The 57671-nt window shown below is 36.6% G+C and carries 49 protein-coding genes and 1 tRNA gene (1 of these 50 running past the window's edge); 31 read left to right on the top strand and 19 right to left on the bottom strand.

Annotated elements, in window-relative coordinates:
• Positions 1-1248, bottom strand: coding sequence for a gliding motility lipoprotein GldJ (gene gldJ / locus ACXACQ_RS04220; RefSeq protein WP_474974678.1), 1248 nt, complete (start codon positions 1246-1248; stop codon positions 1-3).
• Between the two features lie 358 nt (positions 1249-1606).
• Here gldJ and ACXACQ_RS04215 point away from each other — a divergent pair, with 358 nt between their 5' ends.
• The 3 genes from ACXACQ_RS04215 to ACXACQ_RS04205 all read left to right on the top strand — a co-directional run bounded on the left by ACXACQ_RS04215 (position 1607) and on the right by ACXACQ_RS04205 (position 3787).
• A complete protein-coding gene (locus tag ACXACQ_RS04215) occupies positions 1607-2659 on the top strand; it encodes a sensor histidine kinase (RefSeq protein ID WP_474974677.1) in 1053 nt (350 codons plus the stop codon).
• A gap of 4 nt (positions 2660-2663) precedes the next feature.
• Positions 2664-3377 (top strand): LytR/AlgR family response regulator transcription factor, encoded by a 714-nt coding sequence (locus tag ACXACQ_RS04210; RefSeq protein ID WP_474974676.1) that lies wholly within the window; start codon positions 2664-2666, stop codon positions 3375-3377.
• Positions 3378-3535: 158 nt separating this feature from the next.
• A complete protein-coding gene (locus tag ACXACQ_RS04205; RefSeq protein ID WP_474974675.1) occupies positions 3536-3787 on the top strand; it encodes a hypothetical protein in 252 nt (83 codons plus the stop codon).
• A gap of 16 nt (positions 3788-3803) precedes the next feature.
• Here ACXACQ_RS04205 and mfd read toward each other — a convergent pair whose 3' ends face one another.
• Positions 3804-7157 carry a transcription-repair coupling factor gene (mfd, locus tag ACXACQ_RS04200; RefSeq protein ID WP_474974674.1) on the bottom strand — a complete coding sequence of 1118 codons (3354 nt, stop codon included), beginning with the start codon at positions 7155-7157 and terminating at the stop codon, positions 3804-3806.
• A 154-nt stretch (positions 7158-7311) separates the two neighbouring features.
• Positions 7312-8181 (bottom strand): SDR family oxidoreductase, encoded by an 870-nt coding sequence (locus ACXACQ_RS04195; protein WP_474974673.1) that lies wholly within the window; start codon positions 8179-8181, stop codon positions 7312-7314.
• A 153-nt stretch (positions 8182-8334) separates the two neighbouring features.
• Here ACXACQ_RS04195 and ACXACQ_RS04190 point away from each other — a divergent pair, with 153 nt between their 5' ends.
• Positions 8335-8703 (top strand): winged helix-turn-helix transcriptional regulator, encoded by a 369-nt coding sequence (locus ACXACQ_RS04190; protein ID WP_474974672.1) that lies wholly within the window; start codon positions 8335-8337, stop codon positions 8701-8703.
• Positions 8704-8874: 171 nt separating this feature from the next.
• Here the strand turns inward: ACXACQ_RS04190 and ACXACQ_RS04185 are convergent, their stop codons facing one another.
• Together ACXACQ_RS04185 and ACXACQ_RS04180 are read right to left on the bottom strand one after the other, a co-directional pair.
• Positions 8875-10086 carry a THUMP-like domain-containing protein gene (locus ACXACQ_RS04185; protein WP_474974671.1) on the bottom strand — a complete coding sequence of 404 codons (1212 nt, stop codon included), beginning with the start codon at positions 10084-10086 and terminating at the stop codon, positions 8875-8877.
• A 22-nt stretch (positions 10087-10108) separates the two neighbouring features.
• A complete protein-coding gene (locus ACXACQ_RS04180; protein ID WP_474974670.1) occupies positions 10109-11101 on the bottom strand; it encodes an aspartate-semialdehyde dehydrogenase in 993 nt (330 codons plus the stop codon).
• Between the two features lie 84 nt (positions 11102-11185).
• On the opposite strand from ACXACQ_RS04180, the gene ACXACQ_RS04175 reads away from it, so the two are divergent.
• Both ACXACQ_RS04175 and ACXACQ_RS04170 read left to right on the top strand, forming a co-directional pair.
• Entirely contained in the window at positions 11186-13801 is a 2616-nt protein-coding gene (locus ACXACQ_RS04175) for a lamin tail domain-containing protein (protein WP_474974669.1), read from the top strand.
• 81 nt (positions 13802-13882) lie between these two features.
• Complete coding sequence (locus ACXACQ_RS04170) at positions 13883-14050, top strand: hypothetical protein (RefSeq protein ID WP_474974668.1); 168 nt, start codon at positions 13883-13885, stop codon at positions 14048-14050.
• Positions 14051-14061: 11 nt separating this feature from the next.
• Here ACXACQ_RS04170 and ACXACQ_RS04165 read toward each other — a convergent pair whose 3' ends face one another.
• Positions 14062-15138 (bottom strand): isoaspartyl peptidase/L-asparaginase family protein, encoded by a 1077-nt coding sequence (locus ACXACQ_RS04165; protein WP_474974667.1) that lies wholly within the window; start codon positions 15136-15138, stop codon positions 14062-14064.
• Positions 15139-15298: 160 nt separating this feature from the next.
• Here ACXACQ_RS04165 and ACXACQ_RS04160 point away from each other — a divergent pair, with 160 nt between their 5' ends.
• From ACXACQ_RS04160 to ACXACQ_RS04150, 3 genes are read left to right on the top strand one after another with little or no spacing between them, the layout of a single operon-like run.
• Positions 15299-15682 carry a TraR/DksA family transcriptional regulator gene (locus ACXACQ_RS04160; RefSeq protein ID WP_474974666.1) on the top strand — a complete coding sequence of 128 codons (384 nt, stop codon included), beginning with the start codon at positions 15299-15301 and terminating at the stop codon, positions 15680-15682.
• 1 nt (position 15683) lies between these two features.
• Entirely contained in the window at positions 15684-16250 is a 567-nt protein-coding gene (gene scpB / locus ACXACQ_RS04155; protein ID WP_474974665.1) for an SMC-Scp complex subunit ScpB, read from the top strand.
• A 34-nt stretch (positions 16251-16284) separates the two neighbouring features.
• On the top strand, positions 16285-17046 hold the full coding sequence (locus ACXACQ_RS04150; RefSeq protein ID WP_474974664.1) for a pseudouridine synthase: 762 nt from the start codon (positions 16285-16287) through the stop codon (positions 17044-17046).
• On the opposite strand, the gene ACXACQ_RS04145 is transcribed toward ACXACQ_RS04150, so the two are convergent.
• Positions 17043-18422, bottom strand: a complete 1380-nt coding sequence (locus ACXACQ_RS04145) for a sensor histidine kinase (RefSeq protein ID WP_474974663.1) — start codon at positions 18420-18422, stop codon at positions 17043-17045. The genes ACXACQ_RS04150 and ACXACQ_RS04145 overlap by 4 nt on opposite strands.
• 215 nt (positions 18423-18637) lie before the next feature.
• Positions 18638-18710, bottom strand: a tRNA-Phe gene (locus tag ACXACQ_RS04140).
• Between the two features lie 82 nt (positions 18711-18792).
• Between ACXACQ_RS04140 and ACXACQ_RS04135 the strand changes: the two genes are divergently transcribed.
• Together ACXACQ_RS04135 and ACXACQ_RS04130 are read left to right on the top strand one after the other, a co-directional pair.
• Positions 18793-20124, top strand: coding sequence for a 4Fe-4S dicluster domain-containing protein (locus ACXACQ_RS04135; RefSeq protein ID WP_474974662.1), 1332 nt, complete (start codon positions 18793-18795; stop codon positions 20122-20124).
• Between the two features lie 26 nt (positions 20125-20150).
• Entirely contained in the window at positions 20151-20948 is a 798-nt protein-coding gene (locus tag ACXACQ_RS04130; RefSeq protein WP_474974661.1) for a (Fe-S)-binding protein, read from the top strand.
• Between the two features lie 55 nt (positions 20949-21003).
• Here ACXACQ_RS04130 and ACXACQ_RS04125 read toward each other — a convergent pair whose 3' ends face one another.
• The gene (locus ACXACQ_RS04125) at positions 21004-22476 is read right to left on the bottom strand and encodes a Kelch repeat-containing protein (RefSeq protein WP_474974660.1); all 1473 of its coding nucleotides are present in this window, start codon (positions 22474-22476) and stop codon (positions 21004-21006) included.
• A 169-nt stretch (positions 22477-22645) separates the two neighbouring features.
• On the opposite strand from ACXACQ_RS04125, the gene ACXACQ_RS04120 reads away from it, so the two are divergent.
• On the top strand, positions 22646-23131 hold the full coding sequence (locus ACXACQ_RS04120; protein WP_474974659.1) for a hypothetical protein: 486 nt from the start codon (positions 22646-22648) through the stop codon (positions 23129-23131).
• Positions 23132-23212: 81 nt separating this feature from the next.
• Complete coding sequence (locus ACXACQ_RS04115; RefSeq protein WP_474974658.1) at positions 23213-25210, top strand: CHU_0125 family OmpA-like outer membrane integrity protein; 1998 nt, start codon at positions 23213-23215, stop codon at positions 25208-25210.
• Positions 25211-25250: 40 nt separating this feature from the next.
• Here ACXACQ_RS04115 and ACXACQ_RS04110 read toward each other — a convergent pair whose 3' ends face one another.
• A complete protein-coding gene (locus tag ACXACQ_RS04110; RefSeq protein WP_474974657.1) occupies positions 25251-26486 on the bottom strand; it encodes a PepSY-associated TM helix domain-containing protein in 1236 nt (411 codons plus the stop codon).
• Between the two features lie 277 nt (positions 26487-26763).
• Between ACXACQ_RS04110 and ACXACQ_RS04105 the strand changes: the two genes are divergently transcribed.
• From ACXACQ_RS04105 to ACXACQ_RS04045, 13 genes are all read left to right on the top strand, one after another.
• Positions 26764-27930 carry an AIR synthase related protein gene (locus ACXACQ_RS04105; RefSeq protein ID WP_474974656.1) on the top strand — a complete coding sequence of 389 codons (1167 nt, stop codon included), beginning with the start codon at positions 26764-26766 and terminating at the stop codon, positions 27928-27930.
• A 2-nt stretch (positions 27931-27932) separates the two neighbouring features.
• On the top strand, positions 27933-29822 hold the full coding sequence (locus ACXACQ_RS04100) for a M1 family metallopeptidase (protein WP_474974655.1): 1890 nt from the start codon (positions 27933-27935) through the stop codon (positions 29820-29822).
• Between the two features lie 6 nt (positions 29823-29828).
• Positions 29829-30326, top strand: coding sequence for a thiol peroxidase (tpx, locus tag ACXACQ_RS04095; RefSeq protein ID WP_474974654.1), 498 nt, complete (start codon positions 29829-29831; stop codon positions 30324-30326).
• Between the two features lie 117 nt (positions 30327-30443).
• A complete protein-coding gene (locus tag ACXACQ_RS04090) occupies positions 30444-30902 on the top strand; it encodes a GbsR/MarR family transcriptional regulator (RefSeq protein WP_474974653.1) in 459 nt (152 codons plus the stop codon).
• Positions 30903-31043: 141 nt separating this feature from the next.
• Positions 31044-32378, top strand: a complete 1335-nt coding sequence (locus tag ACXACQ_RS04085; RefSeq protein ID WP_474974652.1) for a TolC family protein — start codon at positions 31044-31046, stop codon at positions 32376-32378.
• A gap of 22 nt (positions 32379-32400) precedes the next feature.
• The gene (locus tag ACXACQ_RS04080; protein ID WP_474974651.1) at positions 32401-33561 is read left to right on the top strand and encodes an efflux RND transporter periplasmic adaptor subunit; all 1161 of its coding nucleotides are present in this window, start codon (positions 32401-32403) and stop codon (positions 33559-33561) included.
• A 24-nt stretch (positions 33562-33585) separates the two neighbouring features.
• Positions 33586-36768: an efflux RND transporter permease subunit gene (locus ACXACQ_RS04075; RefSeq protein ID WP_474974650.1), complete on the top strand. Its 3183-nt coding sequence runs from the start codon at positions 33586-33588 to the stop codon at positions 36766-36768.
• A 10-nt stretch (positions 36769-36778) separates the two neighbouring features.
• Positions 36779-37387 carry a TetR/AcrR family transcriptional regulator gene (locus ACXACQ_RS04070; RefSeq protein ID WP_474974649.1) on the top strand — a complete coding sequence of 203 codons (609 nt, stop codon included), beginning with the start codon at positions 36779-36781 and terminating at the stop codon, positions 37385-37387.
• Complete coding sequence (gene acpP, locus ACXACQ_RS04065; protein WP_474974648.1) at positions 37384-37641, top strand: acyl carrier protein; 258 nt, start codon at positions 37384-37386, stop codon at positions 37639-37641. The genes ACXACQ_RS04070 and acpP overlap by 4 nt, the downstream gene beginning before the upstream one ends.
• 490 nt (positions 37642-38131) lie before the next feature.
• A complete protein-coding gene (locus ACXACQ_RS04060) occupies positions 38132-39010 on the top strand; it encodes a patatin-like phospholipase family protein (protein ID WP_474974647.1) in 879 nt (292 codons plus the stop codon).
• Positions 38976-39551 (top strand): class I SAM-dependent methyltransferase, encoded by a 576-nt coding sequence (locus ACXACQ_RS04055; RefSeq protein ID WP_474974646.1) that lies wholly within the window; start codon positions 38976-38978, stop codon positions 39549-39551. Before ACXACQ_RS04060 ends, ACXACQ_RS04055 begins: the two co-directional genes overlap by 35 nt.
• Before the next feature lie 117 nt (positions 39552-39668).
• Positions 39669-40559 carry an ABC transporter ATP-binding protein gene (locus tag ACXACQ_RS04050; protein WP_474974645.1) on the top strand — a complete coding sequence of 297 codons (891 nt, stop codon included), beginning with the start codon at positions 39669-39671 and terminating at the stop codon, positions 40557-40559.
• Positions 40556-42127 (top strand): ABC transporter permease/substrate-binding protein, encoded by a 1572-nt coding sequence (locus ACXACQ_RS04045; RefSeq protein WP_474974644.1) that lies wholly within the window; start codon positions 40556-40558, stop codon positions 42125-42127. The genes ACXACQ_RS04050 and ACXACQ_RS04045 overlap by 4 nt, the downstream gene beginning before the upstream one ends.
• Positions 42128-42145: 18 nt before the next feature.
• Here the strand turns inward: ACXACQ_RS04045 and ACXACQ_RS04040 are convergent, their stop codons facing one another.
• Both ACXACQ_RS04040 and ACXACQ_RS04035 read right to left on the bottom strand, forming a co-directional pair.
• A complete protein-coding gene (locus tag ACXACQ_RS04040) occupies positions 42146-43258 on the bottom strand; it encodes a tetratricopeptide repeat protein (protein ID WP_474974643.1) in 1113 nt (370 codons plus the stop codon).
• A 76-nt stretch (positions 43259-43334) separates the two neighbouring features.
• Entirely contained in the window at positions 43335-43964 is a 630-nt protein-coding gene (locus ACXACQ_RS04035) for a 2OG-Fe(II) oxygenase (protein ID WP_474974642.1), read from the bottom strand.
• 137 nt (positions 43965-44101) lie between these two features.
• On the opposite strand from ACXACQ_RS04035, the gene ACXACQ_RS04030 reads away from it, so the two are divergent.
• Positions 44102-44551: an LEA/WHy family protein gene (locus ACXACQ_RS04030; RefSeq protein WP_474974641.1), complete on the top strand. Its 450-nt coding sequence runs from the start codon at positions 44102-44104 to the stop codon at positions 44549-44551.
• 64 nt (positions 44552-44615) lie between these two features.
• Complete coding sequence (locus ACXACQ_RS04025) at positions 44616-45911, top strand: cyclic nucleotide-gated ion channel (protein ID WP_474974640.1); 1296 nt, start codon at positions 44616-44618, stop codon at positions 45909-45911.
• Here the strand turns inward: ACXACQ_RS04025 and ACXACQ_RS04020 are convergent.
• Positions 45908-46579 carry a uracil-DNA glycosylase family protein gene (locus ACXACQ_RS04020; RefSeq protein WP_474974639.1) on the bottom strand — a complete coding sequence of 224 codons (672 nt, stop codon included), beginning with the start codon at positions 46577-46579 and terminating at the stop codon, positions 45908-45910. The genes ACXACQ_RS04025 and ACXACQ_RS04020 overlap by 4 nt on opposite strands.
• A gap of 326 nt (positions 46580-46905) precedes the next feature.
• Between ACXACQ_RS04020 and ACXACQ_RS04015 the strand changes: the two genes are divergently transcribed.
• Positions 46906-47511: a hypothetical protein gene (locus ACXACQ_RS04015; RefSeq protein WP_474974638.1), complete on the top strand. Its 606-nt coding sequence runs from the start codon at positions 46906-46908 to the stop codon at positions 47509-47511.
• 140 nt (positions 47512-47651) lie between these two features.
• Here the strand turns inward: ACXACQ_RS04015 and ACXACQ_RS04010 are convergent, their stop codons facing one another.
• From ACXACQ_RS04010 to ACXACQ_RS03990, 5 genes are all read right to left on the bottom strand, one after another.
• Positions 47652-49226: a DHA2 family efflux MFS transporter permease subunit gene (locus tag ACXACQ_RS04010; RefSeq protein ID WP_474974637.1), complete on the bottom strand. Its 1575-nt coding sequence runs from the start codon at positions 49224-49226 to the stop codon at positions 47652-47654.
• Between the two features lie 9 nt (positions 49227-49235).
• Positions 49236-50333, bottom strand: a complete 1098-nt coding sequence (locus ACXACQ_RS04005; protein ID WP_474974636.1) for an HlyD family secretion protein — start codon at positions 50331-50333, stop codon at positions 49236-49238.
• A 15-nt stretch (positions 50334-50348) separates the two neighbouring features.
• Positions 50349-51677 (bottom strand): TolC family protein, encoded by a 1329-nt coding sequence (locus ACXACQ_RS04000; RefSeq protein ID WP_474974635.1) that lies wholly within the window; start codon positions 51675-51677, stop codon positions 50349-50351.
• A gap of 2 nt (positions 51678-51679) precedes the next feature.
• Positions 51680-52276 (bottom strand): TetR/AcrR family transcriptional regulator, encoded by a 597-nt coding sequence (locus tag ACXACQ_RS03995; protein ID WP_474974634.1) that lies wholly within the window; start codon positions 52274-52276, stop codon positions 51680-51682.
• A 119-nt stretch (positions 52277-52395) separates the two neighbouring features.
• Positions 52396-54132 carry an ABC transporter ATP-binding protein gene (locus ACXACQ_RS03990; RefSeq protein ID WP_474974633.1) on the bottom strand — a complete coding sequence of 579 codons (1737 nt, stop codon included), beginning with the start codon at positions 54130-54132 and terminating at the stop codon, positions 52396-52398.
• 115 nt (positions 54133-54247) lie between these two features.
• On the opposite strand from ACXACQ_RS03990, the gene ACXACQ_RS03985 reads away from it, so the two are divergent.
• Complete coding sequence (locus ACXACQ_RS03985) at positions 54248-56149, top strand: rhomboid family intramembrane serine protease (RefSeq protein ID WP_474974632.1); 1902 nt, start codon at positions 54248-54250, stop codon at positions 56147-56149.
• A gap of 67 nt (positions 56150-56216) precedes the next feature.
• The gene (locus ACXACQ_RS03980) at positions 56217-56807 is read left to right on the top strand and encodes a YkgJ family cysteine cluster protein (RefSeq protein WP_474974631.1); all 591 of its coding nucleotides are present in this window, start codon (positions 56217-56219) and stop codon (positions 56805-56807) included.
• Positions 56808-56960: 153 nt separating this feature from the next.
• Here the strand turns inward: ACXACQ_RS03980 and ACXACQ_RS03975 are convergent, their stop codons facing one another.
• Positions 56961-57671 carry the 3' portion of an aminotransferase class V-fold PLP-dependent enzyme gene (locus ACXACQ_RS03975; RefSeq protein ID WP_474974630.1) on the bottom strand. 441 nt of this gene lie beyond the right edge of the window, so only the last 711 of its 1152 coding nucleotides appear in the window; the start codon falls outside the window, past its right edge; its stop codon occupies positions 56961-56963.

Genomic DNA, 57671 nt, shown 5'->3' with positions numbered 1-57671 from the left:
TTAGTAGTTAGATCCTGCTCTAATCATCGCACATCTAAATCCGATGGTTGCAGTTGAAGAATCTTGATCTAAATATCTTCTAGTTCCAGGAGACATCCAGTAAGCTACATCCTTCCAAGAACCTCCTTTGTAAACTCTAGCTTCATCAGTAATAAGTGAAGTAAATCCTTCAGGATTATTTTCTCTATCACTGTTGTAGTATTGCTCACCAGTAGCTGAGTTTCTGGTTTCATCTAAATAACCATCTCTTCTGATGGGGTTAAGGTCATCAAAATCTTGGAATGACATTGGACGATATACGTCTAATACCCACTCACTTACGTTACCTGCCATGTTGTAAAGACCGAAGTCATTTGGAGGGAATTCGTAAATGTAAGAAGTAATTAATGCTCCATCATTTAATTTTCCTGCGATACCAGCATAGTCACCACGTCCTCTTTTGAAGTTAGCTAAGAAGTAACCCATTTCTTTTCCGTAAGGGTTTCTTAATGCATGACCATCCCAAGGGTAGATTCTTTGGTGTGTTTGGTTTTCGTCTAACCACTGAGTTCCGATAAGTGCAGTAGCTGCATATTCCCATTCAGCTTCAGATGGTAAACGATAGTTAGGTAATACTACTCCAGACTCTAATGGAATTCTACCATCAGTTTCTGCATAGTCTTCACCCATGTCTTCTGCTAACTTCATGTTTACAGCTCTGGTTCTCCACTCAGAGTAGTTGTTAGCTTGTACCCAGCTTACACCCACAACTGGGAAATAACGGAAACCTGGGTATCTTAAGTAATGATCTACGTAAGGGTCGTTATACGCTAGACGGCTCACCCATACTGTGGTATCAGGTAAAGCAGCCATGTATACTTCTCTTGACGAATCAGATACGTTAAGGTAATGTAAGTACTCAAGCCAGTGAATATTGGCGATTTCAGTTTCATCCATATAAAATGAAGCAACTGAAACAGTTCTTTCAATATTATCCCTTCTGTTGAGGATATCTTCTTCGTACGATCCTACAACAGCACGCCCGCCTTCTATAAACACTAAGTTTGGACCTTCTGGTTGTCCTGCATAAGGATTAACCATAAATCCATTGTTATCTTCATCATTATAAGCCAATCCTGTGGCTGTACTTACCGCACCGGGGTGCACACTAGTAGGCCTGCCTCCTCCACCGAGAAAACAAGAAGTAAGCAACATTGAACCACCGACAACTAACAAAGCACTTTTTAATAAGCTTGCAGTTCTTTTCATACCTGTTCTATTTATTCAAAAAAATCAAATGCAAACACTAATATAGTGATATAAACTTATGCAACACAAGTTTATTCGCGAGCAAAATAACATTTCTATTTGTAAATTATTACACAAGTCTAATATTTTTCAATATTATCATTTTGTGAACATAGAAAAAATCGCTCAAACATAACTTTTTCACTTCTGGTTCTAAATAACTAAAAAGGAATTAAAATATTATCAAAAACTAAAAATAATTCAAAAATTCATCTTTATCTAATTACCATTTAAGGCGTTTGGATACCGTATAATTAATCGCAGGTCTTTTTTCAGTTTAAAAAAATCATATTTGTAATTATACCTTAGTTGCTTGTGAATGATTACTATTGATAATTTTAATAGAAATAAACTATACTGGATTTTTCAGATTACTGGTTGGTTGCTCTTTTATACTACTTATGTAATTATAGAGGGTACCTTCTCGGGTTTTACTGGTTATATTTTTGCCAGTTATTTTAATACGGTGGTGGTGGGCATCTTTTTAACTCATGTTTATAGGCTCTATATAAAGAGGCATGACTGGGTTAGTCTTGGCATTTTTAAGCTTGCGCTTAGGGTGGCAGCGGCTTCTTTAATAATAGGAGTGCTATGGTCACTTATTATATTACCTATTAATCAGGTTTTATTTGAAGATGCTATTAGGCAAAAATTGACTTGGCTTGTAGGGTTCATAGTTACGTTTAATTTAACGGTTATGGTATTGGCTTGGTCGTTAATTTATTTTCTGGTGCAGATATTTACTAACTTTAGAAGAAGTGAAATTGAAAAATGGCAATTAGAGGCTGCAGTAAAAGATGCGGAACTAATAGCATTGAAGTCTCAGATAAACCCACACTTTATATTTAATAGCTTAAATAACATTCGGTCGTTAGTTATAGAGAACCCCGAAAAATCACGAGATATGATTACCCACCTCTCCGGCTTATTAAGGTATTCTATTCAGTTTAATAATATGGAACGTGTGAGTTTAGAGAGTGAATTAGAAATTGTTCAAAATTATTTAAATCTGGAATCCATTCAGTTTGAAGATAGGCTGCAATATACTTTGGAGATAAAACCAGAGACCTTAGAGCTTCAGATTCCTCCAATGGCAGTACAGTTATTAGTAGAGAATGCTATAAAACATGGTATCTCTCATTTGCCGGAAGGTGGAGAGATAAGAATTAAGTCTTACCTAAAGGATGAAGCATTGGTAGTGGAGGTGATAAATACAGGTCAATTAAAAGATAAGAGTGATGGAACGGGTATTGGTATTAAGAATGCCTCTGACCGATTAAAGTTGCTGTTTGGTAAGCTTTCTACCTTACAGATACAAAATATGAACGAAAAGTTTGTTTGTGCAAAATTTAGTATACCCTTAAATAGTTAATATTATGAAGGCTTTTGTAGTGGATGATTCGCGACTTGCCAGAAATGAGCTGAAGCGATTGTTAAAGGAATTTGATAATATTCAAGTAGTAGGTGAAGCGGCTAATGCCATGGAGGCTAAAGAAAAGATAGAAAATGATAAGCCAGACCTTGTTTTGCTTGATATACAGATGCCTGGTAAAAATGGTTTTGAGCTTTTGGAGGAGTTAGAATATATTCCACAAATTATTTTTACTACTGCATACGATGAATACGCAATTAAAGCGTTTGAATATAATGCATTAGATTATTTGCAGAAACCTGTGCAGAAAGATAGGTTGGCAGGAGCTATAAGTAAGGTGGCTCAGAAAGTGGATGAAAAGAATAGTGCTGAAGAAGATAGAATGACTGCAGATGATCAGGTATTTGTAAAGGATGGGGATAATTGTTGGTTTGTGCAATTAGCCAACGTAAGAATGCTTGAAGTTGATGGAAATTACACTAAATTATATTTCGATGAGCACAAGCCTATGATTCCAAGAACATTAAACTATCTGGAATCTAGGTTAGATACTAAAACATTTTTTAGAGCAAATCGACAACAAATTATTAACTTGAAATGGGTGGATAGAATTGAACCTTGGTTTAGCGGTAGCATTAAAATATATATGAAGGGAGGGGAAGAAGTTGATGTATCGCGAAGACAAACTCAAAGGTTTAAGGAGTTAATGAGTTTTTAAGTCCACGATAACAACACTTTTCCCAAAATGGGATGCTATGAAATACACTAAAAGAACAATTAACGCTAAAATGGGCTCAGAATGCATAAAAACTAACAATCGGCATGGTTGGCACAGTCTTTATTTAATTTCTAATAAGACATTAAATTTTTTGAGCTATGATACCATTAAATGATTTCAAAGTATTACCGTTTGACAAGAAGTGTGACGTAATAACTGTATTTGCTGATTATTTAGTTTATAGAGTAGAGGATGAAAAGAAGTTTTACTTATACTACTTAGGTGGATACTTCATTGAGGTATGCTATGAGCCTAATGAAAATCAGGTGTTAGCTATTAATGCTTTTAGCGACATTAGAGATATAGAGCCTTATTTAGATCATATTGAATTAGGTCACTTAGTAAAATAAATAGCCTTGTAAGAGGCTATTTATTAGACATAACATTCAAAATATCGATGGCCTCATTAACGCTTAAAACTTCTTGTACAGTAAGGATAAGTTTGTCCTTCACTTCTTTGAGGCGACAGCGTTTCGGGTTAGTTTGAGCAAAGATTAGGATGCTTCCAAATATTTCAGATTTGAAATACTCCTCTTTGTCTTGACTTACAAAGTAACCTTTCATTTTTTCACCCTTCAGGGTAAGTTTCTCAAAGCCTAGTTTTTCTGCTAGCCATCTTAACCTTACGGTTTGAATTAATTCTTTAACCGAATCAGGAAGTGGGCCGAAGCGGTCAATCATTGATGTTTGGAAAGATTCTAGTTCTTCTTCTGATTTAATATTATCGAGCTTAGAGTACAAGCTTAATCTTTCTGATATATTATTTACATAAGAGTCTGGGATAAGTACCTCAAGGTCAGTTTCTATATTACAATCCTGAACCAATACTTTGGCCTTTTCAGAGAGCTCTTTTACAAATAGGTCTTTAAATTCCGTTTCTTTCAGCTCTTGTACTGCTTCGTCTAATATTTTGTGGTACATATCAAAGCCTAAGTCAGAGATAAATCCGCTTTGTTCTGCGCCAAGTAAATTTCCTGCCCCGCGAATATCAAGATCACGCATAGCTACTTTGAAGCCATCTCCCAAGTCAGAGAATTCTTCAAGCGTACTTAATCTTTTACGTGCATCAGAAGAAAGCCCGATAGTAGGAGGAGTTAAAAGGTAACAAAAAGCCTTTTTATTGCTACGCCCTACTCTACCGCGCATTTGGTGTAAATCTGAAAGCCCAAACATATGCGCTCTGTTGATAATAATGGTATTAGCGTTAGGGATGTCAAGTCCAGATTCTATAATGTTGGTAGACACCAAAACATCATATTCATTTTCAATGAACCTCATCATGGCTTTTTCTAATACAGGGCCGTCCATTTGGCCATGAGCTATTCCCACTCTGGCATCAGGGACCAGCCTTAAGATGATGTTGGCTACTTCTTCAATGTCTCCTATCCTATTATGAACGAAAAAGGCTTGTCCACCTCTTCTTAACTCATAACTAATAGCGTCTCTGACCACCTCTTCATTAAAAGTATGTAGCTCTGTAGTCACAGGCTGGCGGTTTGGCGGAGGTGTAGAAATAATACTTAAATCACGTGCTCCCATTAAAGAGAAGTGCAGCGTTCTTGGTATAGGAGTGGCAGTTAGTGTTAAAGCGTCAACATTAACTCTTAGTTCTTTAAGCTTCTCTTTGACTTTAACTCCAAACTTTTGTTCTTCATCAATAATCATTAAGCCTAAATCTTTAAACTCTACGTCTTTACTCACAATTCTATGTGTGCCGATGAGAATGTCTATTTCTCCTTCTTTAACCTTCTTTAAGGTTTCTCTTATCTGTTTGGTGGTTTTAAACCTATTGATATAATCTAGTTTAACCGGAAATTTCGATAACCTTTCGGAGAAAGTTTGATGGTGCTGCATTGCCAAAATGGTGGTAGGCACTAAAACAGCCACCTGTTTATTGTCATTAACAGCTTTAAATGCTGCCCTTACGGCAATTTCTGTTTTTCCAAAGCCAACATCACCACACACCAGCCGGTCCATTGGGTGTTGTTGCTCCATATCTTCTTTTACACTTTCTGTGGCAGTAGCTTGGTCAGGAGTGTCTTCATAAATAAAAGATGATTCAAGTTCTGCCTGTAAAAAGCTGTCTTTTTCAAAAGCAAAACCAGGAGCTTGTTTTCTTTTAGCATAAAGGTTAATAAGGTCTTTGGCAATGTCAACTACCTGTTTTTTAACCTTTTTCTTTTTGTTTTCCCATTCGGGTGAGCCCAATTTACTAATGGCAGGGGCAGTACCTTCTTTGCCTGTATATTTAGAAATTTTATGTAATGAGTGTATACTCACGTATAGCAAATCATCGTCTCTATAGATTAGGCGTATTGCCTCCTGCTCTTTGCCATTAACATCTCTCTTTTCTAGGCCGGCAAATTTACCAATACCATAATCTATGTGTGTTACAAAGTCGCCTGGCTGTAGCGTACGTAACTCTTTTAATGTTAAAGCTTTTGACTTAGAGTGCTTGTCTTTGGTTTTATATCTATGAAATCTTTCAAATAGCTGATGATCAGTATAACAGGCTATTTTTAAAATGTTATCAATAAAGCCTTCTCTTAAACTTGCAGTAAAATCTTGGAAATTGGTTGTGTGGTCAATTTCCTCAAAAATAGAATGTAGTCTTTCTAGCTGCTTGGGTGATTCGGAGGCAATTAGCGTAGTGTATCCTTTGGTTTGGTTATCACTTAAATTTTTGGCTAACAGCTCAAAATCTTTATTGAATGATGGTTGTGGCTCAGCTTCAAAGTTAAATGCTTCACTGTTTTTAAAGTAAAACCTATTACCAAATTCTAGTTTAGTAAGTGGTACAATCTGAGATTTGAAGGAGTCAGATGTTTCAAATAAATCTGTAGGACTCAGTACAATTTGTGTTTCGCCACTTTCTTCTAGTATTTGGTCAAAGCTGTTTTTTGCTTTGTCATAATAGGCATCGATTACGTCAATCGTTTGGCTATAATCTTTGAACCACAGCTTGGTGTTTCGCGGTAAAAAGTCAATAAATCCCTGCCTTTCTTCTGCTATAAGCTTGGTTTGCACGTTGGGGATAATATTGATTTCTTTAATAGGAGCTACAGAAAGTTGAGTGGAAGGGTCGAATGTTCTGATGTTTTCAATCTCATTTCCGAATAACTCCAGCCTTAGGGGAAGGTCGTGTGCATAAGAGTAAATGTCAATAATTCCTCCTCTTACGGCAAATTGGCCTGCTTCATATACAAAATCAGTCTTTTCAAAATCGTAAGATAGCAAAAGCTCAGCAAGAAATTCGATATCTACTTCTTCTCCTACTTTGGCAGAGAAGGTGTTCTTTAAAAGTGATTTTTTATTGATCACTTTTTCAGTGAGCGCTTCGGGGTAGCTCACTATTATTTCCCCTTCGGGTGATTTATGATTAACACGATTCAGTATTTCTGCTCGCATTAATACATTAGCATTTTCAGTTTCTTCAAATTCATAAGGCCTTTTGTAAGAGGTAGGGAAAAATAATATTTCTTTACCCGGCAACAGGCCTTGCAAGTCACTATGAAAATATGCTGCTTCCTCTTTATCGTGCAACACCACTAGGTGGTTTTGCTTGTTCATTTCATAGAGAGTGGCTATGAGTACAGCATCTAGGCTTCCTCTTAGTCCTTTGAATTGAACGGTATTATCTTTATCTGCCTTAGTAAATTCGGCAATGGTCTGGATAATACTATCGGCTTTGTATAACTTTAATAAATCTTCGGCTTTCACTTCGATATCAACGAAAAATGAGCCTTAAAGTTAGTGAAATATGTATGAGAGGTTAAAGCGTTATTGCTTTAAATGAGAAAGAATATCTGTACATCTTAAAATATTACTTTAAGATATAAAAAAAGCGCATGAGTTAAATGCGCTTTTTTGATGCTTATTTATAAACCTCTGTTAAGAAGTCTTTTATTGTGGTCGGTTTTTCACCTATTATGGTTTCGAGATCGTGAGATATCAGATCTAGGTCTCCGTCTTTTATAGCTGTAGCGAAGCCAATAATGATGTCAATAATTTCTTTTGGTAAGCCAGCTCCTTTGAGTGCTTCTTCGTATTGCTCCGCAGATGGTGATACATACTTAATATCTTTACCTGTAATTTCAGAAATTGTTTGAGCTACTTCTTCAAAGCTGAAATTGCTACTGCCTGTTATGTCATAAATTTTGTTTTTATAACCTTCAGAAGTAAGAACATTGGCAGCCGCTTTTGCCATGTCATTTTGTGAGGCTGATGATACCCTTCCTTCTCCTGCAGGTAAAAATACAGTGCCCGTTTCTAAAACTTGTGACCCTAAAAATTGACCTATTGCCTCGTGATATAAATTATGTCTCATAATAGTAAAGGCCAAGCCAGAGGCTTTGAGTAGCTCTTCTGTTTTTATGTGTGAGGCACCAAGGTCTGCTATTGATGAGGTGGCAGTTTCATTTCTTCTTTCAAAGCTGGTGTAGATAACATGGCCAACTTTCGCTTCAATGGCAGCATTTACTACATTTTCATGCTGTTTGCCTCTTGCTGGCATATCATTTCCTGATACAAAATATAGTTTACTCACCCCTTGAAATGCACTAACTAAAGATGTGTAATTGTCATAGTTTCCTTCTATTAGTTTTACCCCATATGTAGAGAGTAAATCTTCGCCTTTTTTAATATCTCTGACTAAAGCGCTTACTTCAATATTGCTGTCTTTCTCCTTTAGTGCTTTAATAACTTTTTGCCCTAGGTTGCCTGTTGCTCCTGTAATTAATATCATAATATTAAAATTTAACTTTTCTCCTAATACTTACTTTAGGTTTATTACTTACTTTTGTATACCAAAGGTAAATGTAAAGTATAGAGTGAACAAGAAGGCACCTGATAATCAATTACTTACCTTAAAGTAACTAATGTTGATAACCAGATAGTTATGCACGAAGAAAAAAATAAAAAATATTATGATCTAGGTAATTGCCCCGTAAGAATGGTGCTAGATCGCTTTGGAGATAAATGGTCTACTTTGGTATTGATCATATTAGGAGATGAAGGTAAGCTTAGGTTTAGTGAGTTGAAAAGTCATATTAGTGATATTTCGCAAAAGATGCTTACAGTGACATTAAAAACATTAGAAGCCGATGGGTTAATTGTAAGAACGGTTTATCCTGAAGTGCCTCCAAGAGTAGAATATCATCTTACAGAGATAGGAAAAAGTATTTTGCCTCACATCAATGGCTTGGCAGATTGGGCTAATACCAATATGGACGCTATTTTAACCTCGAGAAGTAATTACGTAAGGTAAATTGTATATGGAGTTATTAAAGCAATTTGCTTTGTTTTTTGCGGTGCTTTTCGTTGTAGGTTGTGTTATTGGATTGTATAAACCATGGCTTATGTTGTGGTGGGAAGCCACCCAATACCGAATGCGTATTTTAAAGGTTTATGGAGTGCCTGCAGTTGTTTTTAGCCTTATTTATCTTGGTTGTTGTTGGTTTTCATGACCAACTTTTTCTGTAACTGCTATTTTTTTCTGATTGTTGACATCTGTAAATGCAAAAAGATACACATCACCTCCATCTTTCAGTTTAGTTTTTGCTCTGATCTTTTTCACATCATCGGGGAAATTACGACAGGTTATATTTGCCTTTTTTTCAGGTATGAGTTTTAAAAGTTTCTTTTTATCGTACTCAACTACCTGGTTAACCTTAAACTTCCTTCCTGGAAAGTCTCCTATAAATTGGTCTGAGCTATATAGGTGAGTATTAGTATGTAGTTTAATAACATCAAAACTTTGGCACAAACTATTAAATAAGCCTGCTTTCATTACAGAGGCATTGGGCTCATAAAGGTAGTTGGTAATTTCTCCTAAGTTGGCTGTGCTGGCTTGTTCATTAAGTAATTTTACTTGGTATTGATCAGTGCCTAGAGAGTTTATATTGACGGTGTTTACCTCAGGGTTAGTGGTCTCATTTTGGTCAAGTATGTATAGTACTTCTTTGCATTCATTATTAACAGCTACAACATGAATAGCCTTGACATTTTTAAGGCTTTTTAATGCTAACGCAATATCCATCATTGGAGAAGCCTTAATCATTAGTATGGGAGAAATACTTAATATCTTGGGAGCTAGAGTTACTATATTCGGTTCACAGTCTTCAAACTTAAAAACCTTTTCATTATGATCCCCTCTTCTGGCGGGGTCAATATATATAGCATCTACTTCCTTCTGTAGGTCATTTAAGTACTGCTCTGCCTCCGTGTTATAACTTGTGATATTGTTGGCATTTAACTGGGTGAAGTTATGCTTCGTAATTTGGCAAAGTTTGTCAAACCTTTCTATGTAGTCTACAGATTTGAATGATTGTGCCAAAAAGTAAGTGTCTACTCCAGAGCCACCCGTAAGATCTACTAATTGATGACCTGAAATTAACGAAGCTTTGAATTTAGCTGTTAGCTCAGAGGAACACTGCTCCATGGATAATGGAGGAGGGAAAATAATGTTGTCCGTAGCATACCAAGTGGGAAGTTTATTCTTAGCTTTTTTTCTAGAGCCAATTTGTGCTGCTACTTCTTTTATATCTACACCATTAATTTGTTGGTGCTTTAATGAAAGAGAAAAAGGATCATGGTTTTCATGATCCTTTATGAATTGTTGTACTTCTGGTAGTAATAATGACTTATTCATCCAGTAATGAGTACTTAGATTTTTAGTATACTAAATTATTAGCTGCTAAAAACTCAGCAATTTGAACAGCATTTGTTGCCGCACCTTTTCTTAAGTTGTCAGCTACTATCCACATGTTTAGTGCGTTAGCTTGAGATTCATCTCTTCTTAATCTACCTACAAAAACTTCATCTTTTCTGTGAGCATTTAAAGGCATTGGGTAAACATTGTTAGCTACATCATCCTGTATTACAATACCCGGAGTGCTTGCTAACAATTCGCGTACTTCTGCAAGATCGAAATCTTTAGCAAATTCAACGTTTACAGACTCAGAGTGGCCGCCCATTACAGGAAGTCTTACTGCTGTAGCTGTAACTGCAATGGTGTCATCACCTAAAATCTTTTTGGTTTCATTCACCATTTTCATTTCCTCTTTAGTATAACCATTATCTTGGAATACATCGATGTGAGGAAGCACGTTCATGTCAATTTTGTGTGGATAAACCATGTCTCCATCTTTTCCACTTCGCTCGTTCATTAACTGATCTACTGCAGCTTTACCCGTTCCGGTAACTGACTGATAAGTAGATACTACCACACGTTTTATCTTATATTTCTTATGTAGAGGTGCTAATGCTAATACCATCTGTATCGTAGAACAGTTGGGGTTAGCAATGATTCTGTCATCAATTCTTAAGCTATCAGCGTTTATTTCAGGCACCACTAATTTGTGGTCAGGGCTCATTCTCCATGCCGAAGAATTATCCACTACAATGCAACCAGCGTCTGCAAATTTTGGAGCCCACTCTAAAGAAGTGCCTCCACCTGCAGAAAAAATAGCTACATCTGGTTTTTTAGAAATAGCCTCGTCCATACCGATAACAGTGTAAGTCTTACCCTTGAACTCGTAAGTTTTACCTACTGATCTAGGTGAAGCTACAAGGAATAATTCATCGAAATCAAAATTTCTTTCTTCGATAACTTTTAGTACTTCCTGACCTACAAGGCCAGTAGCACCTACTACTGCTAATTTCATCTTGTTATTATTTACTGTTATTCTCTGTAAAAATAGTGTTTTTTGTCTTTTTTATAAGTTATATTCAGTAAAATCAGAGGCTTTATGAGGGTGAAATATAGCTTTTTAAGTATAATGCTTTATTTATTAGCTACTAGTAGTGATATTTTAGCCCAGCTGCAAGAAAATTTTAGTGATGGTGATTTTTCTTCCAACCCAGAATGGACGGGAGATTTAGCCCTTTGGCAAGTGACAAATGAAGAGTTGCAAAGCAACAGCTTGGGGGCAGCAGTGTACGCTATTAGTACTAGCTGCAATTTGATTTCTAACACCATTTGGGAGTTTGACTTTAATTTAAAGTTTGCCACTTCCGGAGCTAATTATGTAGACGTTTTTCTTGCTAGCGATGAACTTAGTTTACACGAATGTAACAATGGCTACTTTTTAAGAATTGGTGATACCGATGATCACTTTGCTTTGTATAAAATCGAGAATGGAGGAGCTCCTTCTGCATTACTCATAAGTGAGTCAAAACTTGTAGGTAGTAGTTCTAATAATCTTTTTTCCATTATAGTTACTCACGATGATCAGGGCCTGTGGGAGGTAAGTTATAAATCTCCTTCGAATGATGAGTTTATTTCTATAGGGTCAGTTCTTGATATGAGTATTGAAAGTTCGGCAGCTTTTGGTTTTAAAATAACTCAATCTTCTGCCGCTAGCCCTAGGCAAAACCATTTCTTTGATAACATTTCAGTTCAAAATATAGGGGTAGATAATAAGGCTCCTGAGCTTAGTGCTATAGAGCTTGTTGATAATAAAACTATTACGCTGGTTTTTAGTGAGGCTATGAGTGAGCCTGCTTTAATCAATAGTGCTAATTATAGTATTTCTCCGGCACTTGATGTAGAAAATGTCACAATGGCTGAGGGAGGAAAAGCAGTACAGCTAGTGGTGGCTAATGGCTTTACTCAAGGACAACTTTATTCTTTAGAGCTGAATAATACAATCACGGACTTGGCAGGAAATGAACTCCTTGAAACTAAACATGAATTCAAATATTTTTTGCTTAATAAGCCGGTTTATAAAAGTGTGGTTATCAATGAAGTGATGGCAGACCCATCACCAGTGGTAGGTTTGCCAGAGGCTGAGTTTGTAGAACTATACAACATTTCATCTGATCAATATTATGACTTATCATCATGGACTGTTTCAGATGGAAATTCTTTAGGAGTAATTGAGGAGGGGTTAATTCTGGAGCCTAAAGAATATGTTATATTATGCGATGAGCGTGATAAAGGTGAATTTTCATCTTACGAAAAAGTATATGGAGTAAGTAGCTGGCCCAGTTTAAATAATAGTGGTGACAATGTAATTTTGAAAAGTGGTGAAGGCGCTACTATTGATTCAGTCTTATATGATGATGCATGGTATAATAGTTCTACGAAAGCTGCAGGAGGATGGACTTTAGAGTTGATTGATCCTGGTAATTTATGCAGCAATGAGCAGAACTGGACTGCTTCGCAGGATTTGGATGGAGGAACTCCAGGCAGAGTAAATTCTGTAAAAAGCAATAAGCCAGATCTTTCTCCTCCTGTTTTAATAAGTGCTCTCGCTCTACAATCGAAACTTGTTACACTTCAGTTTAATGAACCCTTAGATGCAGAAGAGGTAGAGGTCAATGATTTTAGTTTGTCAGGTGGTATATCTATTGATTCTGTTTATATCAACTCTTCATTAACTGCGGTTACCTTGGTTTTACAAAATGATTTGAAACCTCAATTTGACTATACTTTAATATTGAACCATCTGTCAGATTGTTCAGGAAATTATATCGATCTTATAGAAACTAAATTTAGGTTAATTGAAGAAGGTTTAGTGAACGACATAGTTATTAACGAGGTGCTTTTTAATCCTAGAAGTGGAGGAGTTGATTTTGTTGAGTTATTTAATGACTCTGATAAGTTTATAAATCTTGAAAAGTGGGCATTGTCAAACCATGAATATGATAATGATTCTTCTGATTTTGACTTAATTGTTGATGCTGATATTCTTGTAATGTACCCTAAAAGCTATATAGCCTTAACTACCAATCCACAAATTATAGTAGAACATTATCCATTATCATTAGCTGAGCATATTGTTGAAGTGTCGAATTTACCGTCATTTCCTGATGATGAAGGCTCGGTAATTTTGCTTAATGCTGGTGAGATTATAGATAGGTTCAATTATGACGAAGAATTACATTTTAAACTTTTAAGTAACGTTGAAGGCGTTTCTCTTGAAAGAGTTGCTGCCGATGAAAGTGCAGCAAATAATGATAATTGGAAATCAGCGGCATCAACTATTGGTTTTGCTACCCCTGGTTATATAAATTCTCAGGCTAAAAATGAAATAGCGGGTAATGATAATCAGGTTTTTGTTACACCGAAGGTAATTGTACCCGATGGTGATGGTGTTGACGACTTTACTACAATAAATTATCGTTTTGATCATGCGGGCAATGTGGCTAATGTTTACATCATGGATTTGTCAGGAAGAATAATTAAGACTATTGCTGAAAATGCTTATTTGCCTGAAGATGGCTTTTTTACTTGGGATGCCGTAGGAGATGATGGATTAAAAGCTAGGGTTGGATATTATATCATTTTATTTGATGTGTTTGATATTAATGGAGGACAGCAGCACTTTAAGAAAAAAGTAATAGTGGGGACCCGCTTTTAAATACGTGAATTATTGAGTATATTATGAATTATACACCCTCCGGACATGTTATTTTAATGCTAATACTAAAAAGATATTATTATGAACTGCGTTATCAATAATTCAATTTTATTTCACTTAAGAAATGGCCGCAAAGTAGAGGTGGTTAAAAGATATATTAAAATGAAATATCGTATTAATATAGATATTGAAGCACTGCAAGCTAGGGTAAAAGATATCAATGCCTCTTATAATCTGGAGCTAACGTAAATTTCTAATGGCTATTTTTCGCCATACATAAACGTATGAGGATCATTTTCCTTGTTGATGTAACCTCTAAACATACCTGTGGTGTTAAAAGTCATGCTGATATTGCCTGCTTGATCTAAGGCTATAATACCTCCTGTGCCGCCAGCTTCAGTTAGTTTTTTTGTAATAACTTCTTTGGCTGCCTGTTCTAAAGTAAGTTGATTGTACTTCATATTCGCTGCAATATCATATGCAATCACAGCTCTGATGAAATATTCTCCATGGCCTGTGCTGCTCACACCACAAGTTTTGTTGTCAGCATATGTTCCTGCTCCTATTATTGGCGAGTCTCCTATGCGCCCATATTTTTTATTAGTCATACCGCCAGTAGATGTTCCGGCTGCTATATTTCCTTTGCTATCCAAAGCCACACAACCCACAGTGCCGTATTTATAATCAGGATACTTTTTCATATAGGCAGTTTCTTTTCTTTCTTGAGCAGCTTTTACCTTTAACCATTGTTCATGTCTTCTTTCGTTGTAAAAGTAAGATGGATCTACTATTTCCAAACCTTCTTGTTTTGCAAAAACCTCTGCCCCATGCCCTGCCATCATTACATGCGGAGATTTTTCCATTACTGCTTTTGCAGCTAGTATTGGGCTTTTTATTGTAGATACTCCGGCTACGGCACCAGCCATGCTGGTGGCGCCATCCATAATAGAGGCGTCTAATTCATTCTTGCCTTCGGAGGTAAACACGGATCCAACACCGGCATTAAATAATGGTGAGGCTTCCATAACCTGAATAGAGGCTGCAACTGCATCTATAGCACTTCCTCCCTGTAATAGTACAGAGTATCCTGTGTTGAGTGCTTCTTGAAGCTTTTTGTGGTATTCCGCTTCTCTTTCTTTACTTATGTTTTCTTTAGATATGTTGCCCGCACCACCATGAATGACTAAGGTTATTGGTCCTAGTTCAGTTTGAACCTCTTTAGGGCTTTTGGTGTTTACTTCTGAAGTTTGATTATCAACAGGTTTATTGCATGAAAACAATACTAAACAAGAGATGAAACTTGCGATTGCCACCAAGTTGAAATATATTCTATGCATAAAACGAAATTTTAAATGCGTAATTTAACATTGGTACGCTTTAAATCACAATAGAGGCGTTTAAGAATTTATTAGGTTTAAAATTTTTTGTTTTTCAATTTCATAAATTATTTTTAGGCGATTTATTAAAAATCGAAGTATAACATAAACATTTATTCTAATGGGAGAAGAAAAGACGCGTTACTCAGATGCAGAATTAGCTGAATTTGAGGAGTTGATCAACGGAAAGCTTGAGAAGGCTAAAAATGAGCTTAAAATATTAAAAGGTACTTTGAATAAAAGTAATGATGAAGGCACTGATAGTACATCAGGTAATACTAAAGTGTTGGAAGATGGTGCAGACACTGCTGAGAAAGAAAATCTTAGCCAGCTAGCGGCTCGTCAGCAAAAGTTTATCAATAACCTTGAAAATGCTTTGGTAAGGATCAAAAACAGAACTTATGGAATTTGCTCCGTTACAGGTAAGCTAATATCTAAGGAAAGATTAATGGCTGTACCGCATACTACACAATCTATTGAAGCTAAATTAAAGCAGCAGAACTGATTTGGACTTTTTACAAAATCACATTGAGGCACTAATATTTTGTTCTCCTTCCCCCATTAAAATGAAAGAACTACAAACATGTCTTTCTGAGATGTTTGAAGCGGAGGTGCCTCAGGAAGATATAGAGGCGGTGATTGAAAAAATTACAGAAAAATATGAGGCTGAAGATTATAGCTTTGGCCTTAATAATTTGGGAGGAGGATATCAGTTTTTAACCAAACCGGCATATCAGGCAAGTATCGGTATTTTATTAAAACAACAATCAAAAAAACGACTTTCTACTTCTGCGTTGGAAACTTTGTCTATCATTGCATATAAACAGCCGGTTACCAAATCGGATGTAGAAAGTATACGTGGTGTTAGTTGTGATTATGCCGTGCAGAAACTGCTAGAAAAAGGCTTAATTGAAATGAAAGGCAAGGCTGAGTCGGTAGGAAGACCTGTGTTATATGGTACTAGCGATGCTTTTATGGAATATTTCGGTATCAATCATTTGAATGAACTGCCTACACCTAAAGATATAGCTCAGCTCGATGATAACGTAATTGGTGAAGAATCTGATAATTAATAATTGATAAATACAGTAGTGATACTGCGTTAAAATGAAGGGTAAAAGAAGAGGAGGAAAATCTAAAGAGATTAACCTCAAAGAAGTGTCTGAAGCAATAAGACTTAATAAATATATTGCTAATTCTGGTGTCTGCTCTAGAAGAGAGGCAGATAAGCTTATTGAAAGAGGCGAGATTACCGTAAATGGTGATGTCGTGAAAGAAATGGGATATAAAGTTCAATTTAGTGATGTGGTAAAGTTTAATGGAAAAAAACTACGCCCTGAAAAATTGGTTTATATTCTGTTAAACAAACCTAAAGACTTTATTACTACTACTGATGATCCTGAAAACAGGAGAACGGTAATGGAGTTAGTAAAAAATGCATGTGAAGAAAGGATTTATCCGGTAGGTAGATTAGATAGGAATACTACTGGCCTTTTACTGTTTACTAATGATGGTGAATTAGCTAAAAAGCTAGCGCATCCTTCGCATAACATTAAAAAAATATATAAAGTAGAGCTCGATAAGAATATAACCAAAGACGATTTTGCTAAAATTCAAGATGGTTTAATGCTTGAAGATGGCCTTGCTCCTGTTGATAACTTAGCTATGTTAGAAAATGCTAGGTCTCTTGGAGTAGAAATTCATATTGGTAGAAATAGAATTGTAAGGCGCATATTTGAGCATTTGGGATATGAGGTAGTAAAGCTTGATCGAGTAATGTATGCAAGTTTAGATAAGCTCAATTTACCTAGAGGCAAGTGGAGACCACTTACTGAAAAGGAAATTATTAAGCTTAAACATATGAATTAACCTTTAGAGAGGGGAAGGCGAACTGTAAAGGTAGTTCCTTGCCCTCTTGTTGATTTTACCCGTATGGTGCCGTTAAGTTTTTTCACTGCTTCTTGAACTATATAAAGGCCAAGCCCTGAGCCTGTGGAAGAAGCCGAGGCACGATAAAACATTTCAAATACCCTTTTTTGTGCACTTTTGGGTATTCCTATACCATTGTCCTTGATTTTGATGCTAATATGATTGTCCTCTTTTTGGAAGGAGATTTTTACATAGGATGATTCCTTGGTGCCATCATGGTATTTTATGGCATTAGAAATGAGGTTATGAAATATGGTGTTGATCTTTATTTTATCGCTGTAAAAGGTGTTGTCTTCATTTTCTTCATAAATAAGCTTTACTCTATTAGCGCCATCATTAAACTCTAAAGAAGTTTTTATGTCGTTGATGATAGTGTTGAAATTAAGTAGGTCTATTTTAAGCTTGTGTTTAGCGCTGCGTGCATAGGCTAAGATATCGCTAATTACAGCATCTAGTTTTGTTACACGGTTTTCAATTTGCTGAAAATACTCTAAAGCTTCTATGTCTTTTATTTGAATTTTACCCAAATCAATCAATCCAATGATTGACGCTAACGGTGATTTTAAATCGTGTGAAGTACTATAAAAAAAGGTGTCTAAATCTGTATAAGCTTTTTCGAGATCTTTCCTTTCATATTCTAAAAGCCAAATGGCCATGCCCATGCCAATAAGAGCTTCTATAAAGAAATCAAGTAAGCCCAGGTACTTCACATAGTAAAGGTTGAAGTCCATGCCTAATACGGGCAATAGCATTACGGTGAATGCGTGAAGTTGCTCAACTCCATCAACCAAAAATGCCATGATCAATAAGCTCTCTCCTATGCTTTTGTGCTTGTCGCGGTTCTTTACCATCCAGATGCCTACAAAAAGGAATGCGAGCCCAGTTATTAGCGCCCAGATGCCGCTCCGTGTAAAGGTCTTAAGGGTATCATCAGTGTAGAATAAAACACTGGTTAAAATGCTCAGGGTACCGGCAGTTGCAAGTGTTTTTCGCACATGGGCGTTGTAAAACTTTTTATTAACAATTAACGACCAGCAGCCTAGCAGTAGTAAGCTTACTTGCGTGTATGCAGCAAATAATGATACTGATGATGAAAGTATATCTAGCGGGGCTGAGAGTGTATATCTCCATGAGGTATAATGTATGACAGAGCGACTCAGCATATAGAAGGAAAAAGCCCACCAGCTCCACGACCATAATTTGAGGTACCTTTTCTTGTAGATTTTGAATGTGTACAGGAATAATGTGGCTAATATGATAGCCCAAATTCCTTGAATTAAGTCTTGAAATAGAGGTCTGGCTAGGTAGTCGGTCAAGTTGCTTCTGGTTAAGTATTGAAGATAAATACTAGAAACTTAGTTATCAAGAAGTATTATAAATTAAGAGTAAAATAGTATGCAAGCATACTATTTCTTGAACAGAAATCTTAACTTTAGGTTATATTGATTAAAGTAATGAAAACGATTGAAACGCTTAAATATGGAAATAACGCAAATAAAAAAGGCCCCGCTTTTAAAGCGAGGCCTTCATGTGGTGCTGAGTGGGCTCGAACCACCGACTCACGGATTTTCAGTCCGATGCTCTACCAACTGAGCTACAGCACCGTTGAATGGGATGCAAACCTAGTGAATAATTTCATTAGTGCAAACAAAAGCTAAAACTTTTTTAAAATAATTTTTGGTTTACATGGAATACCTACAACAAATACTGTTTTTAATAACCTTGGGAGTTGCAGCATTTTTGCTGTTTAAACGCGTTAAACGCATAAAATCTAATATCAACCTAGGTAAAGATATAGACTTAAAAAATAACCCGTCAGAGCGATTAAAAAATATGATGCTCGTGGCTTTTGGTCAAAAGAAAATGTTTAAAAGGCCAGTGCCTGCATTTCTTCACCTGATGATTTATGTTGGTTTTTTAATTATTAACCTGGAAGTGTTAGAGTTTGTGGTGGATGGCATCACAGGGCATCATAGAATTTTTGCACCTTTTTTAGGAGGGCTTTACCCTGTGTTGATGAATGTGTTTGAATTTTTGGCCGTAGCGGTTTTAGTGTCTTGTGTTGTATTTCTAATAAGAAGAAATGTTATTCGCCTTAAACGTTTTCATAGTAAGGAGATGGCAAAGTGGCCAACTTTAGATGCTAATCTAATTTTAGTTATTGAAATAGTTTTAATGATGGCTATTTTGACAATGAATGCGTCAGACCAAGTGCTTCAAACTAGAGATGATCATTATGCGGCTACAGGATCATTATTCTTTAGTTCGTTTTTAATTCCTCTCTTTAGTGGTTTCGATACTGGAGCATTAATTATAATTGAAAGAGCTGCTTGGTGGTTTCATATTGTTGGTATACTTGGTTTTGCTGTATATGTCACTTATTCTAAACACTTGCATATATTTTTGGCGTTTCCTAATACTTATTTTGGAGACCTTCAGCCTAAAGGTGAGATGCGTAACATGGATGCTGTGACCAATGAAGTGAATATGATGTTAGGCATTCCTACAGATCAGGCTGCAGCTGCACCACCAGAAGAGATTGCTCGTTTTGGTGCAAAAGATGTAAATGACTTAACCTGGAAAAATATTTTGAATGCATACTCGTGTACAGAATGTGGTAGGTGTACATCTGAGTGTCCGGCTAATCAGACAGGTAAGAAGCTGTCGCCTCGAAAAATAATGATGGATACAAGGGATAGGGCTGAAGAGGTTGGTAATAGCTTGGCTTCTGGTGGTAAAGGACTAGAGGATGGAAAATCTTTATTGGGTGATTATATATCTAAAGAAGAGATTAATGCTTGTACAAGTTGTAATGCATGCGTAGAGGCATGTCCTATAAATATTAATCCGCTGGAAATAATATTAGAAATGAGACGGTTTGTTGCAATGGAAGAATCTGGTTCTCCAGCTTCATGGAACAGTATGTTTCAAAATATTGAAACCAATTTTGCTCCTTGGAAATTTGCGCCTACCGATAGGTTTAAATGGGCTGATGATTTGAAAAAAGAAAATGCCTGATTTTTTACTTCTAAAATTTAATTATCATGACTGAAAATATAAATAATGTACCAACAATGGCAGAGATGTCTGCTAAAGGCGAATCTCCAGAAATTTTATTTTGGGTTGGTTGTGCGGGTTCATTTGATGATAGGTATAAAAATGTGACGCGTGCATTTGTGAAGATTTTGAATAAGGTAGGGGTTTCTTTTGCTGTATTGGGCCCAGAGGAGGCGTGCACGGGTGATCCGGCTAGAAGGGCTGGTAATGAATTTCTTTTTCAGATGCAGGCTGTAGCTAATATACAGGTCATGAATGGCTATAATGTAAAGAAAGTAGTGACTGCTTGTCCGCACTGTTTTAATACGATTAAGAATGAGTACCCAGCGTTAGGGGGTAATTATGAAGTTATTCATCATTCAGCTTTTTTGCAGCAGCTCATTAATGAAGGTAAAGTAACTATGAAGGGTGGTGGGGAATTTAAAGGCCGTAAAATTACTTACCATGACTCTTGTTACTTAGGGAGGGCTAACAGTGTTTATGAGGCTCCAAGGCAGGTGTTAGAGGCTTTGGATGCTGAGCTTGTAGAAATGAAAAGGTGCAAAACCAAGGGGTTTTGCTGTGGTGCAGGCGGTGCGCAAATGTTTAAAGATGCAGAGAAAGGGGATAAAGAAGTTAATATAGATAGAACTGAGGAGGCATTGAGTACTGGAGCTGATACCATAGCTGTAGCCTGTCCGTTTTGTATGACAATGATGAGTGATGGAGTGAAGAATAAAGAGAAAGAAGGGCAAGTGAAGGTGAAAGATCTTGCGGAATTAATAGCTGAGTCAGAGGGTTTATAGTCTCAGAGTTATTTAAAGTAAAATGGCTTAGTGTTAACACTAAGCCATTTTTTATTTAAAGCTTTATAAAACGAAGTGTTGTTGTAGAAGAGCTGCTCCTAATGGAGATGTAATAAATGCCTTTTCTTAATTCGCTTATATCTATGTTTGTTTTTGATGAGGTCTTTAAAACTTGTTGCCCGTTTGATGAAGAGATTAATATTTCATAATTAGATGCATTTTTTACCCCTAGTATGTTGATTTGATTGGTGGAAGGGTTAGGAAATACAGATGTAGACGGAGTGTCGAACTCTTCTATGCTTGTAGTTAGTTTTTCATCAACATCTATAACCGAAATGGTGAAGTTTTTCTTGATAAAGGCACCATCCCCGTCTGTAGAAATAATTACAATATTGTATTCATTTTGTGTTTCGTAGTCTAGTGCTTCTTTAGAAGTAATTATGTCACCAGAGATAGTGAAAAACTGATTGTCAGCTGTGTTGCCAAGACTATAAATGAATGTGTCATCTGCGTCCATATCTTCCGTGCTGAGTGTGGCGCTGAAAAGGTTGTTTTCTTCTACTGAGGTGGAAGAAATGTTGATATCCGTAGGAGCTTCATTTGGAGGTAAACTTCCTATTTCCACTAGATCATTGTAATATTTTCTCTGAAACCCAACGGTATTACCAAAACCAAGGTAGGGCTTATCATTAAAAACAAAACTTATCATCCCACTTCTTTTAGTGGTTAAATTGGCTGTATTGTCATAAGTTTTTATCTCATTGTTTTCGGGGTGAAATGCGCTGATATATAGTTGGCTTCCATAAGCCAGATAAATGGCGTTTCTGATTACGAATGATGTGGCTCCGTAAAAATTTAGCTGATCAGAAGAGGCTATAACCTCAGTCCATTCACCTGTTTCGGGGTCATAGCTATGAACATCATTTCTCTGAATAACAGTATTCGATGAGGTGTATTGTCCGCTGATAATATACCCTTTGTTATTTACGGTTGCTCCTACTGCACCTGCTCTTTTGGCGTTATTGAACGAATTAACACTTGTCCAGTTGTTTTTGGATGGGTTGTAACTCCAGAAGTCAGAAAGATACTCTGTGCCATTATTGCCTGTGCCCACATATCCTAATGAGTCAATAGTAAAGCTCGCGGCAGCGTATCTCCCTCCGCCCTTAAAGTTTGCTATTTTGCTCCATTCATCTGTTTCTGGGTTGTAGCTGTAGAAGTCTGAAAGTACAGAATTGCTGCCATCTCTACCTAAACCTACATATGCTTTGTCGTTAATTATAAATACGGTGGCTCCTTTTCTGGCTTCTCCAGGAAAATCTGCTTTTTGAGTGTATTCCTTACTTTCAGGATTATACTGCCATAGGTCGTTAAATACTTTCGATGCATTAGTTCCTAGGCCAATATATGTATGATTATTAATTGTAAAAGAAATTGCGCTGCTTCTTTCTGTAATATTTTCTACTGTGTTTGCTGTAGCAACAGAGCTGATAAATATTAAAAACAAAAAAATGTAAAATTTTCTCATTTTCATGCATGTTTAAGATTGTACTTGATTGCAAATATATTATAATTTATTTATATATACGTTAATATATTTTTAATCGGATTTGTAACTGCCCTTAAAAAACCCTGTATAATTTTCTTGCGTAGAACTGAAAAGACTACATGTGGGTTAATTTTTATAAATTTGTTATATGCTTATACCTTTTAATGAATTGCCAGGAAATGCTCGGGTTTGGGTATATCAGGCGGATAGAGAACTTAATACAGCTGAATTAGAAACCTTAGATCAGTATGCAGCTAGCTTTACAGAGAAATGGGCCGCTCATGGTATATCGCTAAAGGCTGGTTATCAGATTTTGCATTCTAGATTTTTAATACTTGCTGTAGATGAACAATACCATCAGGCTAGCGGTTGCTCTATAGACAGTTCCGTACATATGATTCAGCAATTAGAGCAGGCCATTAATGTAAATTGGTTTGATAGAACTAAAGTTGCTTTTATCTTAAATAATGAAGTTTTTGTGGAGTCTTTGAATAACTTAAAAGGTAAAGTGAATGACGGGATTATTAATAAAGATACATTGATGTTCAACAATAATGTTGCTAATAAGGAAGACTTAGAGCATAATTGGCTCGTGCCGGCAGGCACTACGTGGATGAGTAGGTATTTTAAATAATATATTTTTATTAAAATATTACCACTGTCGTTAGGTCAATGCGACTGATATGATATAAATTTAATCAAAGAGTATAATTGGATGAGTGCTACGTCTAAAGTTTTAGTCATATTTTTTTCTACTATTCTGGTCTCCTGTAGTCTTAATAAAAAAGCTTCAAAGACCTTTGGCAGAGGTGAATTTCAAAGCTCCATTGAGTTTTATAATAAGGTATTGCAAAAGGAACCCAATAATGGGGAGGCTAATTTTTTTGTAGCCGAATCTTATCGGCAATCAAATAGAAATAAAGAAGCTGAGGCATACTATGAAAAGGCTATTAATGCTGGATATAACAATGATTCGCTGCGACTTTTTTATGCGTTTTCATTGAAAAGTAATGGAAAATATGCCAAAGCCAAGCAACAGGTAGAGGCATTTCTGGCTAATAATATTGAAGATGAATATTATAAAGAGTGGGGTGAGGAGGAATTAAACAACCTTAACGAGCTTGACAGAATTAGGTCGGAGAAAAGTTATTACCGAGTTAAAAACCTTGGTGAAGTAAATACCAAGGCTGCCGAATATTCACCAGTATATAGTGATGGTGTTTTGTACTTCACCAGTACACGTGGTGATACTAAAATATATAACGCTACAGGCACGCCTTTTTCTAATCTTTTTAAAGTAAAAACCCAAGGAGCTAATGTGGATATGAATACATTAACTGGTTTGGGAGACTTAATTAATAATGATGATATTAATGAAGGTTGTATTGCCTTAAGTCCAGATGGGAAAACGATGGTGTTTGGTAGGGGTAATTCTGGTAAGAAAAAAGGAACTGCAGATGTGAACCTTTATATTACAAGTTACAGAGATGGTACTTGGTCTGAGCCAAGAATGATGAATATAAATAATCCGGGCTACTGGGACAGTACTCCTACTTTTAGTGCCGATGGAAAAACATTGTATTTTGCATCTAATCGTCCAGGAGGGTATGGAGGTACAGATATTTATTCTGCCAGACAAAACTCAAGAGGTCGTTTTTATAGGGTAACGAATCTTGGCCCTTCTATAAATACTGCCGGAAATGAAATGTTTCCTTTTATTTCAGATGAAGGATATATGTACTTTTCTAGTGATGGCCACCCAGGATTTGGAGGATTAGATCTTTTTGTTGCTAAAAGAAAGAAAGGTAAAACTTCTATAGAAAATTTGGCTGAGCCAATGAATTCTAAGGCAGACGATTTTGGTTTGTTCTTATTTAAGGCTGACAGAGGATTCTTCTCTTCTAACAGAGAAGATGGTAGAGGTGATGATGACATATATACTTTCGTTAATGAAGATCCTGATTTAAAAATTGTTAATTATTATTTGGCTGGTGTAACCAAAACTAGGGGTGAAAACGATGATCTAATTGTGTTGCCAAGTGTAGAGGTTAAGCTATTAGATTCTGAAGGGTTAGAGCTTGATGTGGCTAATAGCAATGAAAAGGGCGAGTTTCTTTTTAGAGTTTATGAAGATGAGGTTTATAATTTAGTGGCAGATAAAAGCAACGGCCAAGAGAGGTATTTGATTACACGTCAGGGTTTTTCTACTATGGGGCGGTCTGTGGATAGAGATACATTAACAAATCTTGTTACTAATATAAAGTTTGATACTACTATCGTATTAGAGAAGATAGAAAAGAACAAAATATTTGTTTTGGAGAATATCTATTATGACTTAGATAAAGCTGATATTAGAGAAGATGCCGCAAAAGAATTAGATAAATTAGTAACCATATTAAACGATAACCCTGAATTGGTGATTGAGTTAAGTTCACATACCGATGCCCGCCAATCAGATGAGTATAACCTGCTATTATCTCAAAGAAGAGCCAAGGCGGCTGTCGATTATTTGGTGTCACAAGGTATAGATAACAGTAGGCTTACGGCCAAAGGCTACGGTGAGTCTAAATTATTAATACCTGATGCTCAGACAGAAGAAGAACATCAGGTAAACAGAAGAACAGAGTTTAAGATACTAGAGGTTGGAGAAAAGAAGAAGCCAAGTTCTGATGATTATGACGATCGGTTCTTTGATGATGATTCTGACTTTTAAAAATACATGAAAAAGGAGGTTAATATTTAACCTCCTTTTTTTATGATGTAGTTTCTTCTATTTTTTGCTTTCTAATAACTGGTTTTACTTTAGGTTTCGCCATTGATTTTGCTGGCCGTTTTACATGCTCTTTTTTAATGTCTAAGGCCTCTTTGTTTCTTCTGCCAAGCCAAATCATAAAGCCAGTTACAGGCAGGGAAGCGCATAGTAAACTGGCAATGAAGGCGAGAATTTTTCCTGGTAAGCCTAATATTGCACCTACATGTATGTCATAATTTGCAGTAATAACCTGCTCGCCAAAGTTCTTATCTGAGTGAGTTCTTTTGTGTAATTCTTCTCCTGTATATTGGTCGAACTGAAATTGATGAGTCTTGTAATAGAGACCTGGTACTATGCCCACATTAGCATAAATAACCCCTTCCTTAGTAGTGGCTTTGCTTAAGCTTACTCTAGCAGCATTTGGGTATTGCTGGTTTAGCTGAGATAAAACTTTGTCTATAGCTACTACTGATTTATTGCTCTGGGTGGTATCTGAAGCTACAGTTACTTGTGGTGGGGGTGTAATAGTGCCTGCGGTAGCCACATATACTAAACCTTTAAACCATGTAAATGCCCAAACCATCCCTGTAAAGGCTATGATCAGAGCAATAAAAGAAATGTAAAACCCTAACACATTGTGTAGGTCATAATTGGTCCGCTTCCAATTGGAGGAGAGTTTTAGTGTAAACCTTTGCTTTCTTCCTGCTTTATTTTTTGGCCACCAAAGTATAATACCTGTAATTAATAAAAAGACAAAAATGAAAGTACTCCACCCCACTATAGGTTGGCCGTATGGAGTGTTTAATAATAAGCTCCAATGTATTGATTTTATAATGGCAAAAAATTCATGCTCACTGTCAATTATGCCATTTACCCCTCCAGTATAAGGATTAATATAAACCGTACGATAATCATCTACAGCATCAAAATATGTGATGCCATCTTCATTTCCCTTGTATGTGTAAAACATCCAAGCCTTATCGGGCTGGTTATAAGCTATGCCTTGTAAGATAGGGCTATCCTCCCCTAGTGCCTTTTGCGCTATCTCATGTACTTCGCTAAAAGGTAGCTTTTGGTTTTCTTGTGGAATTACATAGACCAAATCATGATGTACCCATTCGAATATTTCTTTACTAAAAACATATATACAGCCAGTAACACTCACTATGAATACGATAATTCCTGAAGCTAGTCCTAGCCATAGGTGGAGTTTTCCGCTTATTTTTTTGAAAGTCATAATGTGCGTGGCGTTTTGAGGATTGTGGCCGATTGATTGGTTTTGTTTATTTTCATGCTTTAGGGAGTCTGAATGTATATTATCTAAATCATTCAAAACGTGTTATTTAGAATAGATTTAAATAAATACAAACATAATATTGCGTTTTCATTGATCCAATATTTATTAAGATTAATTTTAAATAGTTAAAGTCGAATGCAGATAAGTAATGTTAACTTTACTATTCTGATAGCACCACATTTATTACTTTTGTGTAATTCTTACAATAATTGAAATTATGAGCGATCGCTATGCACAGAGAGGAGTTTCTGCCTCCAAAGAAGATGTACACAATGCAATTAAAAATATTGATAAAGGGCTGTACCCTAAGGCATTTTGTAAAATAGTAGAAGATTATTTAGGCAAAGATGCTGCATATTGTAACATCATGCATGCTGATGGTGCAGGTACTAAATCTTCTTTAGCTTACTTGTATTGGAAAGAAACCGGAGACATGTCGGTATGGAAGGGCATTGCGCAAGATGCTATCATTATGAATATTGATGACCTCATATGTGTAGGGGCATTAAATAATATTTTGCTTTCTTCTACTATAGGCAGAAATAAGAATTTAATTCCTGGAGAGGTAATAGCGGCTCTCATAAATGGTACTGAAGAAGTACTCCAAATGTTAAGAGACAATGGTGTGGATATCATTAGTACTGGTGGAGAAACTGCTGACCTAGGTGATTTGGTAAGAACAGTGGTGGTGGACAGTACCGTTACAGCAAGAATTAAGCGTTCTGAAGTTATTGATAATAGTAACATACAGCCGGGAGATGTAATTGTAGGCTTGGCTTCTTACGGGCAGGCTTCATATGAAGATGAGTATAATGGCGGAATGGGCTCTAATGGGCTTACATCTGCCAGACATGATGTTTTTAATAAAATATATGCGGAGAAATACCCAGAAAGTTTTGACCCTGATGTACCTTCTGATTTGGTTTTTAGTGGGAAATACAAATTAACTGATACCATTGAAGATGCTCCTATAGATATGGGGAAATTGGTATTATCACCAACTAGAACTTATGCCCCCGTAATGGCTGAAGTTTTTAAAGAGCTAAGGTCAGAAATTCATGGTATGGTGCATTGTAGTGGAGGAGCACAAACGAAAGTGTTACATTTTGTAGACGATGTTCACGTAATAAAGGATAACCTGTTTGATGTCCCTCCGCTGTTTAGAGTTATACATGAAGAAAGCGGTACGGATTGGAAAGAAATGTATAAGGTTTTTAACATGGGACACCGCTTAGAGGTTTATCTTAATGAAGCCCATGCTCAAACCATTATAGATATAGCTTCTAAGTATAATATCGATGCTAAAATAATTGGTCGTGTAGAAGCCGCTGAGCAAAAACAGGTGACCATTAAATCGGATAAAGGAGTATTTAACTATCAATAAATATGTGTAAAAATTTAATAAAGCTTCTAAGCCTTGTATTGATACTAACAGCATGTAGTAATGATAAAAAGGTGGAAGAAGTAGTAGTTGAAGATATGAAAATTGAAGACCCGCATTCATATGCGCAACCCTCAGAGTCTAAGGTTACTCACTTGGATTGGCATGCTACAGTAAACTTTGATAGCACTGTTATTACAGCTAAAGCTTCATTGAGCTTGGAAAATGCTGAAGATGCGAAAAAGGTAATTTTAGATATAAAAGACCTTAACATAGAAAAAGTAACTATAGGTGCCAATACAGAAAAAGAAGCGAAGTATACTATTGGGGCTGCCGATGAAATATTGGGTGCGCCTTTAGAAATTGAAATTACTTCTGAGGTAAAAACAGTTAATATTTATTATACCACTTCACCACAAGCAGAAGCGCTTCAGTGGTTAAGTCCTTCGCAGACTAGCGGAAAAGAAACGCCTTTCCTTTTCACTCAGTCAGAGGCAATTTTAGCACGTACTTGGGTGCCTATTCAGGATTCTCCATCAGTACGCTTTACTTATACTGCTGAGGTAAAAGTACCAGCCAATTTATTGGCATTAATGAGTGCGAGAAATCCTCAGAAAAAAAATAAGGATGGAATCTATCACTTTAAAATGGAGCAGGCTATACCTTCTTACTTGCTGGCTTTATCTGTAGGAGATTTGGTCTTTGAACCCATCGGAGATAGAACAGGTGTATATGCAGAGCCATCAGTAATAGATGCTGCCAAATATGAGTTTGGTGAACTAGAAGAAATGGTAGGTGCTGCGGAAGAGTTATATGGACCGTATCAATGGGGGCGTTATGATATTTTAGTTTTACCTCCTAGTTTTCCTTTTGGAGGAATGGAAAATCCTAGGCTTACATTCGCTACACCAACAATATTGGCAGGAGATAGATCTTTGACTTCTTTGGTGGCTCATGAGTTGGCGCATAGCTGGTCTGGTAACCTGGTTACAAATGCTACCTGGAGCGACTTTTGGCTCAACGAGGGTTTCACTGTTTATTTTGAACACAGGATAATGGAAAAGTTATACGGTGAAGATTATTCGGAAATGTTAGCCACCTTAGCCGCTCAGGATCTAAAAAAGGAAATTAGTGAAATGACTAATTCCGGTAATGAAAATGATACAAAACTTAAGCTTGACTTAATTGGTCGCAACCCTGATGATGGTGTTACGTCTATAGCTTATGACAAAGGATATTTGTTCTTAAGGTATCTGGAGGATAAAGCCGGAAGAGAAAAATTTGATAAATTCTTAAAAGGCTATTTCTCTCGTAATGCTTTTACCTCTATGACTACAGATGAGTTTGTAAAACAGTTAGATGAATATTTGATTAACAAAGAACGCATTAACATGGGCTCTGTTAAAATAAATGAATGGATTCATCAGCCTGGTTTACCAGACGATGCAGTAATGCCGCAGTCTGATAGATTTGCCGGAGTAGATAAAGAGGTGCAGAAATTAATGGGAGGTACGCCTGCAACCAAGCTTGATACCACAGAATGGACTACGCATGAATGGTTACATTTTGTACGTTCTATACCAGATACATTAACCCTGGAGCGTGTAGCTGAAGTAGATAAAACTTTTGGATTAACTGATACAGGTAACTCCGAAATTATTGCTGCTTGGCTTGAATTGGCTATTGATAGAGGGTATCATGCGGCTGATGAAAGGTTGGAAGACTTCTTGATTCATACAGGAAGAAGAAAGTTTTTGCAACCACTTTATAAGGCCATGCTAGATAAGGGAGAAAAAGAAAGGGCACTTGACATTTATATGAAGGCCAGCCCTAATTATCATTTTGTGGCTACAAATACAATTGATAAAATGCTTGACTATAAACCAACAAACTAAATAAAGATGGCAACAGTATTATTAAAAGGCAACCCTATGACTACAGTTGGGGACCTGCCTAAAGTAGGAGAAAGTGCACCAGATTTTAAACTTACTAAACCTGATCTATCACAAGTTTCATTGGCCGATTTTAAAGGTAAGAGAGTTGTATTAAATATTTTTCCTAGCATTGATACATCTACATGTGCTACTTCTGTGCGCAAGTTTAATGAAAGAGCGGCTGCACTTGAAAATACGGTAGTATTATGTATTTCTAAAGATTTGCCATTTGCGCATAGCAGATTTTGTGGTGCCGAAGGAATTGAAAATGTGATCAGTTTATCAGATTTCAGAAACCCGGAGTTTGCTAATGATTATGGTGTCTTAATTGAAGAAGGGGCGTTAGCTGGCTTGCATGCGCGTTCTGTAGTTACTATTGATGAAAACGGAAAAGTAACACACACTGAATTAGTAAATGAAACAGCAGATGAGCCTAATTATGAGGCAGCCATCAGTGCGCTATAACATTATATAATAAGGAGATATACCGGAAAACTTTCCGGTATATTTTTATATTATTTGGTTCTCTTTTTGCGGAACTAAATGAACTTATTAACTTTGTTAAATATTAAAATAAAAGATATGTTGACTGAAGAGCAAAAACTTCTGGTGGAAAAGGTGGGGTGTTTACATGAAGCAGAGGGGCTGTCTCCAGCTGTATCAAGAGTATTAGGACTATTAATAGTTTCTGATCGTATAGAATTATCTTTTGATGAAATACGAGAAACGCTTCAATTGAGCAAAAGTGCTACGAGTAATGCTATAAACATGGGCATTAAACTCGATAAAGTAGAATATATTACAAAGCCTGGTGATAGGAAACGTTATTTCAAATCTAAAATAGATTCTTGGAGAGAAAATTTAACAGACTATTATAAAAAAAAGCAGCGCTTTGCATCTGTGCTTTGCGAGATTTCTAACCAGCGACCTTCTGAAACTCAAAATTTTAACGATGAAATTAAATCGTTAGCCAGCTTCTTAGATTATTTCGATGAGCAGGTACCTCGCCTATATGAAGAGTGGAAAGCTAAAACTAAATAATTTTTTTTACGTTTTGGTTTTCTATATACAGAACTAACTAGTACTGTATGGTTCATTGTAACCAAAAATGAAACACCACGTTTATAACAATTTATATAAAATCAAGTCAAACAACCCTTAACACAGTTTAATTTATTTAGCATGAGAATAGTTTACGGCCTCGCAGGCTTAATGATAATGCTGATCCCAATACGTACGCATGCGCAAGAGCTTACACCGGGAACAGAAGTTTCATTAGAGCAATGTATTGAGTATGCTATGCAAAATCAGCCCGCGCTTAAGCAAGTGGAAGTGGCTGAGGAGATAGCACAAAAAGATGTGGACATTAGGTTAGCAAGTTGGTTGCCCCAAATTAATGGTACTGCCAATGTCATTGATAACTTAAAACGTCCTACAAATATTCTGCAAATAGGAGATTCTACAGCTACGTTAGTATCTGGAGCGGAATATACCTCCACATTAGGGGTTTCTGTAAATCAAGTGATTTTTAGTAACGATGTATTATTAGCAGCAAATACAGCTTCGGAATACAAAAGACAAGCCCAACAGAATACCGAACAAGCAAAAATTGATGTGGTAGTTAACGTTAGTAAGGCTTATTACCAAGTGCTTACTACTAAACAGCAAATTGAAGTATTAGATCAAACCATAGAAAGGTTAGAGAAGAATTTTAAAGATGCTAAAAATAGATATCAGGTAGGTGTTTCTGATAAAATAGATTATAGCAGAGCTGAAATTTCTCTCAATAATACTAAAGCGCAAAGAAAAGGAGCTATTGAGACTTATAAAACTCAAAAAGCTATGCTTAAGCAGTACATGGGGTATCCTATTGATGAAGAGTTGACCATTGCTAATGATGTAACAGAAATGGAAACAGAATCTTTACTTGACACTACCTCTGAGCACAGTTATGCTAACCGCATTGAGTATCAGTTGATCCAAACACAAAAGCAGCTGACTAAAGCTTCTATCAGTTATTATAAGAAAGGTATAATACCTACCCTATCTGCTTATTATAATTATAACTGGGTATTTCAAAATAATGAATTTTCGGAACTATATAGCATGGATTACCCTAACTCAGCGATTGGCTTGCAGTTATCAGTACCAATTTTTACGGGTTTAAGAAGAACTAGAAATATTCAAAAATCCAAATTACAATTTAAACAATTAGAGCTACAAGAGCAGAATTTACAAAGCCAGATCAACACGCAATATGTGCAAGCACTGGGTACTTATAAAAGTAACCTAGAGCAGCTACAAGCAAGTAGAGCCAATTATGATATTGCTGATGATGTTTATAATACTGTTAAGCTACAGTATAATGAAGGAATAAAGGCTTATTTGGAAGTGATAGTGGCGGAGTCTGATTTAAGAACTTCTCAGCTCAATTATTTAAATGCATTGCTTAATGTACTTTCTAGTAAACTAGATGTGCAAAAAGCAGCAGGTACAATCAATATAACTCAATATTAAAACATACTTGAATTTAACAACGATGAATAAAATATTCAACCTATTAGCAGTGACATCTATAGTAGTGATGTCATGTGGTAAGCAGGAACAACAACAACAGCAAGGAGGACAAGCTGTGCCTGTGTCTACGACAAAGGTAAGCGAAAGCCCAGCTGTTTATTTTGATAAATACCCAGGTACAGTAAATGCACTACAAAAAGTAGATATTAGAAGTGAAGTAAGTGGCTACGTAAGAGCTATTTCATTCGATGAAGGTGAAGTAGTAAAGAAAGGCGCTAAGCTTTATACCATAGATCAAAGCAAATATTTAGCGGCTCGTAATCAAGCTGCGGCTAATTTAAAAGTGGCTGAAGCTAACTATAACCAAGCTAAGTTGGATGCTGATAGATATGTAGCACTTGGTGAGAAAGACGCTATTGCTAAGCAGCAGGTTGACATGGCTAAAACTGATTTGGAAAACACAAAACAGCAAATTGCAGCCGCTAAGGCAGCTTTAGAAAGAGCTCAAACTGACCTTAATTACTCTACTATTAATGCACCATTTAGCGGTATTATTGGTATTTCTGACGTTAGACTTGGGGCATATGTAGTAGCAGGGCAAACTTTGCTTAACACCATTTCTTCTTTTGACCCAATGGGGGTTGATTTCGAGATTAGCGAAACAGAAATAAAAAGATATTTGAAGTTAAAAGAGAATAAAACCGTTCTTGAAGATTCAAGCATTTATATTACTCTTCCAGACAAATCTAAATATGAGTACCCTGGTAAATTGGCTATCATAGACAGAGGTATTAACTCTCAAACTGGTACTATAAAAGTAAGACTATCATTTAAAAACGATGATGAAATTTTACGTGATGGTATGAGTGTAATAGTGCATGTGAAAAACGATAATTCTGGAAATCGTATCATTATTCCTCATAAAGCAGTGATTGAGCAGATGGGTGAATTCTTTGTGTATACTGTAGAAGAAGGAAAAGCTAAGCAGGTGAAAATAACTACAGGTAAAGAATTAGGAGACAAAATTATTGTAACAAAAGGATTACAGTCAGGCCAAGAAATAGTTGTAGATGGAATCCAAAGATTAAGAGATGGTATGCCAGTACAAGCTTCTTCAGGTCAAAATGCTGGTAGCAAACCTCAGCAGGCTCCTGCTAAAGCGAAACAAGGGGAAGCTAAGTAATAACCTTAATTCAAAGAAATTCGAATGATAGCAAATACTTTTATAAATCGACCTATTACGGCCATAGTAACCTCTATAGTTCTTGTACTTGTGGGGGTGTTGGCCATAATGAATTTGCCGATTGGTCAATATCCGGACATTACGCCTCCAGTAGTACAGATTTCTGGTAACTACACTGGTGCTGATGCCCAAACGGTAGAACAAACAGTGGCTACTCCTATTGAAACTCAAATCAATGGTGTACCCGGTATGAAATATTTAAGTTCAACAAGTGCAAGTGATGGTTCTATCACTATTGATGTAACTTTTGAACTTGGTACTAATGTGGATATTGCAGCCCTTGATGTACAAAACAGGCTAAGTGTGGCCATGCCAATGCTTCCTTCTGAGGTGCAAAGACAGGGTTTGACAGTGAGAAAAAGAAACCCTTCTATTCTCATGGTGCAAACTTTATATTCTCCAAAAGGTACTCACGATGCTGAGTTTTTAGATAACTATAATAACATCTATATCAAAGATGCATTGTCTCGTGTAGAGGGTGTGGGAGATGTTACCAGTGTGGGCTCTGATTTCTCCATGAGAATTTGGTTAAAGCCTGATAAACTGGCTCAGTTGAATATGAGTACTTCTGAGGTTACTGCAGCTATTCAAGAGCAAAACGTTCAGGTGGCGGCTGGTGCGGTAGGTGCTGCGCCTCAAACCAATAAACAAACTTTTGAGCTTACAGTATTCGTAGATGGTCGTTTAAATACGCCTGAAGATTTTGAAAATATTATTATCAAAACCAATCCGCAGGATGGATCTATTGTATACCTTAAAGATGTAGCGAGAATTGAGCTAGGTAAATTTAATTATGCAGGTAACAGGTATGTAGATAGCCACCAAGCAGGTTTCCTTTTGGTTTATCAGGCACCGGGTAGTAATGCACTTGCTACCGCTGAAGGTATCTATGAGAAGTTAGATCAGTTGAAAAAAACTTTCCCTGCAGATGTAGACTATGTAATTCCGTTTGAATCTGTAAGCGTAGTAGACATATCTATTGAAGAGGTGATTCATACTTTTGTAGAAGCCCTAATACTCGTAACTATAGTGGTATTCTTATTCCTCCAAAACTGGAGAGCTACGGTAATACCTATGATTGCAGTTCCGGTTTCGATTATCGCCACGTTTATATTCTTTATTCCGTTAGGATTTACTATTAATACACTTACTTTATTTGGTTTCGTACTCGCTATCGGTATTGTGGTGGATGATGCCATTGTGGTGGTAGAATCCGTTCAGCATTATATGGATGAGTTGAAACTAGATGCCAAGGCTGCCACTAAACGTGCAATGGCAGATATCTCAGCTCCTGTTGTGGCCATTGCTTTGGTACTTGCTGCGGTATTTGTGCCAGTAGGCTTTATTCCAGGAATCACAGGACAGCTTTATCAGCAGTTTGCAATAACTATTGCTATCTCTGTATTGCTTTCTGCATTTGTGGCCTTATCACTTACTCCGGCATTATGTGCATTATTCTTAAAGCCAACGGAGATCAACGAAGACTCTAAAGGATTAAATAAGCTATTCTTTAAATTTAATACTTGGTTCTACAGAACTACTGATAAATATGGTTCTGGTGTACAGAAGAGTATTAAGAATTCAAGATTGGCCATTATACTTTTGATCTGTGTGTTTGTAGGAACTTACTTCATGTTCATGAAGAAATCTACCGGTTTCATTCCTCAAGAAGATGAAGGTCGTTTCTATGTAACGTTTACTTTACCTGAAGCAAGTTCTATTAGTAGAACAGAGGCCGTGCTTGATAAAATTATGGCAGCCTTAGATAGCACTGAAAATGTGCAGCACTATGCCGCTATTAGTGGACTAAACGTAGTATCGTTTGCCCGTAAGTCAAACAGTGGTGCGTTGTTCGTGTCATTGAAGCCTTGGGCGGAGCGTAAGAATGAAGAAGATCAGCTTCAAGGTGTATTGGCAGATTTAAATCAGAAATTCTCTTCTATTAAAGAGGCCAATGTTTTAACCATTGCTCCTCCTGCCATTCCAGGTTTAGGACGTACAGGTGGTTTTAGTTTCATTCTTGAGCAAAGGGAGAGTAATGATAATATTCAGCAGTTTGCTGCTACCGCTATGAAGTTTATGATGGCGGCTAACCAGAGGCCTGAAATTGGTATGGCTTATACCTTCTTCAATGCAAGTACACCAGGTGTGGATTTGGATATTGATAGAGAGAAGGCTAAAAAGATGGGTGTAAGTTTAACAGAGATATTCGGAACACTGCAAACTTACCTTGGTAGCCGTTATGTTAATGACTTCACTCTTTATGATAGAAACTTTAGGGTGGTAACACAGGCGGATAGTACTTACCGTGGTAGTATTGATGATCTCAACAAGTATTATGTTCGTAATATGAGAGGTGAAATGTTACCGTTATCTACGTTCATTAGTCACAAGCCTATTGAAACAGCAGCGGTAATTAACCACTATAACCTGTACCGTTCGGCAGAGTTTAATGGTAGCCCTGCTCCTGGTTATAGTAGTGGTGAGGCTATTCAAGCTTTAAGAGAGGTAGCGGCAGAGGTATTGCCTACAGGTTATAATTATGAATTTAGTGGTCTATCTCAGGAAGAGATTGCTTCAGGAGATAGCACTATTTATATATTTGCGTTATCAATTGTATTTGTATTCTTATTCCTTGCAGCACTTTATGAGAGCTGGTCTGTACCGTTCTCGGTATTGTTATCTGTGCCAGTAGGTGCACTAGGTGCCATAGCAACATTGCTATTGTTACCATCGTTAACTAATAACATCTACGCTCAAATTGGTTTGATTACCTTGATTGGTTTGGCAGCTAAAAACGCTATTCTGATTGTGGAATTTGCCAAAGAACGTGTAGAAGCAGGTATGGAAATAGTAACTGCTACAGTTGAGGCTGTGAAGCTTAGGTTAAGGCCTATTATAATGACATCGCTGGCATTCATTCTCGGTGTGTTACCATTAGCATTCTCATCAGGAGCCGGAGCTTCTGCCAGAAATACTATTGGATGGACCGTATTTGGAGGTATGACCGTAGCTACATTATTAGGTATTTTCTTAGTACCGGTATTGTATGTAGTAATTACTAAATTAGCATACGGTAAAAAAGGATTGCAGAAGCTGATGGATGAGAATGATCCTGAAGAATATCACAAAAAACACCTCCATTAATTAATTATTAATGAGAGAAAATATTAAGTCTGCAGCTCTTAGGTTGTTTTTAAAGTTTGGCCCTAAAAGGACAACTATTGATGACATTACCTTGGAGCTGCAAACTTCTAAAAAAGTATTTTACGAATACTTTACGAATAAGGAAGAGCTTATTAAAGAAATATTTGATGAGGTAATGGAAGATACTAAAAACTACCTTGAAGATATTTCTAATAATCATCAAGACCAGCTAATGTGTCTTTTGCTATGGCAGTTTTCCTTTTATTCGTACCTGAGAAAATATAGTTCATCTTGTATTTATGAGCTGAATAAATATTATCAGGATATAGTAAGTGACTATAGGCTTTTTAGAGAAGATGTGGTGCTTAAAAACTTGCTTTGTCAGGCCAATGATGCTAAAGAGCAAGGTATTTTGAGGTCGGATATTAATCTTAAAGTTTTTATAGAAACACAGTTATATAGTTTAGAAGGACTTATTCTTGGAAATTTTAATGTGGTGAGCGAAGAAGAACAATTAGATTATGCTAATCACATTATTATAAATAATATTAGAGGGGCGGTTTCAGAAAATTGTATTATGCATTTTGAAAGCTGCTTATCAAAAATTAGAAAGTTATGACAGGGGAAAAACAAGCACTTTTTGATAAAGTGAAAAGCATTTTAGTGGACGTAGGTATTGAGCCTAGTGAGGTTACACTTGACGCCAACTTATCAAAAGATTTAGGATTAGATTCTTTAGATTTGGCAGATTTGGTGATGAGGTTGGAAGTAGAATATGGTGTACAGGTGCCTGATACTGATGCTGAAACGCTTAGATCTGTAGAAAATGTTGTAAATTACCTTGAAGAAACGCTAACCCAAAAGCAGGATTAGTTTAGTTCAAAATTACTCAGTGAAGCTTCTGCATAAGCTTTATGAGTTGTATATGTGTGAACTGCTCCACCCTTAAAAGTGGAGCAGTTATTTTTTATACCTTCCCCATTTTACTTTAACGTGCTCCTCATGCACATACAGGCAGCGGTGTTAATTCTATAACATGCTTAATCTCTAAAATGATAAGGCTTATTTATCATTTATATTCACCATTAACACATTAACTTTGCTCCACTATTTACCTTGCAGTATAATTATTTGTAGTGTCATTTAATTTATAAGCTGAGGTATAAATCGCATTAAAGTACTATCTGAAGGCGTGTTTTTTAATGCTCATGTGAGTGTTTTCAGTATTTTAAGAATAGTACTTTTGTATAAGCCATATATGAATTAGGTTTTGGAATCATTTCAAAGTAATACAACTATATATTGTGTTTTCATTCATTACTGGTTAATTTAAAATTGTATTTAATTACTAATAAATTTAGATATGAGTAAGTCTGTTGCATTAGTATTGTCTAGTGGAGGAGCTCGTGGGTTAGCACATATTGGAGTAATAGAAGCATTGTTGGCAGAAGGGTATACAATTACTTCTATTGCGGGTAGCTCTATGGGGGCTGTGGTAGGAGCAGTTTATGCCGCGGGTAAATTAGAAGAGTATAAAGAGTGGGTCTCTAAATTTGAAAAAATTGATGTTTTCAAATTAATGGATTTTACATTAAGTACGCAGGGTTTCGTGAGGGGAGAAAAGGTGTTTAATGAGATGAAGAAGTTTATACCTGATTGTAATATTGAGGACTTGGGTATACCGCTGGCCGCTGTAGCCACGGATATTGTTAATAAACGAGAAGTGGTATTTAGGTCAGGCCGGTTGTTTGATGCATTAAGGGCATCAGCCTCTATCCCATCTATATTAAAGCCCGCTTATATTGATGGTGTGGAGCTGGTGGATGGCGGGGTGTTAAACCCTATACCCATTAGCTGTGTTAAGCGGCATGAAGGCGATATTGTGGTGGTATCGGATGTAAATGCTGCCACGCCATGTACAGTTGACAGTGAAGACCTAGAAGTGAAAAGTAGGTTTGCCCCTTTGATTGAGAAATGGAATAGCTTTTTTCCTAAAAACATGAATAAACCAAAGCGATTAAGTTACTTTGATTTAATTGCTAAATCTGTTGATTTAATGCAGGACCGAATTTCGGAATATATCATTGAAGAAAAAAAACCAGAAATTGTAATTCGGATTAGTAGAGAGACTTGCGGCACATTTGAATTTTATAGAAGTGCTCAATTGATAGAGTGCGGCCGAGTTAGTTTTTATAAAACCATAGAACATGCATTACACGGAGTTGAATCAGAAAGTAGGTAATGCTGACATTTACCTGCTAGACCAAATATTAAAAGGACAATTTGAAGGCTTGAAGCGCATTTTAGACGCAGGATGCGGTGAAGGAAGAAACCTTACTTATTTTCATAATAATGGTTATGACCTATATGGTATAGATAGCAATCCCATGGCTATAAAAATGCTGCACATGATGTATAAAGTCATTCCAAAAGACCACTTTTTAACCGGTAGGTTAGAAGCCCTGCCTTGGAAAGATGCTTTTTTTGACGGTATTATCTGCAGTGCCGTATTGCATTTTGCTCCAGATAGAGATGCATTTTTTTTAATGCTAAGTGAGCTAACTCGTGTGTTACAGCCAGGAGGTGTATTGTTTATAAGAATGGCTTCTACACTTGGTCTAAGCAATAATTCTATAGAAAATACAGAATTTCCATATCTCCTCACTCAGGAAGATATAAACGAAACATACGTGCGATTACCTCTAGTTAATTTAGAACCAGTAAAATCAGTTTTGGTAGAAGATAAGCGCTCTATGGTGTCTTGGGTTTTAAAAAAGAGTTAGTGTAAATATCACGTTAGTTGGTATTTAAGAAATGCCAAAATTTAAATATTCAATAGCCATCTTATGTAGGGTGGTTATTATTTTTTTAGGCCATTTTATAGTCCTAGTTTTACTTATATGATAGAAGTATCTGGGCTTACTAAGGTATACAACAACACTAAAGTTGTTGATGATGTATCGTTTCGAGTAGAGAAGGGGGAGATTCTGGTATTGTTAGGAACCAGCGGAAGTGGAAAGACAACTACCTTAAAAATGATCAACAAATTAGTAGATAGATCTTCAGGTCAAGTGATGATAGCGGGTAAAAACACTGATGATATCACCCCTTTTCATTTAAGAAGAAACATAGGTTATGTAATTCAAAATACCGGACTTTTTCCCCATTACACCATATTTCAGAATATAGCTACTGTACCTCACCTGCTAGGTTGGAAAACTGAAAAGGTCAATAATGTAGTTATTGAGTTGATGAAAACTATCAACCTTCCTCAAGAAATGCTGAAACGATATCCGGCACAGCTCAGTGGAGGACAACAACAGCGTGTAGGTATAGCCAGGGCTTTGGCTGCCGACCCAGATGTTATTTTGCTTGATGAGCCTTTTGGAGCGCTGGATCCAATCACCAGAGCTGACATTCAGCAAGAATTCAAAAAGTTGAATAGTAGCCTAAAAAAAACGATGGTGTTGGTTACTCATGATATTATGGAAGCGGTATTGCTGGGTGATAAAATTGCCATTATGAATAAAGGTAAAGTAATACAATTGGGGACCCCATTCGATATTGTGTTTAAGCCTAAAACTGAGTTTGTGAGAAAGTTTTTTGGTCAACAGCGCCTTCAATTAGAGCTGAATATCATTAAGGTTGACCAAGTGAATAGATTTATTCAAACCCATAAATACCAGGCTTCAGATAGTCAGAAGACCATAGCCGAATACCTTCAGGAAAATGAAACTACAGATTTATTAGAGACTTACTTGAGTAACCGCGATAAAATGTTTAATCAATGAATGAAGAAGGGCTAAGTAATTTTCTTGAATTTATCGTTTCTCATAAGTTAGATATTCTAACCCAAATTTGGGAGCATTTATACCTTACTCTAACATCTCTATTTATAGCTATTGTCATTGGGGTTTCAACGGGCATTTTTATAAGTAGAAATAGGCGTTTTGCTTCTTCTGTATTGAGCTTTGTTAATGCCATGCAGACTATTCCTAGTGTGGCTCTACTAGGTTTCTTGCTGCCATTTCTTGGTATAGGGGTTTTGCCTGCAATTGTGGCTTTATTTCTTTATGCTCTTTTGCCTATAGTTAGAAATACCTACACAGGAATTGCCGAAATAGATGCTTCCATAAAAGAAGCAGCAAAGGGTATGGGCATGTCACCAATGCAAGTGCTAGGAAGAGTGGAGTTGCCATTGGCTATGCCTGTAATATTTGCAGGAATAAGAACAGCTTTTGTAATTAATGTAGGAGTAGCTACGCTATGTGCATTGATAGCAGCAGGAGGGTTGGGTGAGTTTATTTTTCGTGGGCTAAGTACAAATAATCCATATATGATTCTTGCAGGAGCTGTGCCCGCAGCTGTAATGGCTTTATTATTTGACGCGTTAATGGCATATGTTCAGCGCCATATTTTTAAGCTGATAAAACCATTGTTAATTATTGCTGCTACGCTGTTAATAGCTGTAGTTTCTTTTAATATTTTAACAATTTTCAATACGCCTAGTAAGTTGGTGGCAGGTTTTCCATCAGAGTTTATAGAAAGAGGTGATGGTTATCAGGGGTTGAAGTCCATTTATAATTTAGATTTAGAGGTAAAGGAAATGGAAATAGGGCTCATGTATGGAGCTGTAAAGAATAAAAATGTAGACGTAATTAGTGGCTTCTCTACAGATGGTAGAATAAAAGCGTTTCATTTAAAAGTGCTTGATGATGATAAAAATTACTTTCCGCCTTATCAGGCAGCACCAATTATTAATCAAAAATCTTTAAAGCAATTCCCTCAGGTTAAATCAGTATTGAATAAGCTGGCAGGTAAAATATCAGATGAAGAAATGACCTTAATGAATTTTAAGGTAGATGAAGAGCATGCTGACATCAGGCAAGTGGCTCAGGAATTTCTTAAGGCAAAAGGCTTTAAGGTAAACATGGAGAAAACCGGAGAGCCGGATATAATCATAGGCTCTAAAAACTTTACCGAGAGCTATATTTTGGCCAATATTTTTAAATGTATAATTGAAAACTATACTCCTTATACTGCCGGCTTGAAATTGGGTTTTGGAGGAACTAAACTTTTATTTGATGCTTTACAAAAAGGAGATGTTGATATTTATCCTGAATATACGGGCACAGGGCTATTAGTGATTTTAAAAGATATTGAAAACAATGACGTGTTATACAAAAAGGAAGAAGTGTATAATTATGTGAAAAAAGAATTCTCTAATCAATTAGGAGTTGAATGGCTATCGCCTTTAGGTTTTAATAACACATTTGCACTAATGATGCGAGAAGATAGGGCTGCCGAACTAGGCATAAAGCAAATAAGTGATCTGGTCAGGATAGAAAAAAAACCTTAGTATACTAAGGCTTTTCATTTATTTGCAGTTTTCTTTAATCGCGCTTTTTGCATCAGGAGAACCTAGATCCTTTGCAGTGTTTAAGTCCATACACCCATCATAGTTGTCTCCTTTTTGAATTTTGGCTAAACCCCTTTGTAAAAAAGTTTCAGGGTCAGTAGGAAATAGCTCTATAGAATAAGAATAGTCTTCAATAGCTCCTTGATAGTCTTCCGTGGCAGCCTTTGCTAGAGCTCTATTATCATAATATACCGGGTTGTAAGGATCCATTTCAATAGCGGTGTTATAATCACTAATTGCCTCCTCATTTTTCTTTAACTGATATTTTACTACCCCACGTAAGTTGTAGGTGTCAGGGTCTTCATCAAAAAGCTCTATTGATTTATTGTAATCAGCTAATGCACCTTCATAATCTTCCATGGTGCTTTTGGCCAAGGCCCTGTTTTCATATTTTACAGGGTCTTCAGCATCCATTTCAATGGCTTTGTCATAGTCTTTTAGTGCTTCTTCTACCCTATCAATATTGTACTTGGCTACACCTCTGTAGCTGTAAACATCCGGGTCAGAAGGATCAAGCTCTAATGACTTATTATAATCATCAATGGCACTTAAATATTCTTCTAGCTCAGCTTTAATAACGGCACGATTAAAATAGTTGTCAGCATTTTTAGGATCTAACTCTATAGATTTTGAAAAATCGAAAAATGCGCCTTCTAAATCTTCGAGGTTATATTTGGCAAAAGCCCTGTTACTATATGCTGAAGCAGATTTGGAATCGAACTTAATGGCCTTGTCAAAGTCAGCTATGGCGCTTTCATCATCGCCTAAGTTAAATTTAGCCTCTCCCCTGTGGTTGAAGGCATCTGCATAAGTAGAATCTTTCTCTAATGCCAGAGTATAATCACTTATAGCACCATAAAAATCCCCCAATTCGTTTTTAGCTTGTCCGCGCAGGTCATAAGCTACCTTATTATCAGTATTTTGTTTTATAGCTGATGAAAAGCTTTGTATAGCTTCTTTATATTTATCGCTTTCCATCTGCTTTTTCCCATTTTCTATGGCCTGATTTGCAGATTGGGCAAAAGAAAACAAAGGAAATAAAGTAATAGTAATTGCAGCGATGAGTTTCATAAATAAGTAGTTTATGTATTTATTCAAATATAAAGGCATTTCAATCAAAATAGTTACAGTAAAGGCTTATTTCATTTTAATCAACTATAAAACCTAACCCAATAGGCCTGTTTAACATCCATCCCGTGAGACTGTAACGGTGCTTTTGAGATAGCAATACTTCATGTTCCACTAACTCACTTCTGAAACATGCCAATTTTCCTGCCGTAGGGGTTACGTCCAGCACGCCATCTTTAAGGTAAACACGAAGCTCTCCCCCATCTCCGGGTTGCCAGTTTTCGTTAAGATAACATATAAACGATATTTTTCTTGAGCCATCTCCTTTAAACTGATCCAAGTGTCTTTTATAAAAAGATTTAGGAGGATAGATGGTGAAATGACACTCATAATCTCTTATGCCCAAGTAACATGTTTGGTTAAGATAATCTTTGAGGGAGTTGATCTTCTCTAAGTATAACTTTGTAGCTGGCAGGGCAGTTTCCTTGTCAATCCATTTGATATAATCTCCCCTGATTTCACTTACTAGCTGGAAGTCATCGTGCTGACCTATTCCAGCCTTTTTAAAATTTTCTTGCTCACGGTGAAATTCAAACACCTCACGAATATTTCTAACTTCTTCTGCAGAGAGGAAATTATCAATAATAGCATAGTTATTAGTTGAAAGTTCGTCAGCTGCGAACTCTAACCAATCTTTAGTTATATTCATTTAAAACTAATAAGTAGGGCAAATGTAAGTGATAGTTAGAAAATAATTTGGTATGATTATAGTTAAAATATTAGGCTTTATACTGTAACTATTTTTCTAGCTATCTTCGTAAGATAAGAATGCTTTAACACAAGTTGATGATGAGATATTTTTTAATAATTATACTTTCTGTGAGTCTGTTTTTTGGTTGTAAAAGACCAAGCGAGGCTCCCGTTTTTAAGAGAATTAGTAATATAGAAGTAACCAAGATTACCGGTAAGCAGGCCTACCTCAATGCCGATGCTTATTTTTATAACCCTAATGATGTTAAGATGAGGCTTAAGAAAGTAGAGGTGGATGTTTCTGTTGAGGGGCAGAAAATAGGTACAATCAATCATTCGTTAAATACCAAAATTCCTGCAGAATCTGAATTTAAAATTCCTGTTGATGCCACATTCGATATGGGTAAAATGGGCTTTTTAAATAGTATTATAAGCATATTAGGAGGGAAAAAAGTAAAAGTGCATTATAGTGGTTTTGTGAAAGTGAGTTTACACGGTATTCCGGTAAAAGTACCTATAGAGTATGATAACGAAGTGAGGATATAGCCCCATTTTTGCTGATAAACAAAACGTTAATGGTAAATATTCAATAGCTTTTTTATTTTAAGGGATGTTTAAAAATCTTGATGGCAGCATATTTTTTGTAATATGGAATATCATACTTGCTTTAGGTGCAGCCATACTAGCTGTGCTTAAGCCTCTGGATATGGTTTTCTATATTCAAGATGATATGAACTATATGTTTTGGTATTGGGTGGCCAATGTTATTTTTATTTTGGACATTCCTATCAGTTGGCTTCAGCGAGAGTTTATAAAAGACGATTTTCTGTTGGCAGATAAATCAGTAACCAAAAACTACTTACACAGGTGGATGATTCTTGATATTCTCTTGGCGTTTCCGTATGGTTTATTTATCCCCAATGTATTTATTAGGTTATTTAGGGTGCTAAAGCTATTAAAAGTAGGGGCGCTGATGCGTTACTATGTAGCTAAAGAGGTGAAGTATAGCAGTACTCTTACTATAACATTCTTTACTTACTGGTTTGTAATAGCAGCCCACTGGCTTACTTGCGGGTGGTTGGCACTCCGTGGTGTTGAGTACAACGAAAACATTTTTGGTAATTATCTGAAGGCCCTTTATTGGGTAAGTACTACTTTAACTACTGTTGGTTATGGAGATATTACGCCCAACACCAATGCACAATATATCTATGCTATTATTTTGCAGGTGATGGGGGTGGGCGTATTTGGTTATGTTATTGGTAATATCGCTGGATTTTTAACCAGAAAAGATCCTGCTACTGTCAGGTATTTCGAAAATATAGATAAACTCTCTGCGCTGGTCCGTTATAGAAATATAAGCAAAGGTTTACAAAAGAGGATTCATTACTATTATACTTATCAGTGGAGAAAGAGACTAGGTTATGATGAATCTACTTTTTTAGATGGGCTGCCTCATAATTTGCAGAGAGAACTCTCTCTACAACTCAAAAGGGACGCAATAGAAAAGATATCTCTATTTAAAGAAGCATCGGAAGGGTTTAAAACAGAAATTGCTATGCATTTAAGCCCAGTGGTATTAACGCAAGACCAGGTGCTTTTTGAAGAAGGAGATAAAGCCGATGGCATGTATTTTATACTTAGCGGAGAGCTGATAGCATTAGATGGTAGTCGGCAAAAGGTATTTAGTCATTTCAAGCCAGGAGCTTTTATTGGCGAAATAGCATTATTCGAAAATAAGACCCGAACGGCCACTATTATGGCTAAGGAGTATACTGATTTATATAAGTTATCAAGGGTGCATTTTGATGATATAATTCATAAATACCCCAGTATAGCAGAGCGCATTAAAGAAGAAGCCACAAGAAGGAATGCCGAAAACATAAGGCATAATAAAGAAATTTAAATCGCCTCTGTCAGCATTTTTTTATATTGATCTATAAATTCATCTTTCCTTTTTAGCCGATATTGCATCACCCATCTAGGGTGTGGCAAGGGCCTTATTTCCTTAAATAAGTTGTGCTTTTTATTGAGCTTTTTTAGGTAAGCGATGTTTTTGCCCATACCTAAACTAAAGGCTATTGGTTTAGCCCCGAAGGCTATCTGTTTGCGCATTTCTTCTACCATGTACGATTCTATTTGATCTTGAAGCTCAGGAATGTCATAATAGTTTAGGTTTTTCCCATTCATAGTAAAACCTACTGGGCTTACAGAGGTGAAATAGAAGTTTTTATAAAAGTACTCGGAGCCACCCATATAATTGATAACATCATAAATAAACCTTGATGACAGTTCTGCCTTTGGAGTAAAGCTATTAGTTATGCCCAGTTCTTCCGCAAGCCTTATTGGGTCGGTAAATGGTATGCCTGTAGCTCCACTGCCAAATCTTCCAGGGTTTATGCCTATTAAGAATACCCTGTCATTGTTGTCATCAAAGTATTTGTTGTAAAACTGTTGAAGTATGCTTTTGACCTCCGTCTCTTTAAATGGATATAAAACCTCTACTCCATCAGGTAGGTTTTGGGGTACTTGCAAAGCGGTATAGTATGCTAAAATTTTAGATCCGTAGCTCATAGTACAAAATTAATAAACTTGAAATAGAATAATCATGGTCATATCATTTTAGCGGCTTTTGGCAATCAATGTTTAAACATTCTACGATGAAATAGAAGTAAATGATAAAAAAATGACGTTAATCAGGAAAAAAAATTCTTCTATTTTAATCTCGATATTTCTCTGATACTCACAAGTTTAAATTCTGTTGCAAAAATGATTTTTCTCATTTCAATCGAATTTATTTCCATTTGGGAATAAAATATTTCCACTTATCACTTAAAATTTTAATTTTGCAACCGATTTCGGGGGTCACCGTTAAATCAAACAGGTCAAACAACAACAAAATGAAAGTATTACAAACAACGCTAGCAGCAGTGCTATTAGCTACTGCTGTATCTTTTTCTAATCAAGCGGAGGCAAACACAATAGAGCCGACAAAGAAGCAAAATGTCGCTATTGTAAAAAGTACAGCCTCTACTTACAAGCTCGTTTATTTGAAATCTGCACCAGGTAAGGTGAAAATCAACATTCTTAATGATAAGAATGAAATCATTTATACTCAAAAAGTGAAGAATGTTGAAGGTTTTGCTCAGGATTTCAACTTTACTACTTTACCTAAAGGGGAGTATACTTTTGAGATTATTCACCCAGATGGTTTAAGAGAAACCAAGCATGTAAGCTATTTAGATGTCACTTCAAAGGGCATGTTTAAAGCAGATGTATTGGATATAGACGAGCAAGGAAAATATAGGTTAGCCGTAATTAAAAATGACGGTAGGCCGGTTAATATCACTGTTTACAATCACGAGAATGAGATTATTCATGAAGAGACGGTAAAAGTAGATGGTGGTTTTAGAAGGGTTTATGATTTAGGAAGCCTTTCTGCATCTTCTGATTACAAATTTGTAGTAACAGACGATGCCCATAGTTTAGAACTGTTTACGCAGTAATATAAATAGTAAATTGTTTTGTTTAGGTTATAAAGCTGTCAGGGTGGTTCCTGGCAGCTTTTTTATTTAATGCGTGTGGCAAAAGAAAAGGCCACCCATCCTTCTGGGTAGCCTTGACCAATTATACAAAAACGAATGAATTAATGTACATCTGCAGGTACTGTACTGTTTTTCCCTGCTTTTAAGAATAATACTATTGGGGCGCATACTAAAAAGAATAGTCCTATGTATAGGAAAACGTCCATATAGCTTAATAAAGAAGCCTGTTTAAGGGCTGTTACCTCTAGTAGCTGATAAGCTTTTTTCAGTGCTAAATCTGGTGAAAAACCAGCGCTTATAAAGTTTCTTTTAAAAGCTTCTAACCTTTGTTGAAGTAAAGGGTCATACGGGCTATAGTTTTTAATTAGATCAGCACGGTACGAAAAGGTACTTCTATTGATATAAGTACTGATGAGTGCTATACCAAATGAACCTCCGAGCTGCCTTACCATACCTGTAAAAGCTGCACCTTCTGCTATTTCTTTTCCTTTTAATGTGGAGAGTGCTAAAGTGGTAATAGGTACGAATAATAATCCTAAACCAACACCTCTAACCATCAATAGCCAGAAAAAGTCGTTTTCTCCGGTCATGGGGGTTAATACATTGTGTGAAAACAAACAGAAGCCAAAGAAGATTAAAAACCCTACTGATACTAAATATTTTTGTTTTACTCCGCTCTGTAGCAGTTTTCCTACTATAGGCATCATAAAGGCCGTTACTATTGACCCAGGTACCAAAAGAAGTCCTGCCTGAAAGGCCGTCCATCCTAATATAGATTGTGTAAATAATGGGATTATGAAAGTTGATCCATATAAACCAAATCCTAGAATAAACGTAAATATTGTGCCTACAGCTAAGTTTTTATCTTTCAATACCCGTAATTCAATTACTGGGTTTTTTACCGTAAGCTCACGCCATATTAATAAGTAAAAACCTAAGAATGCACTTATTGATAATGTAACGATAAGCGGGTCTGCAAACCAATCGTGCTCCTGCCCTTTTTCTACTACATACTGTAATGATCCTACACCTACTACAAGGAAAATAATACCCCACCAGTCGATTTCGGAAGCCTTACGCTTACCGCCATAGTTAGGGCTTTTCACATAACTTATGGTAAGTAATGTGGCTACAATTCCTACAGGTATATTAATGTAGAATATATATGGCCAAGAGTAGTTGTCTACAATATAACCACCAAGTGGAGGACCTAAGGTAGGTCCTACAATTACACCCATACCATATAACGCTTGAGCCATACCTCTTTTTTCCGGAGGGTAAGCTTCTGTTATAATGGTTTGTGAGGTTACTAATAATGCTCCACCTCCAAGCCCTTGGATAAACCTAAAGGCTACCAGTTCCCACATGTTTGTGGCGTTACCACATAAAAATGAACAAACTGTAAATACAATTATAGAGGCGGCAAAATAGTTCTTCCTTCCGAATTGCTGAGATAACCAGCTAGTGAGAGGTACCATTATTACGTTGGCAATGGCATAGGAAGTTACTACCCACCCTACATCGTTAAGGGTAGCTCCTAAGTTACCTTTCATTTCATTAAGGGCTACGTTTACAATGGTGGTGTCAATAATTTCCAACAGTGCACACGTAATCGCAGTAATGGTAATGATAACCCTCCTGAATCCGTACTCTACTGTGCTATTTTCTTCTAGCATATGAAAATGTTAGTCTAATGCTACTTCCACTACTACATTCATTCCTGCACGTAGTTGGTTAACATGTTCTTGCTTTTTGTCAAAAATGATCTTTACAGGTACTCTTTGTACAACTTTTACGAAGTTACCTGTAGCGTTATCTGGAGGTAGTAAAGAGAATTTAGCTCCAGTTGCAGCTGCTATAGATTGTATTTTACCCGTAAAACCAAAATCAGGATAGGCATCAACAGATATTTCCACTTCTTGCCCAGGCTTCATTTTAGTAAGCTGTGTCTCTTTAAAATTAGCTACTACCCAGTTTTCACCCTCTTCTACTATGGCAAAAAGAGATTGTCCTGCTTGTACAAACTGGCCAACTTCAATGTTTTTCTGAGATACCACACCGTCAATAGGTGAAGTAATAATTGTATATGAAAGTTGGAGTTTGGCTAAGTCTAATTCAGCTTTTCTAATAGCCACGTTAGATTTAGCTACATCTATGTTGTTGTTTGATACCTTGGTGGTAGATTGGCTTGCCGATCTTTGGCTCGCTGCTACTGACTTTTGTCTTTGAAGTACGTCTAACCTTTTTTCTGCAGCATCTTTGGCCGCTTTTGCTCTATCAAATTGCTGTTGTGTGATAGAGTGCTCTTTAATAAGGTTTGAGTATCTTTTAAAGTCTTGTTCTGCTTGCCATAGGTCTACTTTAGCTGCTTCTATGTTAGCTTGTACTGCTGCTACATTAGCGCTAGATGCCATTTCATTAGCTTTGCTAGTGCCCACACTTGATTTAGAAACCTCAAGATTGGCTACTGCATTGTCATAAGCGGCTTGAGCTTGAGATACTCTTAGCTGGTAATCATCCGACTCTAAAATTACTAAGGTATCACCCTTCTTCACTTTTTTATTGTCGTCAATGTAAATGGCCTCAATGTACCCCGATGCTTTAGGAATAACTGGGCTAATGTCACTTTCTATTTGTGCATCTTCAGTCTCTTCATAGTGTAAGCTATGTATAAACTTGAAAATCCCAAATACGATACCTATAAGTACAATTCCGGCAAATATTATAGGGAAAAACTTATTCCCTTTTTTACCTTGGGTTGTATTTTCTGTTGATGTACTCATTTCTGTAAATAGTAATTATTTAGTGGTGATAAATTCGTTATTAAGTAAACCTGTGTCTTTTATAAGCTGGTAGTAACTGATTTTTGCATCTGCTTTTGCATTGAGTTCATTTACTTGTGCTTGTAATTTTTGAACTTCAGCATCTAGCAGGTCAGTTAATAAACTCACGCTGTTTTCATAGCTATTTTTAGTCATTCTATAGTTTTCTGTAGCCTGACTGGTAGCTATTTTTAAAGTTTGTAGTTGCTTTAAATTGGTGTTGTAATTGGCATAATCAGCAAACACGGCCTTTTTTATGTCGTCTTTTTTGACCTCACTCATTTGGTAGGCCTGCTCTGACTGCGACTGAGCTTGTTGAATTTTGTGTTTTGCTTCGAATAAGCCCGTAAGGCTATATTTTAAACCCACACCTACATTTACCGCATTGGTGATGGTGACCAAACCAGGTATGTCTGCATTTACGTAGCCAGCTGTTAAAGCTAAAGATGGATAGTAAGTGCCTTTGGCAATTTTTACTCCCGTTTCAGCAGCTTCTCTTTGGCTTTGTATGGACTTAAGGTCGCTTCTTTCTTCCTGAGCAGTATTTAAGTAATAAGTTGCTTCATTAATAGAAGTAAATACTTCAGCCATGTTAGTAGTGTCAATGCCCAGCTTGGTGCCTTCTTCTATGCCTAATAATATATTTAAATCATAGTTAGCTATGGCGATGCTGTTATTTACATCTAAAAGTGTTAGCTCTATGTTAGACTGTTGAAGCTCTGCTTTTAGCAGGTCATTTCTGGTCAAAATACCATTCTTCTCTTGGTTGCTGAATATTTTAACCCTTTCATGAGCTTGCTTTAAGCTCTCTTCTACCACGTGTTTAGTAGAAAGTAGTTTGTAGTAGTTATAGTACGCAGATATGATGTTGAACACCACTTCTTCTTTTTCATTCTCAGCATCTAGTTCACTTGCTTTTTTAAGGTATTCTGCAGATTTAACTGAGTTTCTGATTTGAAAACCGTTAAAAATAGGTAGTGATGCAGATGCCATGCCGTATGTTACTTGGTTTACGTCAGGTGTGCCACCTCCTTCTCCAGTGTCTCCTCCAATATCCGTTTTAATGGTAGGTGTATTTACTCTCAAATGAGAAGCAGATATGCCTACTTCAGGGTATTGGCCAAATTTCGTTTGCGATAGTTTCGCGCTTTCTTCTTTAATCTTGGCGTTGGCAATTTTGAGCGATTTGCTGTTTTCAAGCCCTAACTCTACTGCCTTGTTAAGATTAATCGATATACTATCTTGCGCACTTAGCTTATAACTTGCCAGTGCTGTTAGTACAATGAATAACAACTTTTTTTTCATGCTTATCTTACTAAAAGATGATCGAGTATTAAATTTTTCAAATGTATTTTTATGCGATTAGAAAATTCTTCTCCTTGAGATTCTTCGTTGGCTTCTAGGGCACGTACAATGCGGGTTTTGCTGCATTGAGATATGCTGCCAAATAGTGTCATTAGGGTCAGGTTGATATCAATATCAGTCCTGAACACACCTTGGTTTTGGCCTAGGTTAATAACATCCTTGATTACAGACCAGTTGCCTTGGAGTAACTTTATGATCCTATCGTGCAATTCGGGGCGCTGTTCATAGGCTAGTTCCTGATGAATAAGGCTATGAAACTGTCTATTCTTATAAATTTTATCTACATACAAATCGATAGTGGATTGTATCATTACTACGGGATCACTGCCTTGTTTATGTATGTCTTCAATTTGTGAGCGTGTGTAGGTAGTAGATCGCTCTATAATTGCTTCCAACAGATTTTCTTTCGAGCCAAAATAATATGAGATCATGGCAACGTTAACTTCTGCCTTTTGAGCTATGCTTCGCACGGAGGTTCCATCAAACCCGTACTCCATAAAGAGCGTTTGGGCAGCATCTAAAATTTTATTCTTCGACATAGCTTATTGTTTATTAAGGCGCAAAACTAATTAAACGTTTGTTTAAGTCAAACGTTTGTTTAATAAAAGGGTTGTATTTTTTACTGCAAATTATTTTTGATGCTATGAGAATAATATAACTATATGCGAGCTTGGTAAGTGTGCAGTTGGTGGTATCTTCCTTGCATAGCCAAAAGCTCTTCATGCTGGCCTTGCTCTACAATTTCCCCTTTTTCTATCACCAAAATTTGATCTGCTTGCCTTATAGTGCTGAGGCGGTGGGCAATTACGAAAGTGGTTCTGTTTTTCATGAGGTTTTTAAGGCTTTCCTGAATATATGCCTCACTTTCCATATCCAAGTTTGAAGTGGCCTCATCTAAAATTAAAATTTTTGGATTTGCCAAAATAGCTCTTGCGATGGCTATTCTTTGCTGCTGACCGCCAGAAAGCTTTACTCCACGTTCGCCTATTAGTGTTTCTAGTCCATCATCAAACCGATCAGTAAATTCATTGACATGGGCTGCTTTCACAGCCGCTAAATACTCAGTTTCTGAAGCTTCTGGTCTGGCAAATGTTATATTTTCTCTGATGGTTCCTTCAAATAAAAAATCGTTTTGTAGTACCACGCCCAAATGTTTTCTATAGGTGTTTAGTGCTATTTTACTAAGGTCTTGTCCATCAATGCTAACGGTACCTTTGTTAGGAGTTAGAAACGAAGCGGCTAACCCCGCTATGGTACTTTTTCCTGAACCGGAGGTGCCAACCAAAGCAGTAACACTACCTGCTGGAGCATTGAAACTAATGTTGTTTATTACAGTTTTATCTTCATCGTAGGAGAAGGCCACATTTGAAAAAGAGATGTCTCCTTTCAGCTTTTCCAGTTCAATAGTTCTTTCGTTATCGTCATTTTCTAGCGGTTGATTTAATATTTCCTCAGTACGGTCAAGGCCTGCAAATGCTTCTGTTAATTGACTACCAATATTACTCATCTGTATGATGGGAGCAATCATAAAACCTAGGTACAAAGTAAAGGCTATAAAATCACCACTGGTTAAATCATCATGCATCATCATATATCCGCCAATACCCATAATGCCACTGGTAGCAAGACCTAGTAGAAAAGTAGAAGAACTTGTCATTAGGCTGGTGGAGGTGAGGCTTTTCTTCACATTAAGGAACAGACGATTAACACCGTTTTCGAAGGTTTTTATCTCTTGCTCTTCAGCATTAAAACCCTTTATTACTCTTATGCCACCTAATGTTTCTGTTAGTCTTCCGGTAACTTCGGCATTTATTTTACCTCTTTCTCTAAAAATAGGTCGGATGTACCCAAACGCTTTTAGAGATATTACTCCGAAAATCGCTACTGGCACTAACACATATAAGGTCATGGTAGCGCTGATGTTGATGAGAATGACTAAACAAATAATAGACGTGAGTACTCCGCCAATGAGCTGCGCAAGCCCTGTGCCTACTATGTTTCTTACTCCTTCTACGTCTGTCATTATTCTACTTACTAACTCACCCGTTTTTGCATTGTCAAAGAATCTAATAGGCAGTTTAATAATGTGGCTTTGCACTTTTAGCCTAAGCTGGGCTATTAGGTTTTGGGCTTCTACACTTAGTATTTGGGTTAATGCAAAAGAGGTGATGGCCTGAACAGCAATAGCACCGATAAGTATAAATAGTAGTATTTTGAGTTGCTCGTAATCTTGTGATGGTACTACTGTATCTATCAGGTACTTTGTAGTGCCTGGCAATACTAGCCCAGCTATTCTACTGATGATTATTAATAACAACCCTAATAGTATTTGATTTTTTCTTGGCCAGACAATGGTTTTAAAAACATGACCAATACTAACTTTTGACTTACTCATATTTGCTTGATATATATCAGTATTACGTATTTTCTATAAATAGTTTACGTAATTGTAGAAGTGATTTTTATAACCAAAAATTATTTGTAAACTTATATTTCAGTAGCTAATACTAATGAGTATAAGACTTTACAGAAATGTACCTTGGGTAACAATAATAATTATCGCTATCAATGTATTGATTTTTATTATTCAGTGTTTTCAAATACAAGGTAAACCGTCATCCATTGATCTGATAGCATGGGGAGCAAATTTTTCTCCATATACTTTGCAGTGGCAGTGGTGGCGAATATTTACCTCTCTATTTTTACATTTTGGCTTGCTTCACCTTTTAGCCAATATGTTTTCTCTCTTAACCATTGGCGTGGTGCTAGAAAGGTACTTAGGGGGCGGTAGATTTATAATTATCTATTTTCTTTCCGGTGTTTTTGGAGCACTATTAAGTGCTTATTATAACCTGTTTGCTGTAAGTGTTGGTGCCAGTGGAGCAATATTTGGGCTTTATGGGTTTGATATTGTGCTGCAAGTAATTGACTACCGACATGACTCTCGGAAGTTATTAAAAATAATTTTTCAATTTATAGTTTATGTGATCATCATTACCGTGGTGGGTAATATGTTTTACTTTGATAATGCAGCACATGTGGGAGGCTTAATTTGCGGAGTGAGCTTAGCCATTGCTTATAATTTAGCTTTGCTAAAGTTATCTCCTACTTATTTTTATGCTATTGATGCCACATTGGCCATTTGTAGTGTGCTGATATATTTTATGATTCCTCGCACTCAAGTCCAATATTTCAATGCCTTTCAAAAGCTGCTGGAAACCGATCATCAGGCGTACGAATTAATGAGCAAAGACTACGAGAATGATGATTTATTGCTAGAGGGCTTAATAAGCTTTAACCCTCGATGGAGTGAGCTCATTAGTGTTTATAATAATATGGGAACTATTCCTGATGAGCTCCAAAATGACTATCAGCAAATAATGAGGTATGTGGCAAGGAAGCAAATGGAAACAAGCTATATGATAAGGATGCTTCAAAAACAATCTTATACTTATTTTGATAGTTTAGACATAGCACGAGAAGGAAATGCTTTGGATCTTAAATATCCGCTGGCCATGGTTGAACGAGAAACTGCTCAGCAAGAAAAAACAAAAGCAAGGAAAGGAGAAATTGCTACCGAGTATTACGATAGCGCTTGGCAGTTAACCTTTTGGTCAGAGGCCAATTATTATAGAGTGGGCTATAAAGATAGTTTGGGCCGGTGGAATGGCCCAGTAAGAGACTATTTCATCAATGGAGTCATTCAAATGAAAGGATATTATAGTCATGGGCTTAGAGATGGTGTTTTTCTTTATTATACAGATGATAGTGTGTACAGCTCCGTGGGTAGATATCAAAAAGAGCGAATGATAGGGAAGTGGGAAGAGTTTCATGCTAATGGGCAATTATATAAGGAAGTGAGGCATGCGGACAGAAGCTATTTGATTAATGCTTATGATGAAGAGGGGAACATTCAAGTAGAAAAGGGAGAAGGAAATATTATAAAATTGCATAAAAACGGGCAGGTGGCTTTATATGAACATTATGAAGGTGGTTTGCCTGATAGCCTTGCCTACGGAAACTATGAAGATGGGCGTACTTATTTTAGAGAGCTGTATAATGATGGAATGCTTTTACATGGGGTTGCTTATGATACAAAAGGACAACAACACACCTATGATATGTCTACATTTTTTGCCTACCCCGTTGGAGGGGAAAAACACTTTGAAGATTACATAGCCAAGGAAAAGCAAAAATATCCGGCAGCTAAGGCAGTAGGTAAAGTAACGGTGGTGTTTGATATAACAGGGCAAGGGCACATCAGTAATTTTAAAATACTTGATTCATCTAACCCAGCGCTAGATACCATTGCTATAAATATAATTGAGGGTGGCCCCGAATGGTTTCCTGCTAAACTTCATGGTATAGACCCGCTGCCCAGCCAAGGGTATTACGAAATCAATTTTCCCTGATATTAATTTATAGGTTTTATCCATTTATATACTTTGCTTTTGCTACATTCGCACGATTTTTTTAGCGATGACGATCTATCGTAAAGTTCAGGCTGTGGAACGGGTTTTTGCAGGTCTGGAAAAGGAGTTGGCCTCCTTTAAAAGTGCAACAGGCCTTCAGTGCGTTAACGGCTGTGGTTTGTGTTGTCAAAAGCCTGATATCTCTGCAACTGCATTGGAGTTTTTGCCTTTGGCCTATCACCTGCATAAGGAAGGTATGGCTTATGATTGGTTTGAAAGACTCAATGATCAGAAATCAACATATTGTTTTAGTCTATCTTCAATGCTTACCCCTGGTAGCTTGGGCTTTTGTAGCCAATATAAATACAGGGGGCTGATTTGCAGACTTTTTGGCTACGCTGCCATGTTAGATAAATATGGAGAGGCAAAACTGGTAACCTGTAAAACTATGAAGGATGAGTATCCAGATGCGGTTGAAAAGGCCAGTTTACATTTGCAAGAAGGGCGTTCTGCTCCTATTATGAGAAACTTCTACTTTCAGCTACGAACTATTGATGCTGAGCTTGGCCAATCATTGGTGCCTATTAATGTGGCCATGTTAGAGGCTATTAAAGTAGTTTTGAGTTACTACGCTTATAGGAGACCACGAAGGGCGTAATTTTCATTTAAGACTTAATAAGTTAAACAATAAGTATGCTAATGCCGTTTAACATATGTCCTTACCAAGTAAGGGCTTACAGCTAACTACATGGGTTTTTCCCGTCATGAATTATAATATTACGGACCGCTGTTTTTCTTAATGCCATTAGAGTTATTTGCGGTCCGTAATTTTTATCAGTTGTTTAAGCTTGTCTATAAATAGATCCACTTCTTCTTTAGTGTTATAGTAATGTAATGACGCCCTGATCATGGGAGGTAAATTCCTTTCTATAGAATCTAACAGGGTGCCTACGGGCAGAGAAACAGAAACGTTGAAACCATGATTATGTAATTGCTGTTTTAAGCTTGAAGCAGGTAATGGCGTGGTGAAAGTGACTATACCGCCTTTAGTTTTTCCAAGGTCTTTAACTTCAACTGTAGGAATAGAACCGAGCCCCTTTCTCATGTATTCTCCCAAAGTGTTAATTTCTAACCATGCCTTTTCAATGCCGTAATGGTTTAAAAAGCGAAAAGAATAGGTTAAGCCTATTTGGCCTGCTTTATGCCTTTCATAGGTTTCAAATCTTTTGGCATCAGGCACGGGTTCAAAATTATTCACATCTTTCCAAGAGGCCGAAAGCATATCCAGTGAAGCAGGAAATGAAGTTTTGAGTATTTTTTTTGATACATATAACATACCGGTACCTCTAGGGCCACGCAAATACTTACGGCCCGTGGCCGTAAGAAAATCGCACTGTATATTTTTTACATCCAGAGGATACTGACCTATGGCTTGACAAGCATCTAATAAGTATAAAACATCGTACTTTTTAGCGATTGCACCAACTTCCTCTGCAGGGTTTACTATACCGCCATTAGTAGG

The organism is Fulvivirga sp. AWR4_260, assembly GCF_056158185.1.
Note: the sequence above shows the minus strand (reverse complement) of the source record. Positions and strands in the feature narration are given on the sequence as shown.

What these genes read in the sequence shown, in the direction of transcription:
- gldJ (WP_474974678.1), bottom strand. Translation starts at nt 1,248, where the DNA reads ATGAAAAGAACTGCAAGCTTATTAAAAAGTGCTTTGTTAGTTGTCGGT.
- ACXACQ_RS04215 (WP_474974677.1), top strand. Translation starts at nt 1,607, where the DNA reads ATGATTACTATTGATAATTTTAATAGAAATAAACTATACTGGATTTTT.
- ACXACQ_RS04210 (WP_474974676.1), top strand. Translation starts at nt 2,664, where the DNA reads ATGAAGGCTTTTGTAGTGGATGATTCGCGACTTGCCAGAAATGAGCTG.
- ACXACQ_RS04205 (WP_474974675.1), top strand. Translation starts at nt 3,536, where the DNA reads ATGATACCATTAAATGATTTCAAAGTATTACCGTTTGACAAGAAGTGT.
- ACXACQ_RS04195 (WP_474974673.1), bottom strand. Translation starts at nt 8,181, where the DNA reads ATGATATTAATTACAGGAGCAACAGGCAACCTAGGGCAAAAAGTTATT.
- ACXACQ_RS04190 (WP_474974672.1), top strand. Translation starts at nt 8,335, where the DNA reads ATGCACGAAGAAAAAAATAAAAAATATTATGATCTAGGTAATTGCCCC.
- ACXACQ_RS04185 (WP_474974671.1), bottom strand. Translation starts at nt 10,086, where the DNA reads ATGAATAAGTCATTATTACTACCAGAAGTACAACAATTCATAAAGGAT.
- ACXACQ_RS04180 (WP_474974670.1), bottom strand. Translation starts at nt 11,101, where the DNA reads ATGAAATTAGCAGTAGTAGGTGCTACTGGCCTTGTAGGTCAGGAAGTA.
- ACXACQ_RS04175 (WP_474974669.1), top strand. Translation starts at nt 11,186, where the DNA reads ATGAGGGTGAAATATAGCTTTTTAAGTATAATGCTTTATTTATTAGCT.
- ACXACQ_RS04170 (WP_474974668.1), top strand. Translation starts at nt 13,883, where the DNA reads ATGAACTGCGTTATCAATAATTCAATTTTATTTCACTTAAGAAATGGC.
- ACXACQ_RS04165 (WP_474974667.1), bottom strand. Translation starts at nt 15,138, where the DNA reads ATGCATAGAATATATTTCAACTTGGTGGCAATCGCAAGTTTCATCTCT.
- ACXACQ_RS04160 (WP_474974666.1), top strand. Translation starts at nt 15,299, where the DNA reads ATGGGAGAAGAAAAGACGCGTTACTCAGATGCAGAATTAGCTGAATTT.
- ACXACQ_RS04150 (WP_474974664.1), top strand. Translation starts at nt 16,285, where the DNA reads ATGAAGGGTAAAAGAAGAGGAGGAAAATCTAAAGAGATTAACCTCAAA.
- ACXACQ_RS04135 (WP_474974662.1), top strand. Translation starts at nt 18,793, where the DNA reads ATGGAATACCTACAACAAATACTGTTTTTAATAACCTTGGGAGTTGCA.
- ACXACQ_RS04130 (WP_474974661.1), top strand. Translation starts at nt 20,151, where the DNA reads ATGACTGAAAATATAAATAATGTACCAACAATGGCAGAGATGTCTGCT.
- ACXACQ_RS04125 (WP_474974660.1), bottom strand. Translation starts at nt 22,476, where the DNA reads ATGAGAAAATTTTACATTTTTTTGTTTTTAATATTTATCAGCTCTGTT.
- ACXACQ_RS04120 (WP_474974659.1), top strand. Translation starts at nt 22,646, where the DNA reads ATGCTTATACCTTTTAATGAATTGCCAGGAAATGCTCGGGTTTGGGTA.
- ACXACQ_RS04115 (WP_474974658.1), top strand. Translation starts at nt 23,213, where the DNA reads ATGAGTGCTACGTCTAAAGTTTTAGTCATATTTTTTTCTACTATTCTG.
- ACXACQ_RS04110 (WP_474974657.1), bottom strand. Translation starts at nt 26,486, where the DNA reads ATGACTTTCAAAAAAATAAGCGGAAAACTCCACCTATGGCTAGGACTA.
- ACXACQ_RS04105 (WP_474974656.1), top strand. Translation starts at nt 26,764, where the DNA reads ATGAGCGATCGCTATGCACAGAGAGGAGTTTCTGCCTCCAAAGAAGAT.
- ACXACQ_RS04100 (WP_474974655.1), top strand. Translation starts at nt 27,933, where the DNA reads ATGTGTAAAAATTTAATAAAGCTTCTAAGCCTTGTATTGATACTAACA.
- tpx (WP_474974654.1), top strand. Translation starts at nt 29,829, where the DNA reads ATGGCAACAGTATTATTAAAAGGCAACCCTATGACTACAGTTGGGGAC.
- ACXACQ_RS04090 (WP_474974653.1), top strand. Translation starts at nt 30,444, where the DNA reads ATGTTGACTGAAGAGCAAAAACTTCTGGTGGAAAAGGTGGGGTGTTTA.
- ACXACQ_RS04085 (WP_474974652.1), top strand. Translation starts at nt 31,044, where the DNA reads ATGAGAATAGTTTACGGCCTCGCAGGCTTAATGATAATGCTGATCCCA.
- ACXACQ_RS04080 (WP_474974651.1), top strand. Translation starts at nt 32,401, where the DNA reads ATGAATAAAATATTCAACCTATTAGCAGTGACATCTATAGTAGTGATG.
- ACXACQ_RS04075 (WP_474974650.1), top strand. Translation starts at nt 33,586, where the DNA reads ATGATAGCAAATACTTTTATAAATCGACCTATTACGGCCATAGTAACC.
- ACXACQ_RS04070 (WP_474974649.1), top strand. Translation starts at nt 36,779, where the DNA reads ATGAGAGAAAATATTAAGTCTGCAGCTCTTAGGTTGTTTTTAAAGTTT.
- acpP (WP_474974648.1), top strand. Translation starts at nt 37,384, where the DNA reads ATGACAGGGGAAAAACAAGCACTTTTTGATAAAGTGAAAAGCATTTTA.
- ACXACQ_RS04060 (WP_474974647.1), top strand. Translation starts at nt 38,132, where the DNA reads ATGAGTAAGTCTGTTGCATTAGTATTGTCTAGTGGAGGAGCTCGTGGG.
- ACXACQ_RS04055 (WP_474974646.1), top strand. Translation starts at nt 38,976, where the DNA reads ATGCATTACACGGAGTTGAATCAGAAAGTAGGTAATGCTGACATTTAC.
- ACXACQ_RS04050 (WP_474974645.1), top strand. Translation starts at nt 39,669, where the DNA reads ATGATAGAAGTATCTGGGCTTACTAAGGTATACAACAACACTAAAGTT.
- ACXACQ_RS04045 (WP_474974644.1), top strand. Translation starts at nt 40,556, where the DNA reads ATGAATGAAGAAGGGCTAAGTAATTTTCTTGAATTTATCGTTTCTCAT.
- ACXACQ_RS04040 (WP_474974643.1), bottom strand. Translation starts at nt 43,258, where the DNA reads ATGAAACTCATCGCTGCAATTACTATTACTTTATTTCCTTTGTTTTCT.
- ACXACQ_RS04035 (WP_474974642.1), bottom strand. Translation starts at nt 43,964, where the DNA reads ATGAATATAACTAAAGATTGGTTAGAGTTCGCAGCTGACGAACTTTCA.
- ACXACQ_RS04030 (WP_474974641.1), top strand. Translation starts at nt 44,102, where the DNA reads ATGATGAGATATTTTTTAATAATTATACTTTCTGTGAGTCTGTTTTTT.
- ACXACQ_RS04025 (WP_474974640.1), top strand. Translation starts at nt 44,616, where the DNA reads ATGTTTAAAAATCTTGATGGCAGCATATTTTTTGTAATATGGAATATC.
- ACXACQ_RS04020 (WP_474974639.1), bottom strand. Translation starts at nt 46,579, where the DNA reads ATGAGCTACGGATCTAAAATTTTAGCATACTATACCGCTTTGCAAGTA.
- ACXACQ_RS04015 (WP_474974638.1), top strand. Translation starts at nt 46,906, where the DNA reads ATGAAAGTATTACAAACAACGCTAGCAGCAGTGCTATTAGCTACTGCT.
- ACXACQ_RS04010 (WP_474974637.1), bottom strand. Translation starts at nt 49,226, where the DNA reads ATGCTAGAAGAAAATAGCACAGTAGAGTACGGATTCAGGAGGGTTATC.
- ACXACQ_RS04005 (WP_474974636.1), bottom strand. Translation starts at nt 50,333, where the DNA reads ATGAGTACATCAACAGAAAATACAACCCAAGGTAAAAAAGGGAATAAG.
- ACXACQ_RS04000 (WP_474974635.1), bottom strand. Translation starts at nt 51,677, where the DNA reads ATGAAAAAAAAGTTGTTATTCATTGTACTAACAGCACTGGCAAGTTAT.
- ACXACQ_RS03995 (WP_474974634.1), bottom strand. Translation starts at nt 52,276, where the DNA reads ATGTCGAAGAATAAAATTTTAGATGCTGCCCAAACGCTCTTTATGGAG.
- ACXACQ_RS03990 (WP_474974633.1), bottom strand. Translation starts at nt 54,132, where the DNA reads ATGAGTAAGTCAAAAGTTAGTATTGGTCATGTTTTTAAAACCATTGTC.
- ACXACQ_RS03985 (WP_474974632.1), top strand. Translation starts at nt 54,248, where the DNA reads ATGAGTATAAGACTTTACAGAAATGTACCTTGGGTAACAATAATAATT.
- ACXACQ_RS03980 (WP_474974631.1), top strand. Translation starts at nt 56,217, where the DNA reads ATGACGATCTATCGTAAAGTTCAGGCTGTGGAACGGGTTTTTGCAGGT.